The organism is Ornithinibacillus bavariensis (genome assembly GCF_050433565.1).
GTDB classification, from domain to species: Bacteria; Bacillota; Bacilli; order Bacillales; family Amphibacillaceae; genus Ornithinibacillus; species Ornithinibacillus bavariensis.
Window position 1 is genome coordinate 57,672 of sequence record NZ_JBNPWZ010000010.1, and the last position, 51,824, is coordinate 109,495.

Annotated in this window: 53 protein-coding genes and 1 pseudogene; 38 read left to right on the forward strand and 16 right to left on the reverse strand. The window is 35.1% G+C overall.

Annotated features, from left to right (window positions below; all coding sequences use genetic code 11):
• Positions 1 to 106 precede the first annotated feature (106 nt).
• The 6 genes from HNR27_RS14795 (at position 107) to HNR27_RS14820 (ending at position 5,886) form a co-directional block, all read left to right on the forward strand.
• A complete protein-coding gene (locus HNR27_RS14795; protein ID WP_429340321.1) occupies positions 107 to 1,408 on the forward strand; it encodes a DEAD/DEAH box helicase in 1,302 nt (433 codons plus the stop codon).
• Between the two features lie 75 nt (positions 1,409 to 1,483).
• Positions 1,484 to 2,083: a branched-chain amino acid aminotransferase gene (locus tag HNR27_RS14800; protein WP_429340322.1), complete on the forward strand. Its 600-nt coding sequence runs from the start codon at positions 1,484 to 1,486 to the stop codon at positions 2,081 to 2,083.
• 59 nt (positions 2,084 to 2,142) lie between these two features.
• The gene (locus tag HNR27_RS14805) at positions 2,143 to 2,517 is read left to right on the forward strand and encodes a nucleotide excision repair endonuclease (protein WP_429340323.1); all 375 of its coding nucleotides are present in this window, start codon (positions 2,143 to 2,145) and stop codon (positions 2,515 to 2,517) included.
• Positions 2,518 to 2,701: 184 nt separating this feature from the next.
• Positions 2,702 to 3,469, forward strand: coding sequence for an NERD domain-containing protein (locus tag HNR27_RS14810; RefSeq protein WP_429340324.1), 768 nt, complete (start codon positions 2,702 to 2,704; stop codon positions 3,467 to 3,469).
• A 139-nt stretch (positions 3,470 to 3,608) separates the two neighbouring features.
• Positions 3,609 to 4,688 carry a hypothetical protein gene (locus HNR27_RS14815; protein WP_429340325.1) on the forward strand — a complete coding sequence of 360 codons (1,080 nt, stop codon included), beginning with the start codon at positions 3,609 to 3,611 and terminating at the stop codon, positions 4,686 to 4,688.
• 475 nt (positions 4,689 to 5,163) lie between these two features.
• A complete protein-coding gene (locus HNR27_RS14820; RefSeq protein ID WP_429340326.1) occupies positions 5,164 to 5,886 on the forward strand; it encodes a sulfite exporter TauE/SafE family protein in 723 nt (240 codons plus the stop codon).
• Positions 5,887 to 6,087: 201 nt separating this feature from the next.
• Here the strand turns inward: HNR27_RS14820 and HNR27_RS14825 are convergent, their stop codons facing one another.
• On the reverse strand, positions 6,088 to 6,816 hold the full coding sequence (locus HNR27_RS14825; protein WP_429340327.1) for a GntR family transcriptional regulator: 729 nt from the start codon (positions 6,814 to 6,816) through the stop codon (positions 6,088 to 6,090).
• A gap of 255 nt (positions 6,817 to 7,071) precedes the next feature.
• On the opposite strand from HNR27_RS14825, the gene HNR27_RS14830 reads away from it, so the two are divergent.
• The 5 genes from HNR27_RS14830 (at position 7,072) to HNR27_RS14850 (ending at position 11,237) form a co-directional block, all read left to right on the forward strand.
• Positions 7,072 to 8,394, forward strand: a complete 1,323-nt coding sequence (locus HNR27_RS14830; RefSeq protein WP_429340328.1) for a 6-phospho-beta-glucosidase — start codon at positions 7,072 to 7,074, stop codon at positions 8,392 to 8,394.
• A gap of 1 nt (position 8,395) precedes the next feature.
• Positions 8,396 to 9,694 carry a PTS cellobiose transporter subunit IIC gene (gene celB / locus HNR27_RS14835; protein WP_429340329.1) on the forward strand — a complete coding sequence of 433 codons (1,299 nt, stop codon included), beginning with the start codon at positions 8,396 to 8,398 and terminating at the stop codon, positions 9,692 to 9,694.
• Between the two features lie 73 nt (positions 9,695 to 9,767).
• Positions 9,768 to 10,517, forward strand: coding sequence for a chitin disaccharide deacetylase (gene chbG, locus HNR27_RS14840; protein WP_429340330.1), 750 nt, complete (start codon positions 9,768 to 9,770; stop codon positions 10,515 to 10,517).
• Between the two features lie 82 nt (positions 10,518 to 10,599).
• Complete coding sequence (locus HNR27_RS14845; RefSeq protein WP_429340331.1) at positions 10,600 to 10,938, forward strand: PTS lactose/cellobiose transporter subunit IIA; 339 nt, start codon at positions 10,600 to 10,602, stop codon at positions 10,936 to 10,938.
• Positions 10,935 to 11,237 carry a PTS sugar transporter subunit IIB gene (locus tag HNR27_RS14850; RefSeq protein WP_212921755.1) on the forward strand — a complete coding sequence of 101 codons (303 nt, stop codon included), beginning with the start codon at positions 10,935 to 10,937 and terminating at the stop codon, positions 11,235 to 11,237. The genes HNR27_RS14845 and HNR27_RS14850 overlap by 4 nt, the downstream gene beginning before the upstream one ends.
• Positions 11,238 to 11,501: 264 nt before the next feature.
• Here the strand turns inward: HNR27_RS14850 and HNR27_RS14855 are convergent, their stop codons facing one another.
• The 8 genes from HNR27_RS14855 to HNR27_RS14890 all read right to left on the reverse strand — a co-directional run bounded on the left by HNR27_RS14855 (position 11,502) and on the right by HNR27_RS14890 (position 17,487).
• Positions 11,502 to 11,912, reverse strand: coding sequence for a CBO0543 family protein (locus HNR27_RS14855; RefSeq protein ID WP_429340332.1), 411 nt, complete (start codon positions 11,910 to 11,912; stop codon positions 11,502 to 11,504).
• A gap of 644 nt (positions 11,913 to 12,556) precedes the next feature.
• Entirely contained in the window at positions 12,557 to 13,207 is a 651-nt protein-coding gene (locus tag HNR27_RS14860; RefSeq protein WP_429340333.1) for a hypothetical protein, read from the reverse strand.
• Positions 13,208 to 13,308: 101 nt separating this feature from the next.
• The gene (locus HNR27_RS14865) at positions 13,309 to 13,410 is read right to left on the reverse strand and encodes a hypothetical protein (protein ID WP_429340334.1); all 102 of its coding nucleotides are present in this window, start codon (positions 13,408 to 13,410) and stop codon (positions 13,309 to 13,311) included.
• Between the two features lie 66 nt (positions 13,411 to 13,476).
• Positions 13,477 to 14,307 carry a hypothetical protein gene (locus HNR27_RS14870; protein ID WP_429340335.1) on the reverse strand — a complete coding sequence of 277 codons (831 nt, stop codon included), beginning with the start codon at positions 14,305 to 14,307 and terminating at the stop codon, positions 13,477 to 13,479.
• Positions 14,308 to 14,364: 57 nt separating this feature from the next.
• Positions 14,365 to 15,102 (reverse strand): hypothetical protein, encoded by a 738-nt coding sequence (locus tag HNR27_RS14875; RefSeq protein ID WP_429340336.1) that lies wholly within the window; start codon positions 15,100 to 15,102, stop codon positions 14,365 to 14,367.
• Between the two features lie 191 nt (positions 15,103 to 15,293).
• A complete protein-coding gene (locus HNR27_RS14880; RefSeq protein ID WP_429340337.1) occupies positions 15,294 to 16,346 on the reverse strand; it encodes a hypothetical protein in 1,053 nt (350 codons plus the stop codon).
• A gap of 2 nt (positions 16,347 to 16,348) precedes the next feature.
• Positions 16,349 to 16,546 carry a hypothetical protein gene (locus HNR27_RS14885; RefSeq protein ID WP_429340338.1) on the reverse strand — a complete coding sequence of 66 codons (198 nt, stop codon included), beginning with the start codon at positions 16,544 to 16,546 and terminating at the stop codon, positions 16,349 to 16,351.
• A gap of 236 nt (positions 16,547 to 16,782) precedes the next feature.
• The gene (locus tag HNR27_RS14890; protein WP_429340339.1) at positions 16,783 to 17,487 is read right to left on the reverse strand and encodes an excalibur calcium-binding domain-containing protein; all 705 of its coding nucleotides are present in this window, start codon (positions 17,485 to 17,487) and stop codon (positions 16,783 to 16,785) included.
• 942 nt (positions 17,488 to 18,429) lie between these two features.
• Between HNR27_RS14890 and HNR27_RS14895 the strand changes: the two genes are divergently transcribed.
• Positions 18,430 to 19,212 (forward strand): TraX family protein, encoded by a 783-nt coding sequence (locus HNR27_RS14895; protein WP_429340340.1) that lies wholly within the window; start codon positions 18,430 to 18,432, stop codon positions 19,210 to 19,212.
• 218 nt (positions 19,213 to 19,430) lie between these two features.
• Here HNR27_RS14895 and HNR27_RS14900 read toward each other — a convergent pair.
• The 4 genes and pseudogenes from HNR27_RS14900 to HNR27_RS14915 form a co-directional block, all read right to left on the reverse strand.
• Positions 19,431 to 19,631, reverse strand: a pseudogene (locus HNR27_RS14900) (recombinase family protein); the annotation flags it as partial.
• 60 nt (positions 19,632 to 19,691) lie between these two features.
• Positions 19,692 to 20,177 (reverse strand): anthrone oxygenase family protein, encoded by a 486-nt coding sequence (locus tag HNR27_RS14905; protein ID WP_429340341.1) that lies wholly within the window; start codon positions 20,175 to 20,177, stop codon positions 19,692 to 19,694.
• The gene (locus HNR27_RS14910; protein ID WP_429340342.1) at positions 20,174 to 21,055 is read right to left on the reverse strand and encodes an NmrA family NAD(P)-binding protein; all 882 of its coding nucleotides are present in this window, start codon (positions 21,053 to 21,055) and stop codon (positions 20,174 to 20,176) included. Before HNR27_RS14910 ends, HNR27_RS14905 begins: the two co-directional genes overlap by 4 nt.
• Positions 21,056 to 21,187: 132 nt before the next feature.
• On the reverse strand, positions 21,188 to 21,616 hold the full coding sequence (locus HNR27_RS14915; protein ID WP_429340343.1) for a MarR family winged helix-turn-helix transcriptional regulator: 429 nt from the start codon (positions 21,614 to 21,616) through the stop codon (positions 21,188 to 21,190).
• A 272-nt stretch (positions 21,617 to 21,888) separates the two neighbouring features.
• Here HNR27_RS14915 and HNR27_RS14920 point away from each other — a divergent pair, with 272 nt between their 5' ends.
• The 6 genes from HNR27_RS14920 to HNR27_RS14945 all read left to right on the forward strand — a co-directional run bounded on the left by HNR27_RS14920 (position 21,889) and on the right by HNR27_RS14945 (position 31,058).
• Positions 21,889 to 22,572 (forward strand): response regulator transcription factor, encoded by a 684-nt coding sequence (locus HNR27_RS14920; protein ID WP_429340344.1) that lies wholly within the window; start codon positions 21,889 to 21,891, stop codon positions 22,570 to 22,572.
• Entirely contained in the window at positions 22,569 to 24,410 is a 1,842-nt protein-coding gene (locus HNR27_RS14925) for a sensor histidine kinase (RefSeq protein WP_429340345.1), read from the forward strand. The genes HNR27_RS14920 and HNR27_RS14925 overlap by 4 nt, the downstream gene beginning before the upstream one ends.
• A gap of 193 nt (positions 24,411 to 24,603) precedes the next feature.
• Positions 24,604 to 25,488: a polysaccharide deacetylase family protein gene (locus tag HNR27_RS14930; RefSeq protein ID WP_429340346.1), complete on the forward strand. Its 885-nt coding sequence runs from the start codon at positions 24,604 to 24,606 to the stop codon at positions 25,486 to 25,488.
• 331 nt (positions 25,489 to 25,819) lie between these two features.
• Positions 25,820 to 26,503 carry an N-acetylmuramoyl-L-alanine amidase family protein gene (locus HNR27_RS14935; RefSeq protein WP_212921760.1) on the forward strand — a complete coding sequence of 228 codons (684 nt, stop codon included), beginning with the start codon at positions 25,820 to 25,822 and terminating at the stop codon, positions 26,501 to 26,503.
• A 370-nt stretch (positions 26,504 to 26,873) separates the two neighbouring features.
• Positions 26,874 to 28,070 (forward strand): class I SAM-dependent rRNA methyltransferase, encoded by a 1,197-nt coding sequence (locus HNR27_RS14940; RefSeq protein ID WP_429340347.1) that lies wholly within the window; start codon positions 26,874 to 26,876, stop codon positions 28,068 to 28,070.
• Positions 28,071 to 28,781: 711 nt separating this feature from the next.
• A complete protein-coding gene (locus HNR27_RS14945) occupies positions 28,782 to 31,058 on the forward strand; it encodes a M28 family peptidase (RefSeq protein WP_429340348.1) in 2,277 nt (758 codons plus the stop codon).
• A 248-nt stretch (positions 31,059 to 31,306) separates the two neighbouring features.
• Here HNR27_RS14945 and HNR27_RS14950 read toward each other — a convergent pair whose 3' ends face one another.
• Complete coding sequence (locus HNR27_RS14950) at positions 31,307 to 31,573, reverse strand: ABC transporter permease (protein ID WP_429340349.1); 267 nt, start codon at positions 31,571 to 31,573, stop codon at positions 31,307 to 31,309.
• Between the two features lie 270 nt (positions 31,574 to 31,843).
• Between HNR27_RS14950 and HNR27_RS14955 the strand changes: the two genes are divergently transcribed.
• The 20 genes from HNR27_RS14955 to HNR27_RS15050 all read left to right on the forward strand — a co-directional run bounded on the left by HNR27_RS14955 (position 31,844) and on the right by HNR27_RS15050 (position 50,038).
• Positions 31,844 to 33,577, forward strand: coding sequence for an ABC transporter ATP-binding protein (locus HNR27_RS14955; RefSeq protein ID WP_429340350.1), 1,734 nt, complete (start codon positions 31,844 to 31,846; stop codon positions 33,575 to 33,577).
• Positions 33,578 to 33,998: 421 nt separating this feature from the next.
• On the forward strand, positions 33,999 to 34,406 hold the full coding sequence (locus HNR27_RS14960; protein ID WP_429340351.1) for a GNAT family N-acetyltransferase: 408 nt from the start codon (positions 33,999 to 34,001) through the stop codon (positions 34,404 to 34,406).
• Positions 34,407 to 34,649: 243 nt separating this feature from the next.
• Positions 34,650 to 35,033 (forward strand): VOC family protein, encoded by a 384-nt coding sequence (locus HNR27_RS14965; RefSeq protein WP_429340352.1) that lies wholly within the window; start codon positions 34,650 to 34,652, stop codon positions 35,031 to 35,033.
• Between the two features lie 436 nt (positions 35,034 to 35,469).
• Positions 35,470 to 35,736 (forward strand): CD3324 family protein, encoded by a 267-nt coding sequence (locus tag HNR27_RS14970; RefSeq protein ID WP_429340353.1) that lies wholly within the window; start codon positions 35,470 to 35,472, stop codon positions 35,734 to 35,736.
• A 238-nt stretch (positions 35,737 to 35,974) separates the two neighbouring features.
• Positions 35,975 to 36,862 (forward strand): GNAT family N-acetyltransferase, encoded by an 888-nt coding sequence (locus tag HNR27_RS14975; RefSeq protein ID WP_429340354.1) that lies wholly within the window; start codon positions 35,975 to 35,977, stop codon positions 36,860 to 36,862.
• A 140-nt stretch (positions 36,863 to 37,002) separates the two neighbouring features.
• Entirely contained in the window at positions 37,003 to 37,725 is a 723-nt protein-coding gene (locus HNR27_RS14980) for a TrmH family RNA methyltransferase (protein ID WP_429340355.1), read from the forward strand.
• 154 nt (positions 37,726 to 37,879) lie between these two features.
• On the forward strand, positions 37,880 to 38,443 hold the full coding sequence (locus tag HNR27_RS14985) for a GNAT family N-acetyltransferase (RefSeq protein WP_429340356.1): 564 nt from the start codon (positions 37,880 to 37,882) through the stop codon (positions 38,441 to 38,443).
• A 26-nt stretch (positions 38,444 to 38,469) separates the two neighbouring features.
• A complete protein-coding gene (locus tag HNR27_RS14990) occupies positions 38,470 to 39,024 on the forward strand; it encodes a GNAT family N-acetyltransferase (RefSeq protein WP_429340357.1) in 555 nt (184 codons plus the stop codon).
• 734 nt (positions 39,025 to 39,758) lie between these two features.
• Entirely contained in the window at positions 39,759 to 40,430 is a 672-nt protein-coding gene (locus tag HNR27_RS14995; protein WP_429340358.1) for a response regulator transcription factor, read from the forward strand.
• The gene (locus HNR27_RS15000; protein ID WP_429340359.1) at positions 40,427 to 41,476 is read left to right on the forward strand and encodes a sensor histidine kinase; all 1,050 of its coding nucleotides are present in this window, start codon (positions 40,427 to 40,429) and stop codon (positions 41,474 to 41,476) included. The genes HNR27_RS14995 and HNR27_RS15000 overlap by 4 nt, the downstream gene beginning before the upstream one ends.
• Before the next feature lie 261 nt (positions 41,477 to 41,737).
• Entirely contained in the window at positions 41,738 to 42,685 is a 948-nt protein-coding gene (locus HNR27_RS15005) for an ABC transporter ATP-binding protein (protein WP_429340360.1), read from the forward strand.
• Positions 42,685 to 43,479 carry an ABC transporter permease gene (locus HNR27_RS15010; RefSeq protein WP_429340367.1) on the forward strand — a complete coding sequence of 265 codons (795 nt, stop codon included), beginning with the start codon at positions 42,685 to 42,687 and terminating at the stop codon, positions 43,477 to 43,479. Before HNR27_RS15005 ends, HNR27_RS15010 begins: the two co-directional genes overlap by 1 nt.
• A gap of 519 nt (positions 43,480 to 43,998) precedes the next feature.
• Entirely contained in the window at positions 43,999 to 44,328 is a 330-nt protein-coding gene (locus HNR27_RS15015) for a PadR family transcriptional regulator (protein WP_429340368.1), read from the forward strand.
• Positions 44,325 to 44,729, forward strand: a complete 405-nt coding sequence (locus tag HNR27_RS15020) for a permease prefix domain 1-containing protein (protein ID WP_212921774.1) — start codon at positions 44,325 to 44,327, stop codon at positions 44,727 to 44,729. The genes HNR27_RS15015 and HNR27_RS15020 overlap by 4 nt, the downstream gene beginning before the upstream one ends.
• 5 nt (positions 44,730 to 44,734) lie before the next feature.
• Entirely contained in the window at positions 44,735 to 45,376 is a 642-nt protein-coding gene (locus tag HNR27_RS15025) for a hypothetical protein (RefSeq protein WP_429340369.1), read from the forward strand.
• 63 nt (positions 45,377 to 45,439) lie between these two features.
• Entirely contained in the window at positions 45,440 to 46,015 is a 576-nt protein-coding gene (locus tag HNR27_RS15030; RefSeq protein ID WP_429340361.1) for a hypothetical protein, read from the forward strand.
• Between the two features lie 197 nt (positions 46,016 to 46,212).
• Positions 46,213 to 47,214 (forward strand): Delta(5) desaturase DesA, encoded by a 1,002-nt coding sequence (gene desA / locus HNR27_RS15035; RefSeq protein WP_429340362.1) that lies wholly within the window; start codon positions 46,213 to 46,215, stop codon positions 47,212 to 47,214.
• 121 nt (positions 47,215 to 47,335) lie between these two features.
• Complete coding sequence (locus tag HNR27_RS15040; RefSeq protein WP_429340363.1) at positions 47,336 to 47,698, forward strand: hypothetical protein; 363 nt, start codon at positions 47,336 to 47,338, stop codon at positions 47,696 to 47,698.
• A 223-nt stretch (positions 47,699 to 47,921) separates the two neighbouring features.
• A complete protein-coding gene (locus tag HNR27_RS15045; protein ID WP_429340364.1) occupies positions 47,922 to 48,899 on the forward strand; it encodes a S41 family peptidase in 978 nt (325 codons plus the stop codon).
• Between the two features lie 395 nt (positions 48,900 to 49,294).
• The gene (locus tag HNR27_RS15050; protein ID WP_429340365.1) at positions 49,295 to 50,038 is read left to right on the forward strand and encodes an SDR family NAD(P)-dependent oxidoreductase; all 744 of its coding nucleotides are present in this window, start codon (positions 49,295 to 49,297) and stop codon (positions 50,036 to 50,038) included.
• A gap of 78 nt (positions 50,039 to 50,116) precedes the next feature.
• Here HNR27_RS15050 and HNR27_RS15055 read toward each other — a convergent pair whose 3' ends face one another.
• Entirely contained in the window at positions 50,117 to 50,485 is a 369-nt protein-coding gene (locus HNR27_RS15055) for a VOC family protein (protein WP_429340366.1), read from the reverse strand.
• 51 nt (positions 50,486 to 50,536) lie between these two features.
• Positions 50,537 to 51,400 (reverse strand): helix-turn-helix domain-containing protein, encoded by an 864-nt coding sequence (locus HNR27_RS15060; RefSeq protein WP_429340370.1) that lies wholly within the window; start codon positions 51,398 to 51,400, stop codon positions 50,537 to 50,539.
• Between the last annotated feature and the right edge of the window lie 424 nt (positions 51,401 to 51,824).

Consider the following 51,824-nt stretch of genomic DNA (forward strand, 5'->3'; position numbering starts at 1 on the left):
ATTAATAATGCCAATTCACTCTGTAAATACTAACCAATATGCTATAGTAAACTAGCCTTAGAAAAAATAAACTGGCATTAATATACGAAATGAGACGTGATTAGCCTTGCTTGACTTTTTACAACTTGGTATTCGAAAAGAGATTAACCATACATTACAGTCATTAGGAATAGTAACTCCGACAATCATCCAAGAACGGACGATACCATCAGTACTAGAGGGGAAGGATGTTATTGCAAAAGCACAAACGGGAACAGGAAAGACGTTGGCTTTTGTTCTTCCGATTCTGGAAAAGATTGATGTGCAAAAGTCAGATGTTCAAGCACTTATATTAACTCCAACAAGAGAATTAGCGCAGCAAATTTCAAAAGAAATAAAGAGAATGGTTGAAAACGTAGAAGGCATCCATACGTTAGCTGTGTACGGTGGTCAGGATGTAGTGCATCAGTTAAAAAAGTTAAAAGGTGCCACGCATATAGTCGTAGCAACACCAGGTCGGTTATTAGATCATATTCATCGTGGATCAATCAATCTTTCTACGGTTCAGATGCTTGTGTTAGATGAAGCGGACCAAATGTTACATATGGGCTTTCTTCCAGAGGTGGATGACATTATTTATGAAACACTTTCTTCTAGACAAACCATGCTGTTCTCAGCAACAATGCCTAACGAAATTCGCTCTGTAGCAAAGAAATATATGGTAGAGCCAGAATTCATTGAAGTGAAAGCAAAACGTGTTACACTTGATGAGATCAAACAAGTTGTTATTGAAACAACGGATAGAAGAAAGCAAGCAACTTTACTACATTTAATCCAAGAACATCGTCCTTTTTTAGCGATTATATTCTGTCGTACAAAAGTTCGTGCAAAAAAACTACATGATGCATTGATTGCGAGCGGCTATGAATCAGACGAATTGCATGGTGATTTAACACAGTCCAAACGCGAAAAAGCGATGAAACGATTTCGTGAGGCGAAAACTCAATTTTTAGTTGCAACAGACGTTGCTGCACGGGGCCTTGATGTAGAAGGGGTGACACATGTCTATAATTATGATATTCCACATGATGTGGAAAGCTATGTTCACCGCATTGGACGAACTGGGCGTGCAGGTGGAGACGGGGTTGCCATTACGTTAGTGGCTCCTAAGGATATGGAGTTCCTACGAATGATCGAAAAAGGGATTCATCAAAAATTTGAAATACAAGTGATTCAAGGGGTAAGTATCCCCGATCGGGAGGATTATGATAGAGTAAACCGTAAACAATTAAAAGAAGCAAGTACCTCTGAAGGTAGTAGAAAAGACAGCAGGAATTCGGCAAAGCCTTCTTCAAGTAGGAAACCTAATAATCGTCGACCTAAAGGCAATTCAGGTAATACAACAAGAGGAAGAAAACGTACTCGCTAACGAGTGAATAACGTCGTGCTTAACCGAATGCAGTACCGCACGGGTAACAGGCACCACATCCAGGAGGACACAACAATGCTACATAAACGAATGAAACAATACATTTCGTCAGAATTGATGAGTGAAAAGCATAAGGTTGAAATATATCAAGAAGAAAAAGAGTTTATTAAGAAATATGATTTAATCTCAAATGACATTACATTAATAGAAAAAGATCCTACGACACGTTTCCTAGATGCCTACATAGAAAGATGCAATAAAGAAACAGAAGAAACGATTGCTAAAGAATCATTCGTTTTCTTAGAACAACCGATTGACTACCTTCAAAAACACAAAAATGAATTTCTATATTTAGAATCGAATTGGTTGGAACTAATTGGCGTCGATGCGATTTCGTTGGAAGTGAGTGATGTATTTGGTACATACGATGTCATGGTAGGATTGCAGTTGCAGAAAAAGCATGAGATATCTCTTAAAGAAAACTTAAGTAAAGAATTACATGGAGATGAAGCAAGATTTGAATTGATTTTCAATCAAAAGGATGGCATGTGGGACTTAAATTTTGCCTTGAATTATGTGCAAGGGTTTAATGAGGAGATGTCATTAGAGGAAGCATATCGGTTAATTTATCGATTTATATTTAAACTGGTGGAGAGAGTAGAAGAAGGAAGTTAGGACGTGAATTAACTGGTATATCGCATTACTTTCTATACAAAGAAGGGACGTATTTAAACATGATAAAAATTAGCATACCCACTCCAGATATTACGATTACAGAACGTAAGCAAATTCTGAAGGAGAATGAACCGCAAATCAAACCTATTTATGGATTTATTGATTTTCATCTAATACCAAGAGATAAAGGTGGCATTTTCTTATTTTATAATATAAATGATGAGCTTCTTTTTGTTGGAAAGGCACGGAAACTACGCCAAAGAATAAAAAAACATTTTGAGGGTACTGTTTCACCCATTAAAATGCACAGAGACGAAGTATATAGAATCGATATTTGTTTAGTAGAAAATCCAATGGAAAGAGAAATTTATGAAACATATATCATTAATCAGCTCAAGTCGAAATACAACGTTGACAAAGTATTTTATAAATAAGTCTGAATATAAGTATTACCAAAGGGACGGTTCACTTGCCTTACTGTTGTAAAAGTAAGCAAGAGAACCGTCCCTTTGTTCCCTTAATGTTTTACCATATCAGGGAATTTTCACGATAGTTTAGATTAATATGGTAATATTAAATTAACACCATTACCATATTTTTACTACTAGGGGGATTCTTATGGTTTTCATATATTTATTTTTAATTATCCTTTTTCTAGTCCTATTTTTCATCAACTATAATTACGCGACCATAAAAGGGAGATATGGAGAGAATCGTGTTAATAAACTCCTTAGTAAACTAGATGGAAATGATTATAAAATCTATCATGACTTGTATATCCCGACAGAAGAAAATAAAACGACTCAAGTAGATCATGTTGTTGTGTCGCCATTTGGTATTTTTGTGATTGAAACAAAGGCTTATAATGGTTGGATATTTGGAAATGAAAAAAGTAAATATTGGACACAAGTAATATATAAACGAAAGGAAAAGCTGTTTAATCCAATCTGGCAAAACGCTGGTCACATTAAAGGGCTAGAGGATTATCTAGGAATAGAAAAAAACTATTTTACATCAATAATTGCATTCTCTAACCAATCTACTTTTAAATTCAAAGAGAAATTTACCCGAGCACATGTAATTCATTTCAGAGACTTATATAAAACGATTAAAGCTAATAACGCAACCATAATCGGTAATTCATTGATTAATAATGTACAAAGTAAGTTAAACAAACTAGTTGTTGTTGATAAGAAAGAAAAAAAGCAAATCAGCAAGCAGCATGTCCAAGAAGTTAAATTGGATATAGCAAAGAGTAAGACTACTTATTTTGATAAATCTAAATGTCCAAAGTGTGATTCTGATTTGGTTAAAAGGAAAGGGAAGTATGGGGAGTTTTTAGGTTGTAGTAATTATCCTAAGTGTAGGTATACTGGGAAATTGTGACTTAGAGTAACGGCAGTATAATAACTAAGTGAAAACAACAGGAAAGCAGTGGAGTACCAACATTTAGATTTACTATTCGATGGCAATTTAATAATCTAGCAAGGAATTTAATTGTTTGTTATGAAAGGTGGTAATAATATTGTATCGTTTACATCCTACAGACAACCAACTTATAGAATTAACTGAGACCACATTTGCTGATAACGATATAAAGGAACGACAACATATAGAAGAATGGATTCGTAAAAGCCCAGAAGTTCTAGGTGAAGACCTACTAATAATAGGACATGAGTATGATAAGTTTGAGGTAAATGAGAGGCTTGATTTACTAGCTTTAGATAAAGACGGAAATGTCGTCATAATTGAAGTGAAAAGAGATACTTCTGGTAGTGATGTTGATTTTCAAGCACTAAAATACGCCTCCTATTGTGCTAGACTAAGTCAACAAGATATTTTAGATATCTATACCCATTACATTGAAATGCATCTTGAAGGTGTAGACGCCAAACAATCATTACTTGAGTTTCTAGAAGCGGAAGATGAAGATGAACTAAACGCTATGTTAAATGGAACACAACGTATCATTATTGTTGGGAAGGAATTTGATAAACGTATTCTATCTGTGTGTACATGGCTTTATGAAAACAGCATTGATATTAAATGTGTATCTATCAAGCCCTATAAATTAAATGATGAATTAATAGTAGACACAAAACAAATTATTCCGCCATACAAATTAGAAAACTATTATATAAGAAAAAGAACAGAAAAACAAAAGAGAACAATACAGGGTGACAAAGATGTTATTGAATTTCTTCAAGCTGTTGAAGAATCAATAACTACGCAAACCAACTACTCAGGTAGATATGGCGGCCAAAGAAATTACTTTAAAGGTCATAAATTGTTAGGTATTCCTTGGCACTTCGTTTTCAGCTACAAGAAAGACGGAACTGCATTAATTTCGTTAGAGTCTTCTGTAAGTGAAGGAACCAAAATCATTAAGTATATAAAAGAAAAACACTTTGAACAGCTAAAAGAGACCTTAGGAATCCCGATCGAATTAAGTGAAGGCGTTAAGAATAAAGATTGGTTAAGACTAATTGCAAAGTTAAATTTAGAAGTTAGCCTTCCGCTGGAGGAACGAGTACAGGAGTATATTAATGTATTCGTTAAGTATTATAATTTTATTCAAAAACTAAAAGTAAATCATATATTATAAATACTATAAAACTTGGGGAACGATCTAATGTTTCATTTTTTTTAACATCAGATCCTTCCCCATGCTCAGTCCTGTTATTTAGACCAACATTTCCATACTAATGAATAAATTTACCGTCATCCTTAAAAGCAAACTTTATTGCTGAGGGGGTAGAAACAGAAAAACAAGTTGAGATGCTTCAATCGTTAGGGTGTTACTATGCTTAAGGATACTTATATAGCAAACCCTTAAATACAGAGGAATTTGCAGCTTTCAACTCAAGCCATAACTTTAGTGCTAGGATATCCGGGAATTTTTCTAACGTTAAGTGCCTGTCACTCTTAGTCCAGTAGAATTAGTTTTTAAATAGTCAAACAATAAACGAAATGTTAAAATATATGTAAATAGGATACCGTTTTGTAACGGTATCCTAATTTTTTGGCACAAAACCCCGTAGTGGAAAGTGAATTTATGTTATAAGAAAAGCAGGTGTTCTATGGAGACAATAGCATTTATTCTAATTATTTTGGTCGCTTCCATACTTCAGGCTAGTACAGGGTTCGGCTTTTCAATTTTGGCTACACCTTTTTTACTTTTAATATTTGAACCTAATGAGGCAATTCAAATAAATTTAATATTATCTTTGATAATATCTAGTGCATTAATAATGAAAATCAGAGAGGATATTGATATTGGAGTCCTTAAAAGATTTCTAGTAGGAAGTGTTACTGGTCTACCCGTTGGAATTATTATCTTCTTGTTAATCGATATAAATAAATTAAAGTTTGGTGTGAGCATTATTATTTTCGTATTAACAATCATGCTTATTCTTAAACTTAGAGTTAACCAAACAAAGAAGAGAGACTTACTTGTAGGTGGACTCTCAGGTTCACTCACAACAAGTATTGGGATGCCAGGGCCACCATTACTACTATATTTTTCTGGATCAGATACGCAAAAAGAAAAATTAAGAAGTACCACATTAGCCTTCTATTTATTTATATACGTAGTTAGTTTAGTCATCCAAGTTATTTTTACCGGAACAAATAAGACAATCTGGGTATCAAGCTTATGGGCAATTCCATTAGTATTTGTTGGATTGTATGTGGGGCAATTATTATTTAAGATGATCAATCAAAATGTGTTTCGTATATTTACATATGTAATTCTATTGTTTACAGTGATTTTCTTACTGATTGATAGTTTGGGGCTATTGTAAGTAGGAGGAATGCTTTCTACTCATATCGTATCGCATTCCCGATTAGAAAAATTACCTCCTACTCCAATCCTGATTTCCCCGATGATTCTATTCGAAAAAAACTTTTCTTCTACCATAAATCTACTCAGTGACAGTCTGCCTGTTTAAACGTCCTTTTCCTATACCGAAAAACTGCTTGAACCACCACAAATACAAAACAACCTACCCCTCGAACGGATAATTCCGCTCAATCATAAAGTTTGTCTTATCTCCGCGAAAGTAGGAACGTGAGAATTCGATTATTTGTCCTAAATCATTTTCGGCGGTAGTTTCAATATAGAAGCATGGCAAGCCCTCTTCACAGTGTAGATATGCACTAGAGCGTTCATCAGCAAAGGCAATTTCGATATGTTCTATTGTTTTTGCAATGTGAACATTAAAGTCATTCTTTAGGGAGCCATATAAGGATGTCTCCGCGTGTTCTTTTGTAATTCCAGGTGCCACATCCCATGGTATATAGGCTATTTCATATTGTGTTGGTTCACCATTCGCTTTCCGTACTCTCTCAATTCGCTGGATAGGATCCTGCAAGGTAACATCTAATGCTTTAACTAGAAATTCATTAGCCGGGACAACATTGATAGCGATAAGCTCAATTACTGCCTTTTTGCCTTGAACAGCTACCTGATCACTGTATCTTTTCACGGTATGGGATAGTGTTTGTTTTAGCTTTTGTTCGGCTACAAAGGTGCCTTTACCCTGCTGCCTTGTTAGGTATCCTTCTAGAGTGAGCTGATTTAAGGCGGTTCTTACTGTAGTTCTACTTACATCAAAGTCCCTACACAGCTCAAGCTCAGTAGGGATTTTCTCTCCCTTTTTATATTCATTCGATTTTATTCGATTGAGTAATTCCTCTTTTATATAAGCATGTAATGATTGGCTTTTTTCCATTGTAGTAACTCCTTAAAACTTTCTGTGTATTTTTAGTGTACAGGATAATATAAATAATAACAATTGGTAACAAAGGACACTACAATTTCATCGCCCATTCATATTGTACGTACAATACGAATATTAAAACAAAATGTATGGACAATTATAAATTTGTATGATACATTTTGAGATAAGGAAACACACGTAGTTGCTTAAATTTACGTAATTTAAAATTTAAGCGCTTTCAACAAGAGCCTAAGGAGTGAACTTGTAGTGACACTAAAACTAGTTATTATAGGTGGTGGGTCCAGCTATACACCAGAAATTATCGAGGGAATTATTAAACGGCATGAAAGCTTTCCAGTAACAGATATCGTACTTGTTGATATTAAGGAGGGGGAGGAAAAGCTACAAATTATCGGGAATTTGGCATTGAGAATGATTGAGAAATCGGCGAAACCTATTAATCTATCGTGGACATTGGATCGGAAGGAAGCACTTAAGAATGCAGACTTCGTATCCACACAAATCCGGGTAGGTCGACTGGATGCACGTGCAAAGGATGAGAGAATTCCTTTGAGTCATGGCTTTATTGGTCAGGAAACAAAGGGCGCTGGTGGCGTATTTAAGGCATTCCGTACCATCCCAGTGCTGATGGAGCTTGCACAGGATGTTCATACCATTTGCCCAGATGCATGGATGATTAACTTTACCAATCCTGCTGGGATTGTAACAGAAGCGCTGTTAAAACATTCGCCACATAAAAAAGTTATTGGTGTATGTAATATTCCTTATAATATGCGCCATTCAGTTGCTGAAATTCTTCGTGTATCACCGGAGGATGTTCGTATTGAATTCGTCGGTATGAATCATTTCGTATTTGGTCAGAAAGTATTTGTTAAGGGAATCGACCGAATCGATGAAGTTCTGGAAAAGTTAATCGAAAGTGATGGGCTTGATTATTCACCAGCGAATATCGTTAGCCTTGGCTGGTCCAAAACATTTATAGCGTCTACGAGACTCCTCCCGAACCCATATCATCAATATTATTTTCAAACGAAAGATGTGCTGGAGAAGGACCTTAAAGCCTATGAAGAACATGGCACAAGAGCAGAGGTTGTCCAGCAGCTAGAAGAATCACTTTTTGAGCTTTATAAAAACCCAGAATTGCGAGACAAACCAGTGGAATTAGAAAAACGTGGAGGCGCGTTCTATAGTGATGTCGCATGCAGTCTGATGGATTCTATCTATAATAATAAACAAGATATACAAACAGTAAACACCACGAATAATGGAGCTATTTCTGATTTGCCGGATGATTCGGTTGTAGAAATTAATAGCGTTATCACGAAGGACGGTCCTAAGCCTATTTCGATAGGAGCCTTACCACATAGTGTCAAAGGGGTAATTCAGCAAATGAAAGCCTTTGAAGAGCTTGTCATTCGCGCAGCAATTACGGGAGATTATCATGATGCATACTTGGCAATGGTCATGAATCCATTAATGAAGGATGAAAAACGTAGCAAGGTAATTCTGGATGAATTATTAGAAGCACATAAACATGATTTACCACAATTCAAATTAAGGGGGAATTAAAATGCAAAATGTATTCAAAGCTTTTGAGAATAAGTTTCTTCCTGTTGCAGGAAGAATAGGGTCACAACGACATTTAGTAGCAATACGTGATGGATTTGCTGCTATATTACCGTTGATTATTATTGGGTCATTAGCTGTACTTATTAATAATCTACCAATTGAACCTTTCCAAAACTTCATGGTGAATATATTTGGAGAAGGCTGGAAGGATCTTGGCGGTTATATATGGAATGGAACATTTGCAATCATCTCATTAGTTGTGGCTATAGGGGTCAGCTATAGCCTAGCAAGGTCATATAATGTGGATGCTTTAGCGGCTGCGTTAGTATCTGTTGCGTCCTTAATTATTATATCTCCAATGACGGAAGATGGTGGAATTTCACTTCAATGGATGTCTGCAGCAGGTTTATTTGTTTCGCTTTTAGTAGCAATTGTAGCAACGGAAATTTTCAGAAGATTATCGCAGTTGAATCTCGCCATAAAAATGCCTGATGGTGTTCCGGAAGCTGTTTCTAGATCATTTGCATCCCTTATTCCTGCCATGATTGTACTCTTTATTTTTGGGTTATTACAGGTATTGTTCATTGATGTAATTGGTGTAAGCCTGCAAGACTTAATCTATAAGGCAATACAGGCACCATTCCAAAATGCCGCTGGTACATTGCCTGCAGTTTTGGGTATTGAATTTACCAAATCATTTCTATGGTTCTTTGGATTACATGGGTCGAATATTTTAGAGCCTGTTATTGAAGCGGCGTACCTGCCTGGACTATTGGAGAATACAAAGCTATTTGAACAAGGCGTATCTGCACACGATGTACCATACATTATCACAAAACCATTCTTGGATGTGTTTGTTGCAATGGGTGGTACAGGTACAGGAATTTCGCTGCTAATCGCTTTATTTATAACAGTTAAGGCTAAACAAGTAAGAAGCTTAGGAAAAATGAGTGCACCAGCTGCACTATTTAATATTAATGAGCCTATCATTTTTGGATTACCAATTGTTTTGAACCCAATGTTATTCATTCCGTTTATTTTGGTACCGCTTGTGAATGTAACAATCGCATACTTTGCGACATCTATCGGACTTGTACCAAAAACGGTAGTTATGGTACCGTGGACCACACCGCCAATAATCGGAGGTTACTTAGCTACAGGTGGCTCAATAGCGGGATCCATATTACAAATTGTTAATTTAACTGTAGGTGCATTACTTTATCTACCATTCTTAAAGGTTCTAGACAGGTCAATGGCTAGGAATGTTACGAATGCTAGTACAAGTAAAAAAGTAGGATAACGTTGACGTGAATATAGCGTCGTTAGTATTTTGCATATATACGTGAATCATACACAGAATCGAGGTTAATCAGATGAAATTAATAGTAAATGCGGATGATTTTGGCTATACACGTGCGGTTACTTATGGAATAGTAGATGCCTTTAAAAATGGGATTGTAACATCAACAACGATGATGTGTAATTCCCCTCATGTTGCTCATGCGGTGGATTTAGCGAAACAGAATCCTGATTTAGGGGTTGGTGTCCATCTTGTTCTAACTAGTGGGACACCAATTTCCGAAAACGTCTCTTCATTAACCGATACTAATGGAAGCTTTTATAGCCAGCATACTATTTTCGATCATGCTAAACCAGAGGATATTGAACGCGAGTGGACAGCCCAGATTGAAAGATTTTTGTCTACTGGTTTACGTCCGACTCATCTGGATAGTCACCATAATGTTCATGAGCATGCTATAGCGCTACCTATTGCGATTGCTTTAGCGGAGAAATACGGTCTTCCACTGAGAAGGGCAATGAATGTCCCGAACTTAGATGTAGCATATAACACGGTAAAGAGAACGACATTCATGATGCGGGCGTTTTATGGAGAACAGGTGAGCTATGAAACGCTTGAGGGACAATTACGAAACGTTTCTGCGTTAGATAAAAATGAGACAGTGGAAATTAATTGTCATCCAGCATATATTGATCCTGATCTGATATCCAAAAGTTCATATGTTGATACACGATTGAAAGAGTATACCATCTTGACATCAGATCGAATTAAAAACTATGTAAATGAATTAGGGATTGAGCTAATTAATTATCGAATGCTATAGGTAGATAAATAGACTATCACCCTATTATTTTAGTGGTATAGTAGAAGATATATCGTGAGCAGGTCAGAATTGGAGGATGAGCATGCAATCATTAGAAGATATTCAAACACTATCTTTCCAAATAATTCTTCATGCTGGGAACGCTCGTTCATGTGCAATGGAAGCGATTTCCTATGCGAAAGATTATAATTTCACAGCGGCAAGAGGGAAAATTGAGGAAGCAGAACAGGAATTTGTTCAAGCGCATCATGTACAAACAGACCTTTTACAAAATGAGGCAAACGGAAAGAAAAATGAGGTTACGGTCATATTAGTTCATGCACAGGATCATTTAATGACAGCCCTGACGGTTAAGGAACTAGCAAATGAAATGATTACCATGTATGAAAGAATACAACAATTGGAGGAGAAAAAATCATGAAAATTCTCTTAGTCTGTTCAGCAGGTATGTCCACATCGATGCTCGTTACAAGGATGCGAGATTCCGCTAATGAACGAAATATAGAGGTGGAAATAAATGCTGTTGCAGAGTCCCAATTAATCAATAATCTAGAAAACCTCGATGTTGTACTAATAGGTCCACAGGTTCGATACCTTGAAAAGAAAATAAGAGAGTTCGTGGAACCAAAGGGAATTAAAGTTGATGTTATCGACCAGATGGCATATGGTATGCTCCAGGGAGATAAGGTCTTGGATCAAGCAATTGCTATGACAAATTAGGTAAGACTAAAAAACGATGAAGCTTCTTGGGCTATCGGATAACATTCGATAGCCTTTTTTAATGCTTTTAAAATCATGGGTTCTGCCTGCGTGAGAATAGCCTTTTAGCGAAGTTTTTTTCTATTATTGCTCGTTCAAATTTGATACAAATAAATTGTATCGTTGATTAATTGCTATTGAAACAATTGTAACAAACCCTGTACGCAGGCTGTTCTAATAAGAGAATCATCCTAGTCTAGAAGAAGTGCACGATATGTAATATCTTTATTCAGCTATTTCTTTTTTACTCTTTACGTGATCTATTTTCTTTATCGCACCTACAAATCCCCTAATCGTTAACAAAGTAAAACTGACACTTCCAAAGGTGTGGAGGGCTGTCCATTTTTTCCATTTAAATAGCTTGGAATTCCTCTCGAAGTACCACTGACCAATACTCATCGGAACACTAAAAATCAGACTTTTCCATAGGATTTTCTGAAGGTTATCCCTATAAGAAAGCTTCACCCATAACACACTTAAAAGTGGGAAGAACAACATGTCATACATAATATTGGTTTTAAAAATTTTTGCAAAAGGGCGTACAGGATATTCAATTCTTCTGGTCGCCACAACATAAGCATCAATAAGAGTAGAAAGAATTCCTTTAGAGAAAAAAATAACAAGGTTTTCTCTCATTTTTGGGCCTCTAAATAAAAATGGCAATGAAGCTATACACAAAGCAGTAAGTAGTCTTAGCAGTTTTTTCTCCACGTATGGCCATCCCTTCAACGGATATAATTTACTATTAAAATTACCTATCCAAGAAATATTATCCTTTAAATGTTGTTAAAAACATTTTATTTCATGCGATAAATTAAATGTTATCCTCTCTAACTACTTACGACTTTCCATAATCGAGCGCTGTTTCGAAGTAATGATAAAAAGTCCAATTTCAAATTGAGAAAATGGACTATTTATATTTATTTATAGTTATTGCTTAACACAAGGGAAATCTACATCTTAAGGTGACACTTTAGCCTGATTTACGGATAATATCTAAGATAGATGAAGATTCCCAAGCCCATTTCTATTTTGCGATAGAAAAACGAATTAATTATAGACCTTGAACTGCTAAGGATTTATACTCTATTGAAGAAGAAATGTTGAAGATAGAGAAAGAAAGTTAGTAACTAAAATAAATTATTAATAATAGCACATAAAAAGCCATACCTTGCAAGTATGGTTTTTTGTGTAATGTTATATTATCTTGTCTTTATTAATAAGCCACCAGAAACAATGTAAACTTTGTTAATTAGTCTTTTGTCAATTATGCTTAATTATCATTTGAGTAGATTTATCCAGCTAATGGCAGCAATTTCCTTTGTTTTTTTATAAGTAGCCTGTTGTATTGACTGCATGATTTTCATTTCTTTTATCTGTTGTTCGTGTCTTTCTTCTTGTTCAAACAGATTTATTACTTCTTTTAAAGAATCAGCTCTTTGGTTATTGATATATTTCTCAAATTTATTCAATGCGTAAATGTTCCAGTAATCTTCAGGAACTAAAGACTGGGTTTTAAGTTGATTAATCAGATTGGGCTTTTCTTCTATTATTTCATTTAGTCTATCAAAGTTTTTTTTGATTTTAGTTTTAAAAGCAACTTTATTAATAATTACATAACTAAAGATATAGAAAAACACTATTAAAATTGAATACCAAGTAATAAAATCACTAAAATCCATTTTATCAAGTTTGGTTATAACTTCACTTTCAGCAAAAACAGTATTTCCTAGAAAAATTATAAGATAAAAAATAAAGCAGAAACAAACCATCAAGCTCAGCACATGGTAGCCGAAATTAAAGTTTAAAGGTTTTTTGGTGATCCTATTATAATCCTTGTGATTTTGTTGCAACCTTTTTACTAATTGACTGGTTAGACTAATGTTTTCTTTTAACTTGTTTCTATGATCCATTGAAGGTTTAGTATCCATATTCTTTCCCCCGTCTAATATATATTATTTATATCGACCTTAGTGTAGCGAATATTAAGGGTTGGAAGACAGTCAATTTTTAGTTTCTTTTTTAAACTAATTTATTTTCCCCTTATCAATGTACTCTTAGAAATATATGTCTTAGCTTCTACTTCTTTAAAAAAGTGTGTTTCTAGTAATTCTATAACGTGTTCTGCATACAAAAACTTCCCTTATTTAATAGATTATTACGTCAATGGTTAATCTATTGATATCAAATATAAAATTAATTAATCTGTACTATCAGTGAGAACATTTTTTTCCAAATAAATTACTAAATCATTGAGATCCTCAAACTTAAGGATTTTTTTTTGACTACAAAGAATTTCATCTTTATTGTTACCTAAGAGAACAAAACTTTTATTAATAGGATAATATATATACCATCTGTTTTCGTTATCATCTAAAATGTAAATATCTTTGTATTTATTTACAGTTTCCCCAGTAATGTAATCTGCACATGGGCTTGAAATAAATGGTATTATGAGACAGACTAAATAAGTTACTAAGTAAACTGCTAATATAAAGTTTAAATCAATTGTATCGTTGAACAAATTGTACATATGTGCCAACAAAGAAGAAAAGGTAGTAATAATTAAAAGCATGTAGAAAGCCACTAATAAAAAACGAAACTTTTTTTTAAATCTAAGTTTTGAAAGCAACCTAAATAATTTTACATTCTTGATCTTCTCATTAATTTTACCAATTTGATTATATTCCTTTGATATTAATAGCATAAAAAATAGAATTTCTATTATTAAAACTGGAAAAATAATATTATCGTAGATTAAAGAAACTGTCTTATTAAATTTTATAAGGTACAATGTAGTACCAAATATAATTATTGACCATACAAATGTTTTTATTATGTAATTGATAAGATTAACTAATATCCTTTTTTCTTTAGAGAATAACCTTATTTGAATTTCTTCTGCAGTCAAAGAGGATACGGGTGAAAATTTGAAATAAAAAATTATAATTGATATTGCAATACCAGCAATGGCAATACTGGGAACGGGTAAAATAAGTTTAAGAATAGCTAATATACCTGATAAATTCATGTTTTATACCTACTTTCCATAGTTACTTTTACAACAATTTACTTAACTTAGTTAATTTCAAGTAATCTTACCTTTCTTTTTAAACCGTAAAATAATTACACCTATTATCAAAACAATAGCTATAGAACTCGATATTATAATAATTGATTTACGACCAGGCTCATTTGTTAATTCGTTTGAATCTAACTTTTCATCCTCTTTATGTATTTCTATTTCATTTGCTATGTCTACACTTGATTCTTCAAAGGGGTTTAGTTTCTCATAAGTAGATCTCTTTTGAAATTCGCTCAATCCTATACTTTCCTCATTATTTTCTTGAATATCATCTTCAACTCCTTCATAAACGGTATCTACTTCCTCCTTCTGATTTTCGTAGTCTTTAGAAGTTGTTTCTTTTTGTTGTTTATTCGGTGAGTGATTAGTAGATTCAGATTTTTCTTTAACGGCTGTGTTAGATGATTCTACTTTTGCTGTAGTGTTTGAATTTGTTTCTTCCTTAGGTTGAGTTGTTTTTGGTTTATTTTCTTTTTTAGATTCTGGCCTTGGCTCAGGTTTAAGTTCTGCAACTTTAACAATATAGACAGTTAAAACTGACTCGCCGTAAGGGTGTTTTGGAGTTCCTATTGTGAATTGTTTTCCGTTTTTTGTTATTTCATAGTTAGCCATTCCTATAATACCGAAACTTTCAGGAAAGACATCACTCGCAGGTAAATAATATCCTTGTACTAGACCTCTACATGGACCATCAGCTTGAGCTTTATTATTCCAATCATGGACATCTGACTTTATTGTCATAGAGAACATTGACCTGGTTGTAAATTTTCTTCTGCAAAAATTGGTGTTTGCGTTATTATTAGTAAAATTAATGCTGTAATCATTGAAGCTAATAATCTTTTCATAACAAATTTCCCCACTTTTTAAGGTTTACTTTTCTTTTCTCTCTAATTAATGTACTCTTTGAAATATCTGTCAGCAGTTTGTTCCAATTATTTTATTATATATTCTTTAGGGTTTTCGTTGTCGAATCCCCAAAGACCTAATTTTCCAAGTATCAATCTTCTAGCTAATAATTGAACATTATGAATGTCATATGGGTTAATGTAACGAATGATCTCATCAAATTTATGTGCAATAAAATAACTTCTAATATAACTACAATAATGAATGGCATCATAAATGTACATTTCTTGGTCATGTACTTCTTCACCATCACTCCACTTTGAGTTAATCCCCAATCTAGGTTTGATACTATTATATAGTTTGCTAGGGGTTCCCCTTATTAACCAATTGATTGTATCGGATTCAGAAATTCCTATTTTAGAAAGTCTTTGTAAAATATCTTCTTTAACAATTGGATTCCATTCGTTATTTTTTAAAAAACGAGGTTTTTTTGAACTTGACCGTATTTCAAGACCCAACTCTTCAATAATTGAGTAAGCACTTAAAAAAGCGTAACCTGCTCTAACATGGTAAGAGTAACCTCTATCTTCTATTGAAAAAACTTGTCCGTATATAGGAGATGCTGAATGAGGTGAAAACGAGTCCAAATTTAGACTAAATTTATATTTTTCTATGCAGTAAATAAGGCTCTTGCTTTTCCATGCCTTTGCTGCTACCAAACACGCAAATACAATGTGCTCACAAATTGAATTCTGTTTATACCTTTCATAAAAAATATAGTCATGATCTAATTCAATTATAAACCCGTAGCTCGTGTTTTCGTATAAAGACGGATATTCAAGAAGTCTTCCTCCACGTACTAGATTACTTATATCTTGTGCAATATCCTGGTCTGGAGCATATATGATTAACTCATTAGCTCTTTTAAAATTGTTCAATAGTTTACCATTTATATCCTCTTCTTTTGGTTTGATTTGAAATGACGAGGCACCATATCCTTCTTTATCAACCCAATTCATAAAACTAGGATCTTCTCTATAATCAAAATAAAGATTTTCATTAATTTTAATATCACGAACCAACTCAGCCTGACGTGTATTAAAAATATGGTATGTTGCATAACCCTTTAAATTTTCCAATTTTATACCCCTTTTTGTCTATTCTTCGCTCCTGGATAAAAATCGCCCTTCCACCACCTTACAAACGTTCCTGAATGTCTTAAGTATGTTTTAGCTGCACTCTCCTTTAACAACCCATTTTTAAATTTTTCCTTGATTTCTTCCTCATATAGTTGATACATTTCTTCTAACTGCTTCATAAATTCCTGAGAGACTCTCATTCCTACCAACTCCTTATCAGTATTTTCTAATTTTAGTCAGTATCTCTTAACTGTTCTAAAGTTATTACAACCGCAATCCTAAACCGTTAGTTTAAGTACAATTTCTCTAGATTTCCAAAATAATACTATAATTTTTAGGTAGTGTCTGCTTTAACTAGTTAAAGCAATACCTTTCCAAACTTCAACTAATAAAAAACGCCAGCTAAACTGACGTTTTTTATTAGCAATATTAATTATTAACTAGACTCACAAGCCCAATTATCTTTATCTCGATCCATTTTTGATTGATAGGCTGGATGGTCTTTAGGTACTCCGTTTGGATGTACCTTCCTTAGTTCTGTACAATTCTTAAAGTTCTCTTTCGTTACTGGTGTCTGTGTTTCTTTTTTAGATTGTTCATTGGTCTTTGATGTACTACCACCACTGGAATTACTGCTAGTAGAATTGCTTGGTATTGATGTAGATGCAACTGCTTGTGCATTTGCTAACTTGGTCTCTAATTCTTTAATCTCTTTTTCCATTTTTTCATTTTCTGTTGTAAGACTGTTTATTTGTTCTGTCATTGATTCTATTTCAGCTTTGTTATCGTCAAAGGATTCTAACTGGTTTTCATACTCAGTAATTTTACTTGATGTCTCCTCAACCTTAGCCTCGAGTTGAATGATTTGATTTTCCAGTTCCTTTTTTTCCGATTCTAAAGATTTTTGTAATGTAACTAGTTGTTCGTTTTGCTTTCGTACTTCTTCAAGTTGTTCTTGAACTCCTGTGTCGACAAATGGGATTCCAATAATAAAAAACAATAAGCCCCCAAAAAGATTGGGATATAATATTTTCTTCGAGATAGTTCTTTCTTTGTCCTTTAATTTCTTGATGAAATGATAAATAAGATATGAAATGGAAAAAATAATAGCTAGAAATCCTATTACACCTAATGCATTCATTTTTATTACTCCTTTTTATTTATTATAAATATCAACATGAAATAAGATTCAGTTGTTTTTATTACTTTTGTTAAATTCTTCATAACCTTTTACTAATTTTAGACCTCATCTCGACCATTATGGAAATTCACCGGTTTATAGTATTGCTATCAACCTTACTTAAAATTAACTTGATCGGACCTCCATCATGATACTAACATAATTTTAAGAAAACACAAATAATCAGATAAATTAAAAACTTTGAGTGCTTTGTATAACTATTCCACTCGTTTGCTGAGAATCCAACATATTTGTTATTGGATATACTTGGATCCCTCCATTATTCAACTTATACTCAAATATGGATAAAGAAGTGAGATCTTGGTTTAAGGGGCTATTTATAATAATTTTTTCATCATTCACTTTTTAAGAGAAATATGATATTAGCATATAAAGATTGATCGTGGAATGAACTATATAGAAGAAAAAATATAAATTCATTATCATTCAAATTCTATCTTAAATAGGGTATAACAAAATTAGATGGATATTTTATTTAGCACTGAAAAAGAAAATGTATAAAGGGGAAACCAAATTTATACACAAGTTTAAGAGATGTTAAACATCACTTTTCAAGCTATTAACCTTTCTTTTCTACCTTACAAGAGTACTTATAGACATACCAGTCATTTCTGATACTTCCTTATAAGCTTTTCCTTTAACAATTCCAATGCGTGTTCTCGTTGTTTTCTTGAAAATTTTTTTGTCCTACCTTCCATGAAATCGTCACGCCGCTTAGCTATGGCTTTTCCTAAATTAGATAAGAATGCAAAATACTATCTAGCTCCAAGCCAATTTGGTGGTACAATTGAGGGGCTAGAATTTTAACCATTAAAAAACGCCATGTTATAATTATGGCGTTTTTTAATTTCGATAGTGTACAGATATCAGGAGTGGAAATCAATGACAACAACTAATCTAAAAATTATTGGTCTAATTGCAATGCTTGTGGATCACATTGGTCAATTTATACCTAATACCCCGGAATGGTTTCAATGGATAGGTAGATTAGCAGCACCAATATTTATCTATGGAGTAGTTGAAGGCTACCATCATACGAAAGATAGGAAAAAATATATTAAGCGTATTTATATATTTTCCTTTATTATGTCAATATTGATTTTGATAATTAACAACACTTTTAACCATAATGGAACTGAAATATCTAATAATTTTTTTGCTCCACTTTATATAATTCTTATAGTCATAAGTTTACTTAACAGCAAGAAATATAAATATTTGATTTTATGGCAAATTATTGCCTTTATCTTGAGCGTGTTCTTTGCACAAACACTATCAAACTTAGATGTTTTAGGTTCAGCAAGAGTCATCTATTTAGCTGTTGGATCTATATTTGGTAGTATTCTATTTGTAGAAGGTGGTCCGCTTTTTGTTCTTTTAGGATTGCTGTTTCATTTTACTAGAAACAAAATGGGGAAAACAGTGATAATGTATAGTTTATTTTCACTCTTATGTTATGTAGCCTACGAAAAGATAGGGGATTCATATAATTTTCTTTATACATATATGGCACCATTCGCAAGTTATCAATGGATGATGTTAAGTGCATTGCCACTCATTTTACTTCATAATGGGAAAAAGGGGTTTGGTCTAAAGTATTTCTTCTATATTTTTTATCCAGTACACATTATAGTATTGTATCTAATTGGCGTTTATCTAGAATAGTAAAATTTAAATGAGATTGCAATAAAATGAAAAGAAAAATTGAAAATCTAGTGTTACCTATATTAAACGAAGGAGTGGTACAAGAAATGTATCACTCCTTACATTTATGTTAGAGTACTCTATGGTTTCTTCTTTGTTCATACAAACATGTAGAATTCTTGAATTAAAATGAAGATTATCATTCCCTACACTTAGTCCTCTGTAATTCCTTAATGTTTTTATTTCTGCTTTTTCATTTCTCTAATTAATGTACTTTTCGAAATACCTGTCATAGCTTCCACTTCTTTATAAGAATGTGTTTCTAAAAGTTTCATAGCATGTTCCCTTTGTTGCTTAGTAAATTTTTTCGGTCTACCTTCCCTAAAATCGTCACGTTGCTTTGCTATTGCCTTTCCTTCTTGAGTACGTTCTACAATCTTTAGTTGTGAATATTCCGATATTTTTAGTTTCGATTTGTGCTTGTTTTAATTTAGTTACGACTAGTTCCTCCATAGTGCGAGAATAAATAATACCATAGCCGCAAGACTTGTGATTGTTCGAACATGGTTCCAAGCCTTCCAATTTACAATATATTCCTTCCACAGACTTGCACTTGCTGCATCTTTTACGTCTAAATTCGCTAAAGAATCGTTAAGGGGTACATTGCACACTCCTGTGACGAGAAAGCTGCCTATAAGATACAGCAAACTTCCAGAAAGGATAAACACAACATCGGTGTCTTTCCAATTAAATAATGAGATGAGGATTAGAATAAAACTTACCACTGCCGTACCTGTAAATACGGTGAGAAATAATCGATTGATTACGACAATGTTTATTGATTGCATGGCTGCAATTCCTTGATGTGAGGGAAGCCGGGCGAGGGCATTCATGACAAAGGCTGAAAATACAAAGAACGTACCAGCAATTAGCCCTGATCCGAGAGCTGCAAAAAAGGTTAGTAATGATGTGATTTTTTCAATCAAGTATTCCACACCCCAGTTGCAGCAGCACTTTTCGCATATTCACTAAAATCTCGAGGCTCCCGACCAAGGACACGATTGACTCCATCTGTAGTATGAGAATTACGACCATCTAAGACTTTAGTGAATAATTCCATCATGAGAGAGATAATATCCTCTGGAAGTTGAGCCTGCTGTAGCCCATATTTAAATTCTTCTGTAGAAATATATTGATAACGAACGTCCTGACCGCTTGCTTTGGCGATTTCCTCCGTTGCTTCAGCAAAGGTTAGTGATCTAGGTCCAGATAGTTCATAAAGCTGACCGATATGTTTAGGGTTAATAATTGTTTCAACGGCAACATCTGCAATGTCTTCAACATCGATAAAAGGCTCTTTCACGTTTGCAACTGGCAAAGCGATTATACCACTGAGCACATAGTCTAAAAGAAAATGTTCACTAAAATTTTGTGCAAACCAGCTACATCGTAGAATCGTCCAGTCTGCCCCAGAAGCTTTCAGGGCCTCCTCGCTTCGATGTGCTTCCTCTTCTCCGCGTCCAGATAATAATACCAATCGTTTTACCCCTTTTTCCACAGCTAACTTTGAGAAAGCTCCAACTGCATCTGCAGCTCCTGGAGCAGCCAAGTCAGGATAGTAAGTAATATAAACAGCACCTACCCCTTCAAGAAGTGATTCCCAACTCGCTTGATTGTTCCAATCAAAGGATGGTGTTCCTGATCTGGAACCAATTCGTACAGGATACCCTAGCGCAGAAAGTCTATTGGCCACGCGTCGTCCGGTTTTACCTGTTCCACCTAGTATCAAGATTGGTTTCTGATTGCCATTCCCTGTTTTCTCAAGCAACTTTTTGTTTACATTCTCATTCTTCATTTCATTCATAAAAAATTCCTCCTTATTTTTTTCAATTTTTATTTTCAAAGCTCGGTAACTTGCAGAAGAATTTCACCACCTTTCAATCTTTATAAATAGTTGTTTGTACATACAACTATTTAATTAGAAAATAAAGAATGGTTATTCCTTATTTTCTAATTGATTACTAACTTGATCCAGACGAAGAGTTAATTCATCTCCTTCCTTTTCACCTAATATGTCTGAATAGCGACGTCTAAGATTCATCCAGCATTTGTAAATGGTTTCTTCTAGCTCTCTACCCTTTTCAGTTGTATAAATGAGCGATAATCGTCCTTCTACTTTGTTATAGATCAAATTTTTAGCAGTAAGCTTTTCAATAAAACGTGTAATGGTAGAAGGGTTTAGATGGAGAATTTCACCTAACTCCTTTTGAGAAATTCCCTCTTTGTCATAGACAGCCATTAATAAATAAGCATATGTTGGCGATAAGCCACTAATTCTAAATTCTTCCTCTGCCATTTTTGCAACAATTCTGCTGAGTCGATTGGCAGTAAAGTATAAACATTCTTTAAGATAATTTTCGAGCATCCTTAACCATCCCAGTCTTTAAAATAAGTTTTATTTTGTTTGTACATACAACTATATATTGTTTTCGGAAAATTGTAAAGTACTAAAACTTTTTTTCTGTAATTTTTTATTAACGTCATCCAACAAAATCCCATCCTGCCATCCTAAAAAGCTACCAAAGCCATGAAGATTCCAATTTTTCTTTATCTAATCTTTACATGTTATTGTTATAATTCTAGTAATGAATCCGAATTTAGAATTTTTCAATGTTATTAAAAACAGGGGTAGTTATTATGAGAGAAACTATTTTGATTGTAGAAGATGAAGATATACTAAGAGAGATAAGTAAGGACTACTTTTTAGATGCTGGATATAAGGTGTTAGAGGCAAGAAATGGTACAGAGGCATTAACCTTATTCGGAAGCTTGCATGTTGATTTAGTCATTCTCGATATTATGATGCCAGAATTAGATGGCTGGACCGTCTGTAAGAAAATACGTGAAACGTCTGTAGTACCGATCATTATGCTGACAGCAAGGTCGGATGAAGAGGACACATTATTAGGATTTGAATTAGGGGCGGATGATTATGTTACGAAGCCTTTTAGTCCAAGGGTACTGCTAGCGAGAGCGAAGCGTTTACTTACATCACAGGTAAGTCATCCATTGAGTGAAAACCATGAAGTGCTAACGAGTAATGACCTAGAAGTAGATCTCCGTTCCCATACCGTTAAAGTGGAAGGCAAGGTAATCGCATTAACCCATACCGAATTTGAAATATTAACCTACCTCATGAGAAATAAGAACATCGTCGTATCAAGAGAGCAATTGATTATCAAAATATGGGGCTACGATTATGCTGGGGATGATCGTACCATCAATACACATATCCGTAATCTACGACATAAGCTTGGCAAAAGGGCCAATCAAATCAAAACAGTTGTCCGTGCCGGATATAAATTTGAGGAAATAGAATGATAAATCGTATTGTTGTAAAGCTGTTTTTACTGACTTCTGGCTTATGCTTATTAATTTTGGCGAGCATTTTTGTTGGTCAAACGATACTGTTTAAGGATTATTATGCGAATAATAAGATGAAGCAGTTATCAGAAGCCGTCGATCTGTTTAAGCTAGATTATCAAAAGCTAGAGGATGATAGGGATCGACAAGAATTAGAGCAACAGTTTTATCAAGAAAACAATGCATGGATTGCGGTGTTAGATGAACAGGGATATATCAAAGGGACGAAGGACTTCTCTGTGAAGCTGTATAATCGGTTTGTCTCTGAAAATAGCAAAATAAACTTTACCGAAGAAAGTATCTCCATACCCATCTACTATTTAGAAAACATGTATGATGACAATGAACAGATTGCTATCTTTAAAGAAAAGGAAAAACAGGTAATTGAAATTCATGGTTTGGAAAAAGATGGCGTCATTTATCCTTATGAGCTCATTTCAAGTACGGAAGAATCACTCTATGAAGCAAAGACTCCATTTTACATGCTAGACGGAGGACTTGATAATGTTGATTATTGGAAGAACAATCTGCTTGCATCAGCAGTAAATAAAAATGTGGAGAATAAGGACACGGTAAAACAAATATTATATGGACGTATTGATGAGGTACACATACCAGACGATAACAGTCTCTTATATGCCACACCACTATCAAATCGACAATTCCTTGATAGAATTAAGGGATTTCAAATCGATTTGATTTTTGGAAATGTGGATATCACCGTACCGCAGGAATTAACCTATGAGGAAAATGGTATCAATTATCGCATGTTAATCGATCAGGGAAAGGACAGCAATGGAGATACCATCTACTACTTTACGATGGCTTCACTACAGCCCATCGATGAGGCAATCGAGATGATGGAGGATTACTATATCTACATTATTATTGGTGTCATTCTATTAATCCTGTTAGCGGCGTTCTATTTTTCTAAAAAAATAGCAAGTCCATTATTAAAAATCAATCGTACAGCAAAACGGATAGCTAACTTAGATTTTGCCGAAAGAGTTCCCGTCAAATCGAAGGATGAGATTGGTGAATTATCGAAGAACATCAATTTTCTATCAGACACATTACATTCCTATATTCAGGCATTACAGCAGGACATCGAGAAAGAAAGGCAATTAGAAATGACTCGTAAAAATTTTATTGCCGGTGTATCACACGAATTAAAGACGCCGCTAAGTATTATAAAAAGCTGTATCGCGATCATTGAAGATGAAGTAGCCAAAGAGAAAAAGGAGTATTATTTCTCTGCGATGAATCACGAGGTTGACCGAATGGATCGGTTAATCGTTGATATGTTGGAGTTAGCGAAGTTTGAATCAGGAACCTATAAGATGAAAATGGAAGTGTTCTTCATTGATGAATTAATCAATAATGTGTATCAACACCTGCAAATCAATGCCCAAAACAAGGAGCTAACGGTTGATTTACAGCTGCAGCCCATAGAAGTTGTTGCGAATGAACATTGGATTGAGCAGGTGGTTACAAACTTCTTAGTCAATGCCATTCGCCATACGCCTGAGTCGGGACAGATTACGATTTCTACCGTCGAGGAGAACGCAACCGTTAAAGTAATGATTGAGAATGAAGGTAATCCAATTGATCCGAACCAATTGGAGAAAATATGGGATCGTTTCTACCAAGGTAACAAGGAGCAGCGCTCGAAGGAAGGGACAGGATTAGGACTCGCTATATCGAAGAACATTTTAAAATTACATGATGTCGACTATGGCGTATATAATACCGAGAAAGGTGTTTGCTTTTATTTTTATTTAAATAAAACTATTTAATGAAGTTAGCCGTCTAATAATTGACATAGTATCATGCGTTGGATGGCTTATTTTTGTTGAGTTGGAATTTCTGGTGAATTGTTTTCAAAACTTTACCTTATATTCACCTTATCTTCCTCTTATCTTTATTTCATTCCATTACGCTATGCCTAAACGGAGAGTTAATGCAGCATACGAAAGGAAGGTAAGCGAAGTGCTAAAGGAATACCGTCTACAAATCATTTGTGTATTTTTGATTATATTAGTTTTTTTACTAATAGATAGTAATAAACCTAAAACGGTTAGCTCGAGCGACTATGAAACTAGTAGTGAACAATTAATAGAGGTCGATTTGGAAAATGTTATAGAGGAAGTGGAAAAGAAAACAGCTAATGAGACTGAGAAAGAACCAGAACAGGATGATAAAACAGCTAACAAGAATGAGGAAGAACCAAAACGTGATAATAAAACAGAGAGGACTGTTTACTTAACGTTTGATGATGGACCTAGCTCGGCGTCACATGAGATTCTGGATACGCTTAAGCAGTATAACGCAAAAGCAACATTTTTTATGCTTGAACCAGCAATGCGAGCCTATCCAGATATGGTGAAACGTATGATAAAGGAAGGGCATACTGTCGGATTACACGGTGTTACCCATGATAGAGATAAATTCTATCAATCCGAGCAGGCTGCATTAAATGAAATGAGGACAGGGCAAGCAACACTAGAACAAATTTCCGGTGTTCGTACGCATTTAATACGTTCCCCTTTTGGTAGTGTCCCTTATTTAACAGACTCATTTCGAACGGTGCTAGAGAATGATGGATTTAAATTATGGGATTGGAATGTAGACAGCAGTGATTGGAATTTATCAGCGGATGAATATGTCCAGAATGTCATTTCCCAGGTAGAAGAGCTAGTACAGGCTGGGGGAACGCCAATTATTCTCATGCATGATCGCGGTGAAACGGCTAGTCATTTGTCCATTCTATTAAGCTATTTACAGGAGCATGGCTATCAAACAAGCGTAATCGATGAAAGTGCAGAACCGTATAACTTTAATTGCTATAATCGCTGTTATCGGATTGGTAAATAATTGGGTCGTTTTCTAGCATTGTTAGCTTTGGTAGATGATTGTCATTTGCTAGACTAGGATAATGTCTCCTTAGTTCTATTGCGTCTATTTATAAGGCAAATTAATATTTTTATCCTTCTAGTGTAGTTATTGAAATCTTAATTTTATATTTATCCTATCTTCATTTCAGCTTTACTTCACCATGTTAACCTTTGAACGATAACTAGAACAGCGGGTATCGCCAAGTGCTTTGATTTCGAAAGAATAGAGTCCTTGAAAAATGTGAAAACTGTTGTTCTCCAGTTAAAAATGAGTGTAGCAAAAAGGTGCATAGTAAAGGGAGAGCGTATAAATGAAAAAATGGATTGGATTATTCGTAGTTATACTAGTCGTATTGCTGTTATTTTTTACTTGGAAGGATCATCAGGAGCAGGTTCCTAAAAATGAGGAACGCATAAGCAATCAAGAAACAAAAGGATCCAGTCCTAAAACAGATAACTATAAAGTTGTGATTGATGCCGGACATGGTGGCGAAGATCCAGGGGCAATAGGTGCTAGTGGTTCCTATGAAAAGGACTATACGTTGAGTCTGTCAAAAAAGGTTAAAGAATTATTAGCGCGAGAACCTCAGGTAGAGGTATACATGACTAGGGAGGAAGATGTTTTCCTTTCTTCTGAGACACGGGAAAGACCAAACTTTGCTAATAGCCTATCAGCCGATATATTCGTTTCCATCCATGGGAATACATTTGATGATCCAACGGTATCTGGTACAGAAACATATTATTACCATCAGAACTCAAAATTACTAGCAAATAAAATACATCAACAATTAATTGAGGTAACAGGCTTTCGAGATAGAGGTGTGAAAAAAGAAAATTATTTTGTTTTAAAAGACACAACGATGCCTGCTGTATTATTGGAGGTAGGCTATTTAACAAACCCTCAGGAAGAGGAAAAGCTGTTATCGGAGCAATTTCAACAATCTGTTGCGGAAGCGATTCGTGATGGGATTATGGATTATTTAATCGATTAATATAGGATGACTGTTTTTATGGATTATATTAGAGCAACGTAGTTACCTAATACGTAAGATCCACTCAACAATCCCTCCTCACAAAATTAGTTGTAAGGAGGGATTGTTTTTGAATATTACTCTCATACATATAAAAGGTTCTATTATGTACGTTGTAAATCCCTTTTAAAATTTTTATCTCATAAATAGCAGGTTAATATAATAGTTACTATCCTTAAAAAGACATGGAAGATAAATACACCCAAAAGGTAAATGATTTACAATACTATTAGATTATGTAATCATCTATTATGTTCAGCATGAATGACGCGCGAAATGATTGTATACAATATTGTGTACGCGATAAAAAAATTTCTGGTAGGATGACAAAATGAAAAATAATGTTACGTTAACAGTAAAAGGTAAGTTTGCAAATAAATATAAAAGCGGTTATCCGCTCATATCAAAGGAAGCCATCCTTAATATGAACGAAGGTATGAAAGAAGGAACTATTATTCATCTTGTTGATGAAAAGAACAGGTTCATCGCAAAAGGCTATTTTGGCAAACAAAACAAAGGTTACGGCTGGGTTCTTAGTCGAAATGAGAATGAACAGATCGACCAACGGTTTTTTGTGAATAAATTGCGAGATGCGATTAACTATCGAGAGTCGTTTTTTAATAGTACGGATACGAATGCCTTTCGAGTCGTGAATGGAGAAGGCGATGGTTTAGGTGGCTTAACGATAGAGTATTTTGATGGGTCCTATTTAATCAACTGGTATAGTAAAGGAATCTACCATTTTCGGGAGTATATTATCAAAGCGCTGAAAGAACTGGTTAATTTTAAAGCCATTTACCAAAAGAAAAGATTTGATACGAGTGGGAAATATATTGAAGAAGATGACTTCGTAGCGGGAGAAAGAGGAACGTTCCCGATTATCGTAAAAGAAAATGGCGTGAACTTCGCTGTTTACCTAAATGAAGGTGCAATGGTTGGTATATTTTTAGATCAAAGGGAAGTCAGGAAGAAAATCCGTGATGCTTACGCGAAAGGTAAGAACGTACTGAACACCTTTTCCTATACAGGCGCCTTTTCGGTTGCTGCTGCCTTAGGACACGCAGTGAAAACAACAAGTGTGGATTTAGCAAATAGAAGCTTAAACAAGACAGTTGAGCAGTTTAGCTTGAACGGAATAGATGATGAATCACAGGATATCATTGTGGAAGATGTGTTTCATTACTTTAAGTATGCGGTGAAAAAGCAGCTAGAGTTTGACTTGGTTATCCTAGATCCTCCAAGCTTCGCAAGGTCAAAGAAGATAGTATTCAGCGCTGAAAAGGACTACAAAAATCTTCTGAAGGAAGCTATTTCCATAACAAAAGATGAGGGGATTATCGTTGCGTCCACCAATTCAAGTTCTTTTAATATGAAAAAATTTAAAGGTTTTATTGATCAGGCATTCAGAGAATCAAACAGGAAATATCAGCTAGTGGAGGAATTTTCCCTTCCAAAAGACTTTAAAACAATAAAAGAATTCCCAGAAGGAAACTATCTTAAGGTCGTGTTTATAAAGAATTTGCCATAGAAAAATGCGAATGGGATCTATCCAGTGAAGTATTGGAAGTGGCAAGTAAATGAAGTTTAACCCGAAATAAATCAGCATCTTTCTTAATTGCGAGGGAGATGCTTTTTGCATTTCTGATAGTTATTCAGCCTAATTCAGCCAAACCATTTCTTGGAAATTGGAATATCTGAAAAGAGGGCAAAACAAAAAGAGTGAGGATGAGTTGCGGAAAAACGAACGGAATGTGTCAACTGCACATGTGGATGTCGTGATTGTTCCAATCTTTCGTAATGGAAACTGGGTATTTTAATCAGGTATAAGGCTGTCAGCCCGGTAATAATCCAGATGCTGTTCTTTGATTGCTATGGCTCATAAGTCTATTATTTCCACCTCCTAGAGGGATTTTCTTTAGGAAGGATAGTAACACTGTACTACCATCAGTTTCACCGTCATAAATGTGAGTATAAAAAAGTTTGATTGAAATAATAGAACGTTTTGTATCTACCTAAGATTTTTTAACAAGAAAGAATGAGGTAATATTATTGCGATATATTAATTCATCCTTTCTTATATCTAATGTTGGGGGCGAAGGAAACTATTGGGAAGAGTAGAATGAGGGCTCCAGTGGTCATTTACTTCATTATGAAGCAAAAGGTCCTTTCACGTGTTTTTATTGGTAATTACTGCTAGAATAATTAAAAAATAGACAAAACAGAGGGCAAGGGGATGTGCATGGGTAAAAGTAAGTTAGGCAAGCTAGTACCTTATTATGGGTTACTAGCAATATTAATATTTTTATTTGGGATTGTCATTGGATTGACGCCTTTACAGGCACCGGATAGGGATAAGGCAAGTCCGTCGGAGGTTTCTTTTGAAAGTACTTGGAGATTTCTTGAAAATATTGCACAGAAACCTCATCCGGTTGGATCAGAAGAACATGAGAGGGTAAAAAATTATCTCATCCAAACATTAGAGGAAATGGGTTTGGATGTGGAAATACAAGACACGATAGTTCATAAACCGGAACGAGAAAGGGCAACCCGTGTTCAAAATATCGTAACGAAAATGGAAGGTTCCGATTCCTCTGGTACCGTTATGCTTGCTGCTCACTACGATAGTACTTTCGTAAGTCCTGGTGCGAGTGATGATGGCTATGGTGTTGCAGCATTGATGGAAACAGCTCGAATACTTCAAGATATATCCCTTAAAAATGATGTTATTATCTTAATAACAGATGGGGAGGAATTGGGGCTTCTTGGTGCAAATGCTTTTGTCAATGAACATCCGTGGGCAAAAGATGTGGACGTCGTGTTAAATTTCGAGGCAAGAGGAATTAAAGGGGCTACGGTTATGTTTGAAACGAGTGGTGGAAATGGCGCGCTTATTAAGGAGTTCCAAAAAGCAACGAGTAGCCCAGCCTCCAATTCATTTTTAAAGGAAGTATACGACGTGATGCCAAATGGAACAGATCTAACTGAATTTGTTGGTGCTGGTATGCAAGGGTTGAATTTTGCTAGTGCACAGAGTTTTAACTCTTATCATACTACTATTGATAGTTTAGATTTTGTTGATAAAAACACACTCATGCATCATACTACATACGCATATGAACTTGCGACTCACTTTGGAAATATCGACTTAAGCAAGATAGATAATCAATCAGAGAAAAATGCTGTTTATTTTAATCCGGTTGCTCATACATTCGTTTCTTATTCCGATAGCCTCGTCATACCTTTATTAATCGTTACATTAATTGGGCTTATTGCCACAGTCATTCATGGAATCAGAAGAAAGCTTGTATCTGTATTAGGAACACTAATCGGATTTCTTTTATTCTTAGTATCGCTTGCTGTTGCCTATGGTATTTCTTTATTCGCTTTAAAACTTGTCACATTTTTTGCTGAGGATGTGAGCTGGCTATTGGAATTTGACCAGCATATTGCAAGTATCTATTTAATTGGTTTTTTACTTATTACTGCGGCAGTGTTAATTCTTTTCACTTACGTCGTTCAGAAGAAAATAGGGGCATTTCAAGTTGTGATGGGGGTTTTGATTGGATGGTTTCTATTAGCTTGTGTTTCTAGCATTCTCTTAACTGGAGCAAGTTATTTATTTGTTTGGCCATTAATTTTTAGTTTGATTGGAACGAATCTAGTATTTTGGAAAGACAGGAAGTTTTCGACTGAAAATAATGTTCTCTTGTATAGTGCTTTTCTTGTTCCAGGTATCATACTATTTACATTTTTAGTTTTTGCCATGTATATTGCGTTAACAATAACCGTCATCCATATCGTTATGACCGTTGCTGCTTTATGTCTAATGTTATTTGTACCTGTTTTTGCAAGGTTAAAAGGAAGCTGGAAATATGCGATCGGACTACTCTTACTTGGGGTCAGTATCGTAACCTATGAAACAATAGCGGTGGAGGCAACCAGTGAACATCCGATTGGAAATCAAGTCTATTACATGGCTGATGGGGACTTAGAGAAGGCCGTTTGGGGAATACAGACAAAGCCAGATTCCTTTACGAAACAGTTTGTAGCAGATGAATCACAGTTCGATGAGCACCCACTTCCATCCTTCAGATTCGAGGAAATGTATACAGCAGATGCACCATACTATGATACCAATCTTCCACAATCCGAGTTAATTTCGGATGTGAAGAAAGATGGGTGGAGGACGATTACGTTAGATATTGCAGCACCAAATGCAATTGCCATCGAACTTGGTACAAATAGTAATATTTCAATAAACGAATTATCCATTAATGGTGAAGAACTACAATTAGATGAAAAGCATTACTCAAAGGAGAATCCCTATTTTATTGAGCTTTTTGGCTTAAGTAAAGGCTTTACGATGTCCTTTACGATAAAAGCAGGGGAAAGTCTCGATTTTTATTTAATAGGTAAGACGTTTGGACTTCCAGAAGAGCATTCTTATTCGGAAAGACCTGCTAATATGACGACGCATGGGGATTATAATATGGTTTTGAAGTCTTTTCGTTATTAGTATTTAGGGTGGCAATTAAAAAGATAGTTAATGTTTCGGTGATAACAACTTTACATGCTCTTTCCGCAACTGATTTTATATGGTTGATTCGTACAGACGCTTCATCCTCCACCGACATAAGAAAACTAACACATTCGCTAAAGGACAAGAGAATGTGTTAGTTTTTCTAATAGTGTCATGTTCTGGAAAGATATTGCCCTTAATAAATTAGTTAAACTTTCATTTCATATAAAGTTTGCTATACTACCTTATTCCAGCTTCTTTCTCTTGAAAATAATAGTGGCTATTATGATAGAGATAATCATCAAAGAACCAAACCACAGAAGTGTTAAATTGGCGCTATTTCCAATTGGAGTTCCTGTTAAAAATCCACGTAATGTCTCAATAAGCGGTGTCATTGGTTGATGTTCAGCAAAGGGGTGTAGCCATTTTGGCATTGTCTCAGTAGGAACAAAGGCACTGCTTACATAAGGTAAAAACATGATGAGAAAGGTAATAGCACTCGCTGATTCCACGCTTCAACTCGCCGATTACCTTGCCATCCAGCAATAAAATATTATTACACCAGAAGGCACCCGGAGTGGACGGTATCAACTGTTTACTTCGAGGTGTTTTTTACTGCAGGTTGTGAGAAGGTAAATGATTAAGTTAATGATCCCGCAAAATGCAAATGTCAGTATGGATGTTTTTTTGCCCCATAGAGGGCTTAAAATGGTTATCGTAGAGCAAAGGTTTTACAATAGAAGATAGTTTCCAATATGAAAATGATTAGGAGCTATAAAAATATGAAAAATAATAATCAAGGATTAAGACCTTTTTTATCACTTATTAAATCAACGAATATCCCAAAAGTCGCTTTAACTTTCGGATTAATAGGAAGTATTATTACCACCCTTATTGGATTGGCTATACCGCATTTGACTGGTCAATTAGTGGATGGATTTTCATTAGAATCGTTGAGTACGGGAATTATCATCGCCATTGCTGCTGTGTTCATTTTACAGGCAGTAACAGATGGGGTATCTTTTTATTTACTTGCATTTGTTGGACAGAGAGTTGTAGCAAGGCTACGTGAGAGTATGTGGAGTAAGCTTATCCGCCTCCCGGTACGCTACTTCGATAAACAGACAAGCGGAGAATCTGTTAGTCGAGTCGTGAATGATACCGGAATAGTGAAGGATTTAATTACCCAGCATTTCCCTCAATTTATTAGTGGGATCATTACAATTATTGGGGCAGTTATTATTTTACTTATCATGGATTGGAAAATGACGTTGATCATGTTGATAGCAGTACCTTTTACGATGGCCATTATGATTCCATTAGGGTCTAAAATGTCAAAAGTATCTAGAGGACTACAGGATGAAACGGCTGCATTTTCAGGGACGATTCAACAGACAATCAGTGAAATTCGTTTGATGAAGGCATCTACTGCTGAATCCGTAGAGAAACATAAGGGAAGAGCAGGTATTAATCGATTATTTCAATTTGGATTAAAGGAAGCACGAATTTCTGCCTTAATCGGTCCATCAATGTATACCGTGATGATGATTGTAGTTGTTGTGATTATTGGTTATGGAGGAATTCGTGTTGCTGAAGGAACCATGTCTACAGGTTCACTAGTGGCATTTTTACTATATCTATTTCAAATTATCTTCCCCATTACCTCTTTTGCGATGTTTTTCACCCAATTGCAAAAGGCTAAAGGAGCGACAGAACGAATTATTGATATTCTTCATTTGTCTGATGAGAACGGGCAGGATGGGATAGAGATGGATATAGCCAATCAACCTATTCATGTATCCGATATATCGTTTGCATATGAGGAAGGAGAAACAGTCCTGCAAAAGATATCCTTTAACGCAAATCCGGGAGAAATGATTGCTTTTGCTGGTCCAAGTGGTGGTGGAAAGTCGACTATATTCGCTTTAATCGAAAGATATTATGAGCCGAGTTCTGGGGGGATATTCGTTGGCGATACACCGATTAACAAATTATCGTTAGCGTCATGGCGAAGTCAAATTGGCTATGTATCGCAAGAAAGTGCGATTATGGCTGGGACGATTCGTGAAAATTTAACCTATGGTATGCCTAATGCAGATCGTATTCCAGATGATCGATTGTGGGAAGTTGCAAAAATGGCATATGCCGACGAATTTATTAAAGAATTTAGTAAAGGTCTAGACACCGAGGTTGGAGAAAGAGGGGTAAATCTTTCCGGTGGTCAAAGGCAGCGAATTAATATAGCAAGAGCATTTTTACGAAATCCAAAAATCTTAATGATGGACGAAGCAACAGCAAGTTTAGATAGTCAATCAGAGGGAATTGTCCAAGATGCGTTAACGAGATTAATGGAAGGGCGAACTGCTTTTGTTATTGCCCACCGATTATCAACCATTGTAAATGCTGATAAGATTATCTTTATTGAAAATGGGGAAGTAACTGGGATGGGTACCCATCAAGAACTTGTGGATACACATGAGTTGTATAAAGAATTTGCAGAACAGCAATTAACCTGAGGTAGAAGTAGGGGATTTGTTAAGCGTATTACAGTAGGCAAATAAATGGACTGGCGTATAAACAAGATCTATGAGTTATAACTAACCCTGTCACAAATCATCATAAAATTTGTCACAGATTATAATTTCACTTAGGTATGTGTTGTTTACTGTCCAGTAGCACTATAGTTGGTAAATTTGGTAAACTTCAAAAAAGTAGATAGATACATTTTTTCAACCTCTGTCCCTATTTAAGGCAGAGGTTTTTTGTGGTTAATTTAGAGTGATTGGAAATCTTACAATTTATCGGGGCATTTGAGCTAGGATTGGATATTTATGTTAAAATACATATAGAATTCCGAATATTTAGCACTCTAATTAACGGAGCGGTTTAGTGAAATAAAATAATTTGTATGTGATTTAAAAATTGGGGGGTTATTATGTGAAAGGAAAGATAGATTATAGTATACTGCCACCAGAAAATTTTGAAGAATTATGGAAATTATATGAGCTATTAGGATGGAATTCACTTAATTTAACCGTTAATGATTTAGAACGGATGTGTAAACAGAGTTGGTATGCAGTATATGCTTATGATGAGCAACAATTAGTAGGAATGGGACGTGTTATATCTGATGGGGTTATTACAGCAATTATCTGCGGAATTTGCGTACTGCCAAGTTATCAGTCCAAAGGAATTGGTAAAGAAATAGTAAATCGAATTATACAACATTGTGAGCAAAATAAAGTAATTCCCCAACTGATGTGTGTAGAAAGTTTGGAGCCCTATTATAAAGATTTAGGGTTTAGCAAATTTTCTATAGGTATGACCAAAGAAATTAATCGGTAATAAGCTTCTGTTACCTATATTTCTGAGTACCTTAAGTTTTAAAACAAGATTGTGAAAAAGTGTACTTAAGCTAACGGGTATCATTAGTTAAATAAAAAGAGTTTAAGTCAAAAGACTTCTATTGCCTCTTTATGTCGAACAGAGACGTAACTATTCACACCATATCTTTTATGAAACTAAGGAGCAGGATTATTTATAGAAATAAAGAATTAATTTTAGTATTAAATCAATGGAGGTGCTCACTTGTATAAACCAATTGAAAATAGGATTGATACTGTTTTTATTCATGTGTCGGATTTAGAACGTTCAATAAAATTTTACAGTGATTTGCTTGGGTTGCAAATAAGAGAAGGGGAACATACTGGACCAATATATACCTTGAATATGGGTGACGGACGCCCGGGGATAACCCTTGATAACCACTGTTTTGAGGAAGGTTATAAAATGATTCCATCAAATCAGCCACTCTTTAACCTTAGTGCTTCCGACATTAACGCAGCGTTTAACCATGTTACTAAAATGGGTGCTGAGATAATAACTGAAATTATTACGTATCCCGATTTGTCAGAGTTCTCCTTAAAAGATCCTGATGGTAATATCATAATGGTGTGTTCTTGTTTCAGTTAAATACAAATCGTTTTATATACTGCCCTTTATAATAAAAAAATGCTAGTTTTTTATTATAAAATCACCAATTTACTGTATCTTATTATGACAGCGTTAATTATAAACGGAAGTTCTTTTGAACTTTTGGATTTGTAGTAATCTGGCCAGATTGTAGAAGAAAACTTTTAGGAAATGATATAGAATAATAGTAATATTCATGAAAATGCAATTAAAATCAAAGTTGCGGTTTCAATGAAGAGCAATAAAGTAAGAAAGGAGTTGCAAAAATGCAGAAAAGCTTCGTGTTAACCAAATATGCAAGAACTCATGCAAAGCCGAGTAATAAAAGGGCGATTTCTTTGCATGAGTTTATCGTATTAAGCCTTATCGCCTTTTGAACAAAACACTAGGCTTTGCACCTTATTTTAATTAACTAAAAAATAAGGGGCTGGCAAAAGTGAAATCTGTAAAAGCGACTACTATTTTACCTGAAGAACTTTTAGTTGAGATTCAAAAATACGTTCAAGGTGAAGCAATCTATATACCAAAACAAAAGTGTACGTATCAAAAATGGGGCTCACGTTCAGGCGGAAGAAAGAAAATCGATGAAAGAAATGCTTCGATAAAAAATGAATTTTATAATGGCAAGTCCATTGATCAATTAGCTCAAGATTATTTTCTTTCAACCGAAACAATTAAAAAAATTGTTTACTCAAAAAAGTAGAAAACGAGCACTGGTTCCTTATTAAGGATAACCAGTGCTTTTCTTATGGCGAGTTTGTTTTCTAATCATTGTTTCTATATCTATATTCTGATGAAGATTTTAAACTGAAGGGAAGAAGACTTTAGCAATCACACGAAATAAATTTAAGAAGATTAGCTAGGATCTTTTAACCTAGAATTCCATAGGGAAATATCAAAAGATCGTTACAATACCGAGAAGAATCGAGGAGATTATATAAATGAGTAAACCTCTAATTCGAACATATAAAAATTCAATTGATTTAAAACGAATGCAGAAACTTACACAGGCTATATGGTCACTGGAATCGAATTACCATATTGGCGATTTAGCTTGGCAACGTTATCGACACGCTGGGCGTGAGAATGAATGGATTACTACAATTTGGGAGATGGGTGATAAACCAGTGGCTTGGGGTTGGGTAAAACTACCTGACAATTTAATGTTCCAGGTTGATCCTAACTTCCCGGAAGTTTCCAAGGATGTCATTGAATGGTTTGATAAAATGACCGAAGCTAATGAACAAAGGGTAACCGTTCTGGAAACGGAGTCCCATCTTATTTCAGCTTTAGAGGATTCTTTATTCAAACCATTAAAGGAAACACCTGAAGTTCTCATGAAAATTTCATTAGAAAGTTGTCCTTTCCTTGTTCATTTGCCAGATGAATTTAAAGCACGACATCTCAAAGGGGATGAAGATTTAACAAATAGAGTGAGCGTACAGAAGGCTGCATTCACGTCATCAAGAGTCACTGAAGAAAGCTACCGGAATATTATGAATTCCTATCCTTATGATCCTTCTCTTGATTGGGTAATCGAATCCCCTACTGGTGAGTTCGCAGCATTTTGTTTAATTTGGTTTGATGAAATGAATAAGGTGGGTTTACTGGAGCCAGTCGGAACGGATCCGATATTTTGGCGGATGGGGTTGGGCAGTTCCGTTTGTAAGCTTGCTCTCAATGCTTTGCGTGATAAGGGGGCAGAAACTGCCATTGTTGTTTGCACTTCCCCTAATACCCAGGAATTTTATGAGTCTATTGGGTTTGAACCATATGCTCAAACAAAATCATTTTATCGTCTTAAAAATACAAATAGTGATGGATCTTGAAATAAAAAATGGATAGGTTGGAGCTTAGCTGTCGGATTCCGACACATTAGGAGTGTCTAATATTTATGGTGCTGAAACAATGGATGAGGTATGACAGTATTACTCAGTTGAATTGGTTATAATCAAAGGGAGTTAGGTAGATGACTTACAAATTATATAAAAAGGAATATGATTACTCCTACTCACTTGGTGTCTTTCCTACGATAGAACTGCTTCAGAATCATCCCAAAACTACTGAAAAAGTATTATTGCATCCAAACGGGAACGAAAATCAAGGTGTGAGGAAGATTGTTGAGTTTTGTAACCAACATGGGATATTGGTTGAAACAAACGAAAAGTTAGTTAGTAAATTAAGTAGAAAAGATAATTGCTATGCGATTGGTATTTTCTCAAAACAATCCATGAGTCTTTCTAATGCTGAGAACCACATCGCTTTAGTAAACCCAAGTGACATGGGAAATTTGGGAACCATTATTCGAACTGTTGTTGGGTTTGGGATCACTAATATAGCTATTATTAGACCCGCGGTTGATGCATACAACCCGAGAGTTATAAGAGGGTCGATGGGTGCCTTTTTCAAAACGAACATTCAATTCTTTGACAACTTTCAAGAATACTTGGACAGATATAATAATGACATTTATACGTTGAGACTCAATGGACTTAGACCATTGAACAAATTAAAACTAAATGTTAACAGACCATATACAATAGTTTTTGGAAATGAAGGTTCCGGTCTTGGAGATGACTTTGATGATATTGGAACCGGCATTGTAATTCCTCACAATGAGCAGATTGATTCATTGAATCTGGCGGTTGCAGTTGGAATAACGGTTCATCATTTTACGAATTGTACTATCTAAAAAAATCAAAAACCAATAATTGTTTCGTGTAAAATGTAGGTTACCTCACAACACCATAACATAATTGAAAAACTATCATGATAATATTGGTATTTATGAAAACTTTAATATATTATCTTTCAGCCTTATAAGCTAGAAAAGGAGAGAATTTTGTATGACCGAACCATTAGATAGATTTCCAGTATTAGAAACGAAGCGGATACTATTAAGACAGATTGAGAAGGGCGATGCCCAGGCTATTTTTGAATACCTATCCGATAAAGAAGTAATGAAACATTATGGCACGGAACCGTTTCAAACAGTTGATGAAGCTATAAGGGCAATTTCAAGGTATGAATCATTGTTCATGGAGAAAAGAGGCATTAGATGGGGAATAACATTAAAGGGAGATAATAAGGTTATCGGTAGCTGTTTTTTTTATGATATGGTTGCTGAGCATTACAGAACTGATATTGGTTTTGTATTAAATAAAAATTATTGGGGGCAAGGAAATGCTCAAGAAGCAGTAAAAGCTGCAATAAACTATGGATACGAGTATTTGAACATAAATAGGATTCAAGCAGTAATTGAACCAGCTAATGTAGCGTCACAAAAATTAGTTGAAAGACTCGGTTTTCTAAGAGAGGGATTATTAAGAAGTTACGAATATTTTTGCGGAAAATTTGATGATTTATATATGTTTTCCTTGTTAAAGTCTGACTTTAACCCTGAAGAATAGTGAATAGTAGAGAAAAGGTGAAAAAAATGTCTTATAACTATTGGCAAGGCAAAAAAATTCGATTACGAGCACTTGAAGAAAAGGACGTATCGTTCTTTCAAACTTATGATGATGAAATTATGAGAAGTTTTGATGAAATTCAACTACCAGAAACGAGAAAGCAAATACTAGAGTGGATGCAAAAGGAACAAAACCCCAAAGCAGAAGACCAGTTTTTTTGGATAGCAGAAGATGAAGATGGTAATGTGGTCGGAGAGATTAGTACATCCCAATGTAAGAGACGACATGGAACGTTCAAGTATGGCATTGCTTTATCTAGAAACTACCATGGTAAAGGGTATGGCAAGGAAATGATTTTGCTCGTGTTGCGATACTTTTTCATGGAACTAAGATATCAAAAGGTAACACCTCATGTATATTCATTTAATAAGCCATCGATTAAGCTTCATGAACGAATGGGTTTTGTACGTGAGGGACAATTAAGAAATATGGTGTATACGAATGGACAATACTATGATGCGATTTATTTTGGAATGACAAAGCAAGAGTACGAAAGCTTATATGGAGATTATTTTAATTAAGGAAAAAGCAATTGGGAATAAGAGTCTAAGAGTACCACTTCTAAAAGAGTCTTCTTTAGGAGCAATGCATTGGGATGAAGAACAGTCCTCTATAAAACGACTCCTAATATATAAGAGCTTCAAACATGTATCTTTTTAAAATAAGTTAAGTACATTGGTATTGGATTATTTACTGTAGGGTCAGTGATTTTATAATCGCATAAATAATTCGACCAGAGGCATTACAAGTTTTTCAATATCGATTAAAAAATAGTGCAAGACCTTCAGTCAATTGGGCTGGGGGTCTCTTTTTCTAGAAACAATGAAAGGAAAATTCTTCTTTTGGATCTCTTTTAGATATATTGGGGTGAACCGTACTACAAGTAAAAGACTCTTTTTAATTGCTATTTTACTTGTTCCAATATTTTGTCAGTATGGATACATTTCTTCTTAAATCCTTCTTGATAGAAACCGAAACTCAAAATCTTTTTCTGGTTATTGTACGTTACAATCCTTTTAGTCTTGCTGAGCGAATCAAATTAAAAGATTTGTATTGAAAAAAGGTCTATGTTAAGAATCAATTAAGGAAATATTAATAACAACTGAATTTTACACCCTACTGTTCGGCGTTTTACGTGGATCTGTTTAAATTCAGTTTATAAAATTGTCATATACTATTTCGAAAAGATATTTTGGATTAAAATGTGTCATTTATTACTTATATAGAATTGATGATTAAAAAGGAGCTAACTAATATGAGTAAAATATTGGTAGTGGATGATGATCCGAATATTCGTGAATTAGTCGTGGTGTTTTTACAAGATGAGGGTTTTGACGTATATGAGGCATCCGATGGGTTGGAAGCATTATCAAAGCTTGAGACGATCAAGGCGGATATGGTTATTCTTGATGTAATGATGCCAAATATGGATGGCTGGGAATTATGCTCTGAACTAAGAAAATATTACGATATCCCACTGCTTATGCTTACGGTTAACGGAGAGACAAGCCAAAAAGTAAAGGGTTTTCAATTGGGAGCAGATGATTATCTAGTTAAGCCATTTGATCCCTTGGAATTGATTGCTAGAGTTTATGCCTTGCTGAAACGCTATCAAATTATGGCATCAAAAACAGTACAAATCGGTAAACTCTTTATGAACCGAAAAACCTATGAAGTAATGGTTGATGGTGAAAATATAAACCTACCCCTCAAGGAATTTGAGCTGTTATTTAAACTAGCTAGTTACCCTGGGAAGAACTTTTCGCGCGATCAATTGATAGAAGATATATGGGGTTTTGACTTTGTAGGAAACGAAAGAACATTAGATGTGCATATTAACCGTCTACGGGAACGCTTTTCCGATGCGGATCATTCTTTTAAAATTAAAACCATCCGTGGGTTGGGTTATCGTGTGGAGGTGCAATGATGAAAGTAAAGGAGATAGCTCAGAATATTTTTGGAATAATTCTTACTATGATTCTATTAATTGGCTGTTTCTTAGCTGCATATTTTCTAACTTCCTTACTATATAATAAAATCGGTCAATCTCCATCTGCATTAATGGTTCAAATAATAAATTTTTTACTTGGTTTGCTTTTCGGTTTAATCGTTCTTAAGCTTGCGTTACTGTTCGAGCAACGAAAAGCTAGCCTTTTTGAACCAGTTATTAAAGCTCAAAAGAGAATTGCCAGAGGAGATTTCTCTGTCAGTATGGATAAAAATACGGAAGGTATAGGGCCAATGGGAGATCTAGTGGATAGTGTCAATAATATGGCTTTGGAATTAAGCAACATGGAGAAGATGCGGCAGGAATTCATTTCAAATGTATCTCATGAAATTCAGTCACCTCTTACATCAGTCCGTGGTTTTGCTCAGGCTCTTCGGAATAACAACCTGAGCCCTGAAAATAAGTCACGCTATCTAAATATCATTGAAGCTGAAAGTATACGATTATCCAAACTTAGTGATAATTTGCTAAGACTTGCCTCCCTGGAAGCAGATACTATGAAGTTAGCACCAAGAGCCTATCGATTGGATAAACAGTTAAGGAGAATTTTTCTAGCAAGTGAGCCACAATGGTCGGATAAGAACATCGACATGGTTGTATCATTGGAAGAAATTGAAATAAAAGCAGATGAAGATATGATGAGCCAGCTCTGGACAAATTTAATTTATAACAGTATTAAATTTACGGAGGCAGGTGGAAAAGTGAGCGTTGATTTATACCAAGAGGGAGACATAATAGAGTTTAAAATATCCGATACGGGAATAGGGATTGCAGATGAAGATCAAATCCATGTATTTGAGCGTTTTTTTAAAGCAGATAAATCACGTAAACCATCTATAAATGGCAGTGGTTTAGGTCTTCCCATTTGTAAAAAAATCGTTGAAATGCATCAAGGGACTATCGGTGTAAAAAGCAAATTAGGTACCGGAACTACTTTTATCGTAAATTTGCCTAGTGGATTTTAAAAATCGTAAATTTATAAGATGGCAAAAACTCACTTGAAGGTACTGCACCCCTAAAGTTAGAGTAAAAATCTAACTTTAGGGGTGTTTTTGTATGGCAAAATATAGTGAGTTTTTTAGTTTAAATTCAGTTTAAAAAATTATTTTATGATAAGTCATGAAGAGTGGTGTTAAGCCTTAAAGGTGATGCTTCTTCGTTTAAACTTAGTTAATAAAATGAATGTAATAATGAATTTACTTAAATGATTAAGGAGGTCAATGATTATGGAGAATATGATTCAAGTCCGCAACTTGGTGAAGAAGTATAAAAAAGCCAGTGAGGCAGCAGTCAATGATATCAGTTTTAATGTACGTGAAGGAGAGTTCTTCGCTTTTCTTGGCCCAAATGGAGCTGGAAAGTCGACCACTATTTCGATTTTGACAACAACACTCTCTATGACAAGTGGGAATATTTCTATAGCTGGTTTTGATTTGGAGCGAGAGGCAAATAAGGTTAGATCTAATATCGGCATCATATTTCAAAATCCTAGCCTTGATGTGGAATTAACTGCCGAAGAAAATATCAGGCTGCATGTTAGTATCTATGGTACGTACAAGTTTCGTCCATTTTACCAAATGATGCCTATAGCGTATAAACAACGGATTGAAGAACTTGCTGAAATGGTTGGTCTTAAAGAGAACCTCTTTAAAGAGATAAAAACCTTCTCGGGAGGAATGAAACGAAAATTGGAGATTATTCGTGGTTTGATGCATAATCCCAAGATACTATTTTTAGACGAGCCAACTCAAGGGTTGGATGCAGCTAGTCGTCACTCTCTTTGGGAATATCTGAATAGAATACGTATTGAGGAGAACATCACGATTTTTTTGACAACCCATTATTTAGAGGAGGCTGAAAGTGCAGATCGGATCTGTGTCATTAATAAAGGCAAGATTACGATGATGGGAACCCCTGAACAGATTAAAAGCGAACTGATGACTGAAAAGTACATGGTTATAGATGCGAACGACAAAAAATCACTAAAAGATGAATTATCAACGCTAGGAGCAACTTTCATAGAAACAGTGCAGGGTATTAAAGTAGTATATCAAGATCCGACGCCTCAATATTTGTTATCCGGGCTAACTACACCACTTACTAAATTAAATATTTATCAGCCAACCCTTGAAAAGGCTTATCTAGATTTAGTTAAGGAAGGGGATGAATTGTGATGTCAATGACACTAAAAAGAGAGTTCAATGCATTAAACGCTATCACTTCAAGAGAAGTTATGAGATTGATCAAAAATCCAGGATCTATTATTATGAATATTATTTTCCCCATTATTTTCCTTGGTTTTATGGGAGGGAGTCTTTCACAGAACTTGGCGGGTAACATTGGATATGACTTTCTGCAGTTTGTTATGATTGGCATGATTGCCTTTAACATGTATATGGGTACTGCGAGCGGAGTAACCTCTTTGGTTGTAGAACGGGAAATGAATTTAACACAGGAGTTGTATGTATCTCCTATTTCACGTTATACCATCATGTTAGGCAAGATGATAGGTACTGGAATCGGAAGCTTGGTTACCATATTGGGTGTTATAATCGTAGCTTTGTTTATGCATATACCATTAGGAGGAATGCAATTTTTCTGGTTGATTCTGGTTACGCCTGCTTTTATCCTGTTGGGCGGCTCTCTAGCTATCTTCTTCATAGGCTTTGTTCAAGATTCTAAATTGGCACAAATGGGCATTATGTTACTCATTATGCCCCAAATGTTCTTTTCAGGTACAATTATTCCCATTGCTAATTCCACAGGTATTTTGGACTTTTTGGCGAAGCTTATGCCATTAACCTACGTAACTGATTTAGCAAGGGGGGTATTTTACTGGGGAGATCCAGTATTTGATCAGGTAGTTCTGCATCACCCGTTGTATAATGTCACTGTTATGACAGCATTCTTCTTTATATTTACAATAATTGGGACATTTATGTTTGCAAAATCTGAAAGAAACAAGTAAATGTGTATTTAATTACGTAGAAAATGTTGATGTGATGATTTGTATAACTGAAAATAATCTCTATCATCTTAGATAACCACGGTGTATCGTATCATTATTAAGTGAATTTCTTAAAATAAATTAACAGCATCCTCTAACATTGGATAGGGGATGCTGTTTTTTTGAAACGGAGGCGGAATTTTACTCAAAAATATTAGAAAGTCAGAATGTACGTGAATACTCACTTTCTCTAGGGTGGAAGGATCAATAAAACACACTCTCTATTCAAATTCTGAGACCGTGTTACGTATGCTCTAACCGTTTATTCTTACTGTTCTGGAGAAAAATTTTAACTTTTTATAAAAATTACTTTGACAGGTGGAGTAATATAAATTATTATTACTCTATGAGATAGAATAAAAAGAATGTGATGAAATAATTGTTTTTGTCATAGTTGATTTGACAGATAGAGTAATTCGGGGATTTAATACTCGATGAAGTGGAGTAATAATGTTAACAGAAAGGAGACCGAGAACAAAGTTGATTAGAAGTGATATTATTCGTGGACATTTAGATGCGATTATTTTGCGTTTGATTTATGAAGAAGACAGGTATGGCTATGAAATATCAAAGGAAATCAGTTCACGAACCGAGAATCGATTTCAGATTAAGGAAGCGACCTTATATGCTGTGTTCCAGCGACTGGAAAAGAATGGTTTAATTGAATCTTACTTTGGAAATTTTTCGCAAGGTGGAAAAAGAAAGTATTATCGGATTACATTACTTGGAAGAGCCTTTTTGAAGGAAGCGGCAGAAGAATGGAAGGAAACGAAAGAAATTATCGATTTATTAATGGAGGGGTTAGATTGAATCAATTAAAAAAGCATGTCAATCAATTGTTTAAAGACATTCCAGAGAGTGAGAAAAAAGAAATCATCGTTCAAGAGGTCTTACAGAATCTTGAGGAAAAAGTGATGGATTTAATGGAGCAAGGAAAAAACGAAGAGGATGCGATCAATAAGGCCATTGTTGATTTTGGTGATATTGAAGATTTGAAGCAAGAATTAGATGTGCCAGATCCAAAGAAAAATGATATGGCTAAAATTAATCTAGCCTATTCCATTTGGGGCAGTATTTTAATTATTTCTTTAGTTGCATTTGTCAATTTTTATTACACACCAAGCGTCATCTGGTTTGTATATCCAACGTTTGCAGTCTTATGGTGGCCGCTATCGATGTACTATACTTGGTTAAGAAGGAAACAGAGGTGACAGGTATGAAAAAAAATGACGTTGGTTTTATTGTGACCGGTAGTATCATGACATTACTGTTTCTGATTGTCATCAACTTTATTTCCGGCAGTGATCATCTCTGGTTTATTTATCCAGCATTTGTATTAATACTGTTTCCAATTGGATTAACCTGTATCCTTAGACAGCGATATAAATTGTTTTCAATAATCGGAAGTACATGGATAATGGTATTTTTGATTATCATCAATGTCTGGCATACACCAGCTATTCCATGGGTTCTATACACCGTTGCACCACTCGTAATGTGGCCAGTGTTAGTCTGGTTGGATGAAAAGGTAAAATTAGTATCTGTTGCGATGTTTGGAAGTATTACGGTTACACTCTATTATTTAATTTTAAATGTGGTGTTATCACCTTATTATCCATGGTTCATATACCCTGCTTTCCTAATAATTTGGTGGCCGCTTTTACTGTATCATTTCAAGAGAAGATCCTATTTTTCTTTATCGATTCATGGAAGCATTGTCATAAGTGTGTTTTTTATTATCGTGAATATTGTTTCTACTCCAACTAATATATGGGCAATTTTCCCAATATTTTGTATACTGTGGTGGCCTTTAAGTATGTATTATTTTGTATATAAGAAACAAAAAGAAGCAAAGTGATCAATCACAGCGATCGTTTATAACATATTATTCGTTTTCAGCGAAAACAGAGGTAGTGATCAAATGGAAGTGTATATCGTACTCACACATACAGGAACATTGTTTACAAGGTTTATCCGATTATTTACAAAGCAACCTTTAAATCATGCTTCTATAGCGTTTACGAAAGAGCTAGATGAAACATTTAGCTTTGGCAGAAAAAAACCAACGAATCCGTTTATAGGCGGATTTGTAAAAGAAGACTTGAAGGGACAGTTATTCCGAAATGCAGATTGTGCTATATATCGATGTTCTATTTCAAGGTCGCAATATGAACGGATGCAGCGTTTTGTCCAAGCGATAGAAAATAATCAATGTGAGTACAAATACAATTTTATCGGATTACTAGGTGTCTTATTTAATAGGACAATAGATTTAAAGAAATCGTACTTTTGCTCCCAGTTTGTAGCTGCTGTATTGAGCAATGGGGGAATTACAATCAAAAACAAACCAGAATGCCTTGTTAAACCTAGTGATTTTATGGATTCCCATCAATTTCAGATGGTATACGAAGGAAAGCTAACTCGATTTCTTGAACAGCAAGGCAAAAATAAAGAGGTATTAACAGGAAAGAAAAGATTCTATTTACTCCCATCTTAGCGATGGCATAAATAAGAATGTAGATGATCAAATGCCTATGGCTTCGGTAGCTGCTATGACCTTCATCGGTAGACAGGAAGGTATAAAAATCTTTCTCGCCTGCATAAAAAACGAACGCATTCGCCTAAAAGAAGAGTGAATACGAGTTTTTCTAAGAACCGTTATCCTTGGCAATACAATGGAAAGGAATTGGATATATGTCAAAACAATTGTTAGTCCGTTTGAAGAAAGAAATGGCTCCCTATGAAAAAGCTGAGTTAAGAAAAAGTATCTGGCAGCTAATTAATACGCTACTCCCATTTTTTGGCTTGTGGTATCTTGCCTATGTAAGCATGGAGATTTCCTATTTACTCACATTATTACTTTCGGTAATTGGAGCAGGATTTCTTGTTAGGATTTTTATAATCTTTCATGATTGTTGCCACTTCTCCTTTTTTAAAAGTAAAAAAGCAAATCGTATTGTAGGGACAATTACCGGGATTATTACGCTATTTCCTTTCAGTAAATGGCAGCATGACCATGCCATTCATCATGCAACAAGTAGTAATCTGGATAAACGGGGAACAGGGGATATTTGGCTTTTAACCGTTGACGAGTATAGGGATGCATCTATTCTTACAAAAATTGCGTATAGACTTTACCGAAATCCTTTCGTCATGCTCGTCTTTGGACCGATCTATAGCTTTCTAATCGTTAACCGTTTCAATCGTAAGGGTGCGAAACGGAAGGAGCGGTTAAACACCTACTTTACGAATGGAATAATTGTGTTACTATATGGCCTAATCATTTGGTTGATTGGCTGGCAGGCGTTCTTACTCGTTCAAGTTCCGATTTTTATGATTTCTGGGACTGCAGGCATTTGGTTGTTCTATATTCAGCATACGTTTGAACAATCCTATTTTGAAGTGGATAAAAAGTGGGAATTTGTGAGAGCTGCGGTGGAGGGAAGCTCGTATTACCGATTACCAAAGGTGTTACAGTGGCTAACTGGTAATATTGGGTATCACCATGTTCATCACTTAAGCCCAAGAGTACCGAATTATAAGCTGGAAAAGGCACACAGCCAGTCGGAAGCACTGCAGCATGCACCATTGATTACACTTGCTACCAGTCTAAAAGCGCTCAAATTCCGACTGTGGGATGAAAAAAAGGGGAATTTCGTTGGCTATGGCGCTTTGAAGGAAATCAATCGGAGCTAAATTCTTTATATATCGGGCCAGATTGTGGAAAATTGGTAGAAATAACGAAATAGCAATCTGGAAGAAATGAAAGAAAGCGGCAGATGGTATAGTAACGATAAAAGTAAAGGAGGTAGCATGTTTGGAAACGACAAAGGTAGAATTCAAAGGTGGAAATAACATTGCTCTAAAGATTCCTAAATACAAATACGACGAGACGGTACATTTTTATAAGGAGGTAATAAAGTTACCATACTTAGGATTCATGTCTGAATCCCATGCCTTTCAGTTTGGCGATGCGACACTGTGGTTGGATTGTATGGAGAACTATTCCCAACAAGATGTATGGCTAGAGATTCAGACAGACAATGTGCAGATAGCGGAAGAATATTTACATGAGAATCACATTGATAGAAGAGACGAAGTAGAGGTACACGAGAACTCAGCGGGTTACTGGATTTCGGATCCCTGTGGAACGATTCTCAGAGTCAATCCACAAAAATAGGAGTGACGATGCTAGTTTTGTGAATGGAACAGCACCTCTTGTTAACGGCTGTTTATACTGTCAGTAATAGAGAAGGACGAGGGGGAACCTCGTCCTTTTTCAATTACAAATATTCAATGGAAAAAAATAAGTGTACTTGCCAACTTTATGAAAAATATTCGCCTTTTTCAGAAATAACAGCTATATTTAATATAGAATTTAGAAGATAAGTAGGTGTTATTCAATGGTAGATGCTTCGTTTAAAGTACTTCAGTCCGACACTCGGAAGGAAGTAATTCATAATCTCGCAAAGGATTTGAGACGTTATTACATTTTTCCAGAAAAGGCAGATGAGGCTAGTAACTCATTAGTCGTAAAGCTAGCTAATGGGGAATATGATCGATATGATGATGAGGATGGTTTTTGTAATGCTTTGACAGAGGAGCTACAGAATATCACACAGGATAAACATTTACGAGTAATGTTTACTAGTGATCATAAAGAAACGAATGATGTGACTAATAGCTTAGAAGACTTAAAAACAGTAGCTAATAATTATGGTTTTCACAAGGTTGAACGATTAGGCGGAAATATTGGATATATCAATCTTAAGCAATTCATTGATACGAAGCTAGCAGGGGAGACTGCCATTCATGCGATGAATTTTATCGCCAATACGGATGCGTTAATTTTTGATCTTAGAGAGAATGGAGGCGGATATCCATCCATGGTTTCTCTCCTTTCCAGCTACCTCTTTGAGGAAGCGACATATTTAAATAACTTTTATAATCGTTCGGAAGATATGTATATACAATCATGGACACAGCCTTATGTCCCTGGAAAGAAATATTTGGACAAACCTGTGTATGTCCTAACAAGTGACTATACATTCTCCGCGGCAGAAGAATTTATTTATAATCTACAAAACTTAAAGAGAGCAACAATTGTTGGAGAAGTAACAAAAGGTGGCGCACACCCTGGAGAAGTAAGACAACTTACAAAACACTTTGAGGTATTTATCCCTACTGGAAGGGCAATTAATCCGATTACAAACACAAATTGGGAAGGTTCAGGGGTAGAGCCTGATATAAAATTAAGTAAGGAAGAAGCATTTGACTATGCTTACAAAGATGCATTAACTTATGTAAAAGAGAAATATAAGGCACAGCCTGAATATCAGTTTTTAATCGATGAAATAGATGAAGCATTGGGAGGATTATGATTGGATTTAACGGGAGGAAAAGTTAAATTAAAGGAATCCCTTACTTTCTAATCGATTCAATACATAAGTGTGTTCAATATGGATAAGTAAAAGAGTGTGAAAGACCTCCAGCTAATTAGGCTGAGGTCTTTTTTTCGTGGTTAAATTGAAAGGGAAAATGGATAGTAAATGTTTTTACTATCCTGATTTAAGGAACTTGTTTCCTTTTGCAAGGACTGTCTTCCTGCTTTTTATGAAAGGTGACTAAGATTGTATTTTAACGGAAATCCGTAAGATGAAATTGGAAAAATATTGTATGTTTTTTGTGCAAAAACACATCCTATTAAGAAGTACAATATATCAATTAAACTAAAAATGCATTTTGGCATGAATACTATATGGATGGAGAGATTAATATGAAACTAAAAGACAAAGTAGCAATCGTAACAGGTGGAGCAAGTGGAATTGGTGAGGCAACGGTTCGCCTTTTTGTTGAGGAAGGGGCAAAAGTAGTTATTGCCGACTTTTCTGAACGAGGTAAGAACATATCCGAAGAATTAAATTCCAATGGATATGATACGTTATTTGTTAAGACAGATGTAACACAAGAAGAAGATATTAAAAAAATGATCGATGAAACCGTGAATCAATACGGGAAGTTAGATATCATGTATGCAAATGCTGGAGTGGCTGATGATGCGCCAGCACATGAATTAACCTTTGAAAAATGGAAGCGAACGATTGATATTAATCTTTCAGGGGTTTTCCTTTCTGATAAATATTCAATCGAACAGTTTCTTAAACAAGGTACAGGCGGTGTCATTGTTAACGCTGGGTCAATTCATAGTTTTGTTGCCTTACCAAATCCAACAGCCTATTCCTCTGCAAAAGGTGGTGTGAAGCTATTAACGCAAAACCTATGCACGGCCTATGCGAAAGATGGTATTCGCATTAATGCGGTCTGCCCTGGATATATTGACACTCCATTACTCACAAAGGTGGATCCTAAAACAAAAGATTATTTAGCATCTCTTCATCCACAAGGCAGACTTGGAAAACCAGAAGAAATAGCGAAGGCAGTTCTTTTCTTAGCAAGTGATGATGCTAGTTTTGTGAATGGCACAACGCTTCTAGTTGATGGTGGTTATACTGCACACTAATAGAGAAGGACGAGGGGAAACCTCGTCCTTCTTCAACCTCAAGACCGTCCGTGTCTGTAGACCGTCTCCTGGATTTCCTTAAACTTGTACCTCACTCATCAATGCATGCGTATTATCTTCTGTATCTTTAAAAAATACCATCCATGTTTCTGTATTCCCCATTTTCGCTACAACATGTGGCTCGTCAATAAAGGTAACTTCTTTATCTACTAGACGCTCATAACTATCCTTAATATCAGTTACTTGAAAATAAATTACTGAACTTGAATGGGCGAATTCCTCCTTTTCTGGAAGTGATAACATGAGCCGAAACCCGTCACATTCAAAAAATGCCATACTATCCGTGTTAAATAATAGAGCTAGGCCTAATTTCTCCTTATAAAAATTTAGGGCCCGATTTAAGTCTTTAACAGGTACCCCAATTTGTCCGACACGCTGAATCATCATAATCCTTTTCCCCTTTCAACTATCTTTCATTTTAAGAATAAGTAATTTTTACTAAAGTTTCTTATCCAAAATCACCTTTTTCCGATATTCTTTAGGCGCGATACCAACATGCTGCTTAAACATTTTGCTAAAGGATACAGGGTTTTCATATCCAAGCTCGAAGGTTATTTCGGTCATAGTATAATCGAATTTCTCTAGTAGTTGTTTAGCCTTTTCTATTCTTAAAACCGAAACATGCTGGTGGGGCGTTCTACCGTAAATTTGTGCGTACGTTCGTAATAAATGGTTCGGTGATAAGCAAGCAACTTTAGCAATTTCTTCAAGCTTTATCGGTTGATGATAAAAGGATCTAATATAATCATGTGCTATGCTTACCCTTCTATATAATTCCTCTCGTGTAGAACGACGAATAGCTTTTAATGATTCAATTTCTTTATAGCTATTAATGTGTTCATTCAAAATAGAAATCATTATCCGATAAAATTGTTCCTCATAACCGACCGATTCTTCATCAAGACAAGGTGAAATCTGTTTAAAAGCATCTAGTTGAGAAGATAAAGCATTATTTTTTCGATAGGTTTTTTCAAAAAAACCAATAGAGCTTGTAGCTTTAAATGGGTCACTTAGAAGACTATCATTTGTTTCATTTATAGAATGAAAGACTTCTTCTGCAAATCCATGTCTAAAGAAAACACAAAACGATTCTACAACCTGTGATTCATCAATCGCTATGGTGTAAGGACCCTCATTTAGAAGAAGGTATCTACTCTCTTCAACAGCAAAAAACCCCTTATTCGTTTTATAATGAGCTTTACCGTTAAGGAATGTTTTAATGGACATCTGCCCTGTTCCTTCCCAGTAAAACTGATCACTCTTTGCATGCAATACGAAATTTGTAGACGCATTTTTTGTCATCATCGTTTCTCCATCATAGATAACTTATTTTAGGAATGGGAAGATTATAATGGATTAATTTTCCCGGATTCTTTAATACTTCCTCATAAAACCCATTAAATTGCTTCTCCCCTTCCTGGCCAAACGTTACTTTAGGTGCAGGATAAAACAGTATTTGTCAAAGCATGTTCATTTCTATATTTTTCTTATACCCTTCTATAAACCAATATTATCAAAAAATTATGTCTAATTATAGTGTGGCAGTTTGGAAAAATTTTGTCTAGAGTAATCTGTAGTTTCTAAAAAGCGCAGATACATTGAGCCGACGGAGTGTGCGGTTTTTGTCCTACGTGTCACTTTGAACGGTATTTTGCGCATATTTTAAATACTATTTTGCACGAGATGAAATATAAAAATCTATCTTCATGTAAAAGATAGATTTTAA

What these genes read in the sequence shown, in the direction of transcription:
- HNR27_RS14800 (WP_429340322.1), top strand. Translation starts at nt 1,484, where the DNA reads ATGCTACATAAACGAATGAAACAATACATTTCGTCAGAATTGATGAGT.
- HNR27_RS14805 (WP_429340323.1), top strand. Translation starts at nt 2,143, where the DNA reads ATGATAAAAATTAGCATACCCACTCCAGATATTACGATTACAGAACGT.
- HNR27_RS14810 (WP_429340324.1), top strand. Translation starts at nt 2,702, where the DNA reads ATGGTTTTCATATATTTATTTTTAATTATCCTTTTTCTAGTCCTATTT.
- HNR27_RS14820 (WP_429340326.1), top strand. Translation starts at nt 5,164, where the DNA reads ATGGAGACAATAGCATTTATTCTAATTATTTTGGTCGCTTCCATACTT.
- HNR27_RS14825 (WP_429340327.1), bottom strand. Translation starts at nt 6,816, where the DNA reads ATGGAAAAAAGCCAATCATTACATGCTTATATAAAAGAGGAATTACTC.
- celB (WP_429340329.1), top strand. Translation starts at nt 8,396, where the DNA reads ATGCAAAATGTATTCAAAGCTTTTGAGAATAAGTTTCTTCCTGTTGCA.
- chbG (WP_429340330.1), top strand. Translation starts at nt 9,768, where the DNA reads ATGAAATTAATAGTAAATGCGGATGATTTTGGCTATACACGTGCGGTT.
- HNR27_RS14845 (WP_429340331.1), top strand. Translation starts at nt 10,600, where the DNA reads ATGCAATCATTAGAAGATATTCAAACACTATCTTTCCAAATAATTCTT.
- HNR27_RS14850 (WP_212921755.1), top strand. Translation starts at nt 10,935, where the DNA reads ATGAAAATTCTCTTAGTCTGTTCAGCAGGTATGTCCACATCGATGCTC.
- HNR27_RS14855 (WP_429340332.1), bottom strand. Translation starts at nt 11,912, where the DNA reads ATGAGAGAAAACCTTGTTATTTTTTTCTCTAAAGGAATTCTTTCTACT.
- HNR27_RS14860 (WP_429340333.1), bottom strand. Translation starts at nt 13,207, where the DNA reads ATGGATACTAAACCTTCAATGGATCATAGAAACAAGTTAAAAGAAAAC.
- HNR27_RS14870 (WP_429340335.1), bottom strand. Translation starts at nt 14,307, where the DNA reads ATGAATTTATCAGGTATATTAGCTATTCTTAAACTTATTTTACCCGTT.
- HNR27_RS14875 (WP_429340336.1), bottom strand. Translation starts at nt 15,102, where the DNA reads ATGACAATAAAGTCAGATGTCCATGATTGGAATAATAAAGCTCAAGCT.
- HNR27_RS14885 (WP_429340338.1), bottom strand. Translation starts at nt 16,546, where the DNA reads ATGAGAGTCTCTCAGGAATTTATGAAGCAGTTAGAAGAAATGTATCAA.
- HNR27_RS14890 (WP_429340339.1), bottom strand. Translation starts at nt 17,487, where the DNA reads ATGAATGCATTAGGTGTAATAGGATTTCTAGCTATTATTTTTTCCATT.
- HNR27_RS14895 (WP_429340340.1), top strand. Translation starts at nt 18,430, where the DNA reads ATGACAACAACTAATCTAAAAATTATTGGTCTAATTGCAATGCTTGTG.
- HNR27_RS14910 (WP_429340342.1), bottom strand. Translation starts at nt 21,055, where the DNA reads ATGAATGAAATGAAGAATGAGAATGTAAACAAAAAGTTGCTTGAGAAA.
- HNR27_RS14915 (WP_429340343.1), bottom strand. Translation starts at nt 21,616, where the DNA reads ATGCTCGAAAATTATCTTAAAGAATGTTTATACTTTACTGCCAATCGA.
- HNR27_RS14920 (WP_429340344.1), top strand. Translation starts at nt 21,889, where the DNA reads ATGAGAGAAACTATTTTGATTGTAGAAGATGAAGATATACTAAGAGAG.
- HNR27_RS14925 (WP_429340345.1), top strand. Translation starts at nt 22,569, where the DNA reads ATGATAAATCGTATTGTTGTAAAGCTGTTTTTACTGACTTCTGGCTTA.
- HNR27_RS14935 (WP_212921760.1), top strand. Translation starts at nt 25,820, where the DNA reads ATGAAAAAATGGATTGGATTATTCGTAGTTATACTAGTCGTATTGCTG.
- HNR27_RS14940 (WP_429340347.1), top strand. Translation starts at nt 26,874, where the DNA reads ATGAAAAATAATGTTACGTTAACAGTAAAAGGTAAGTTTGCAAATAAA.
- HNR27_RS14945 (WP_429340348.1), top strand. Translation starts at nt 28,782, where the DNA reads ATGGGTAAAAGTAAGTTAGGCAAGCTAGTACCTTATTATGGGTTACTA.
- HNR27_RS14955 (WP_429340350.1), top strand. Translation starts at nt 31,844, where the DNA reads ATGAAAAATAATAATCAAGGATTAAGACCTTTTTTATCACTTATTAAA.
- HNR27_RS14975 (WP_429340354.1), top strand. Translation starts at nt 35,975, where the DNA reads ATGAGTAAACCTCTAATTCGAACATATAAAAATTCAATTGATTTAAAA.
- HNR27_RS14980 (WP_429340355.1), top strand. Translation starts at nt 37,003, where the DNA reads ATGACTTACAAATTATATAAAAAGGAATATGATTACTCCTACTCACTT.
- HNR27_RS14985 (WP_429340356.1), top strand. Translation starts at nt 37,880, where the DNA reads ATGACCGAACCATTAGATAGATTTCCAGTATTAGAAACGAAGCGGATA.
- HNR27_RS14990 (WP_429340357.1), top strand. Translation starts at nt 38,470, where the DNA reads ATGTCTTATAACTATTGGCAAGGCAAAAAAATTCGATTACGAGCACTT.
- HNR27_RS14995 (WP_429340358.1), top strand. Translation starts at nt 39,759, where the DNA reads ATGAGTAAAATATTGGTAGTGGATGATGATCCGAATATTCGTGAATTA.
- HNR27_RS15000 (WP_429340359.1), top strand. Translation starts at nt 40,427, where the DNA reads ATGATGAAAGTAAAGGAGATAGCTCAGAATATTTTTGGAATAATTCTT.
- HNR27_RS15005 (WP_429340360.1), top strand. Translation starts at nt 41,738, where the DNA reads ATGGAGAATATGATTCAAGTCCGCAACTTGGTGAAGAAGTATAAAAAA.
- HNR27_RS15010 (WP_429340367.1), top strand. Translation starts at nt 42,685, where the DNA reads ATGTCAATGACACTAAAAAGAGAGTTCAATGCATTAAACGCTATCACT.
- HNR27_RS15025 (WP_429340369.1), top strand. Translation starts at nt 44,735, where the DNA reads ATGAAAAAAAATGACGTTGGTTTTATTGTGACCGGTAGTATCATGACA.
- HNR27_RS15030 (WP_429340361.1), top strand. Translation starts at nt 45,440, where the DNA reads ATGGAAGTGTATATCGTACTCACACATACAGGAACATTGTTTACAAGG.
- desA (WP_429340362.1), top strand. Translation starts at nt 46,213, where the DNA reads ATGTCAAAACAATTGTTAGTCCGTTTGAAGAAAGAAATGGCTCCCTAT.
- HNR27_RS15045 (WP_429340364.1), top strand. Translation starts at nt 47,922, where the DNA reads ATGGTAGATGCTTCGTTTAAAGTACTTCAGTCCGACACTCGGAAGGAA.
- HNR27_RS15050 (WP_429340365.1), top strand. Translation starts at nt 49,295, where the DNA reads ATGAAACTAAAAGACAAAGTAGCAATCGTAACAGGTGGAGCAAGTGGA.
- HNR27_RS15055 (WP_429340366.1), bottom strand. Translation starts at nt 50,485, where the DNA reads ATGATGATTCAGCGTGTCGGACAAATTGGGGTACCTGTTAAAGACTTA.
- HNR27_RS15060 (WP_429340370.1), bottom strand. Translation starts at nt 51,400, where the DNA reads ATGACAAAAAATGCGTCTACAAATTTCGTATTGCATGCAAAGAGTGAT.